Genomic DNA, 49,717 nt, shown 5'->3' on the forward strand with positions numbered 1-49,717 from the left:
GCCTACTCCCGCCCCCTCACCCCCGCCAACCCGAACGCCGACCTCGTCAAGCGGCGGCGGGCGGCCGGGACCGGCACCCGGATCGGGGCGACCGGCTGCTCGGGGGCGCCCACCTGGGGCACCAGGGACGGCGTCGCCGAGGCGGTGCCGGCCAGGACGGCCGCGGGGGCGCCGCCGCGGCGGCGGATCGAGCCGGGGACCAGGGGACGGCCGGAGACGTGGCGGGCCACGGCCGTCACGGGGGCGGCGACCAGGAGGAGCAGGGCGCAGAGGACCGCGCCCATGCCCGGGTAGCCCGCGCTCTCCGAGAGGAGGCTGCCGGTCACCGGGCCGCAGGCCACGCCGAGGGAGGACGCCGAGCCGACCAGGACGGCCCAGCGGCCGCGCGGGTCGAGGGAGGCGGCCAGGCCCAGGAGGTACGACAGGACGACCGGGTAGACGGCGTTCCACAGGATCTCGCCGGTCGCGAAGGACAGCAGGTCCCGGGCGGCCGAGCTGAGCAGCACGCAGCCCGCGATGAGGACCGTGCCGACCCCGATCGGCACCGCCCGGCCCAGGCGCGGGCCGAGCGCCCCCGCCGCCGTGACCCCGGCGAGCCCCGCGCCGAGCGCCACCGCGAAGACCGCGCCGACGGTGACCTCGGAGAGCCCGGCCTGGGTGAGCCCGATGCGCCCGCTCACGCCCCACAGCGCGTTCTGCGCGAGGGACCAGCACAGGATGCCGCCCGCGAGGACGGCCCCCGCCCGGCGGTACGGCAGCGGGCCCGTCGCGGACGCGGCGGACTCCCGGCCCGTCACCGCGTCCGTACGCGCACGCGCCCGCGTACCTCCCGGCAGACGGCTCGTCACCGGCCACACCAGGGCCGCCGCGCAGGCGATCGCGAGCAGCGGGGGCGCGTGGCCGGAGCCCAGGTGGGGGAGCGTCAGGTAGAGGGCGCCGGCCGTGGCCGAGACGGAGAGCAGGCCCAGGGCCGAGCCCCGGTGCGGGTCCGGCCGCCCGGCGATCCCGGCGGCGGCCACCGCCGTCGCCGTGCCCGAGCCGAGGCCGCCGAGGACGGCGCCCGCGACCACCAGCGGCACGGTGCCGGTCGCGGCGGCGGAGCCGTATCCGACCACCATGGCGAGCAGGCCCGCGCGGGCCGCCCGGCGCGGTCCGATCCGCTCCCCGCGCGCGGCGAGCGCGAACCCGGCGGACGAGGAGCCGAGCAGCAGCACCGAGCCGACCAGGCCCGCCTGCGCGGGGGTGAGGCCGAGCCCGGCGGAGAGCCTGCCGACGACGGTCGGCAGGAGGTACGGGGCCAGGTAACCGGCCGTGAAGAGCGCGACGAGGGCGACGAGGGCCCCCGCGCCGCGAGACCGCGACGACATGGGCGTTCCCGGGAACAAGAAGGGGAGGGGGTGGAGCGCCCGGTGGTGCGCGAGGAGCACGGGGTCGCGGGACCATGTGTATCAAGCGAGGAGAGGGCGGGAGAAGACGGTATCCGCCGGTACGTCATGTGATCCGGGTCACCATGGGTTTGCCGGGGCGGTTCTCGGGTACTGAGGGCCTCCTTCGTGCGTCCCACCCGTCTCCCGCCCCCCATCGGGCACACTGGGCGGATCCGCACCGCGACCGGGGAGCCCGCCGTGACCACACCCAGGAGAGAGCAGCCGCAACACGACGCCGAGATCGACCCGTTGGAGCGGCTGCGCGAGCCCACCGACCCCGCCTGCGACGTCTTCCTGACCGGCACGGTCTTCCTCGACATCATCTTCACCGGCCTCGACAGCGCCCCCGTCCGCGGCACCGAGTCCTGGGCCCGCGGCATGGGGTCCAGCCCCGGCGGCGTCGCCAACATGGCCACCGCCCTCGCCCGCCTCGGCCTGCGCACCTCCCTGGCCGCCGCCTTCGGCGACGACCACTACGGCGAGTACTGCTGGGACGCCCTGGAGCAGGGCGAGGGCATCGACCTCTCCTTCTCCCGCACCGTCCCCGGCTGGCACTCCCCGGTCACCGTCTCCATGGCCTACGAGGGCGAGCGCACGATGGTCTCCCACGGCCACGCGGCCCCGCCGTCCGAGGGCGCCCCGCCCGCCTACCCGCCGCACGCGCGCGCGGCCGTCGCCTCCCTCGCCCCGGGCCGCCCCGAGGAGTGGGTCGCCCAGGCCGCCCGCTCCGGCGCCAAGGTCTTCGCCGACGTCGGCTGGGACGACACCGGCCGCTGGGACCTGGCGGCCCTGCCCGACCTGGAGCACTGCGAGGCGTTCCTGCCCAACGCGGCCGAGGCGATGCGCTACACCCGCGCCGACTGCCCCCGGACCGCCGCCCGCGTCCTCGCCGACAAGGTCCGCTACGCCGTGGTCACCCTCGGCGCCGAGGGCGCCTACGCGGTCGACGGCGCCACCGGCGAGACCGCCGAGGTCCCCGCCATCCAGGTCTCCGCCCTCGACCCGACCGGCGCCGGGGACGTCTTCGTCGCCGGCTTCGTCACCGGGACCCTCGCCGACTGGCCCCTCGCCGACCGGCTCGCCTTCGCCGGCCTCACCGCCGCCCTCTCCGTCCAGGAGTTCGGCGGCTCCCTCTCCGCCCCCACCTGGGACGAGATCGCCGCCTGGTGGCAGCGGGCCCAGGGCGACGCCCGGCAGGACCCCGCGGCCCTGCGGGACCGCTACGCCTTCCTGGAGCGCCTCCTGCCCGCCCCCGCCCGGCCCTGGCCGCTGCGCCGGGCGGTCCCGACGATCGGCTTCCGCGCGGCCGCCTCGTAGGACGGCCCGCCCGAAAGGGGGCGCCCCACTCGAACGGCCCTCCGGAAACCCCTTAGGCCTTGTCGGTACCAGGTCGTAGGCTTGGTGATCGAGAGGTTGTCGAGCCGCGAGAACCCCGCGTACGGGAGGTATGCGCAGGCCACAGTGCCGGCCCATGACTCACACACCCACAGCCCACGACGGAGCGCCCCGCGACGAGGCGCACGGACAGGCCCGCGCCCACTTCACGGTCCCCGCCAAGCACCCCATGGTGACCCTGCTGGGCTCCGGCGACTCCCTGCTCCGCGTCATCGAGCGCTCGTTCCCCGGGACCGACATCCACGTCCGGGGCAACCAGGTCAGCGCGGTCGGCGACGCGGCGGAAGTCGCTCTGATCCAGCGCCTGTTCGACGAGATGATGCTGGTGCTCCGCACCGGTCAGCCGATGACGGAGGACGCAGTGGAACGCTCGATCGCCATGCTCAGGGCGAGCGGAGACGGATCGGCGGAGGGCGGCGAGGAGACCCCCGCCGAGGTGCTCACGCAGAACATCCTCTCCAGCCGGGGCCGCACGATCCGCCCCAAGACGCTCAACCAGAAGCGGTACGTCGACGCCATCGACAAGCACACGATCGTCTTCGGCATCGGCCCCGCGGGCACCGGCAAGACCTATCTCGCCATGGCCAAGGCGGTCCAGGCCCTGCAGTCCAAGCAGGTCAACCGGATCATCCTGACCAGACCCGCCGTCGAGGCGGGCGAGCGGCTCGGCTTCCTGCCGGGCACGCTCTACGAGAAGATCGACCCGTACCTGCGCCCGCTCTACGACGCCCTGCACGACATGCTCGACCCGGACTCGATCCCCAAGCTCATGGCGAGCGGCACGATCGAGGTCGCGCCCCTGGCGTACATGCGCGGCCGCACGCTCAACGACGCGTTCATCATCCTGGACGAGGCGCAGAACACGAACCCCGAGCAGATGAAGATGTTCCTCACCCGCCTCGGCTTCGACTCGAAGATCGTCATCACCGGTGACGTCACCCAGGTCGACCTGCCGAACGGGACGAAGAGCGGTCTGCGGCAGGTCCGCGACATCCTCGACGGGGTCCAGGACGTCCACTTCTCCACGCTCACGTCGCAGGATGTCGTCCGGCACAAGCTCGTCGGCCGTATCGTCGACGCGTACGAGCAGTACGACAGCCGCAACGGCCGCAACGGGAAGTAGTCACAGAACCACCATGTCGATCGACGTCAACAACGAGTCCGGCACCGAGGTCGACGAGCAGTCGATCCTCGACATCGCCCGCTACGCGCTCGCGCGCATGCGCATCCACCCCCTCTCCGAGCTCTCGGTGATCGTCGTGGACGCGGAGGCGATGGAGCAGCTGCACATCCAGTGGATGGACCTGCCCGGCCCCACGGACGTCATGTCCTTCCCGATGGACGAGCTGCGTCCGCCGGCGAAGGACGACGCGGAGCCCCCGCAGGGGCTCCTCGGCGACATCGTGCTCTGCCCCGAGGTCGCCACCCAGCAGGGCAAGGACGCGCCGACGCAGCACTCCATGGACGAGGAGCTCCAGCTCCTCACCGTCCACGGAGTGCTGCACCTCCTCGGGTACGACCACGAGGAGCCCGACGAGAAGGCCGAGATGTTCGGCCTCCAGGCGGCGATCGTCGACGGCTGGCGCGCGGAGAAGGGCCTGACCGGCCCCTCCCCGGCGCCGACCGTCTCCTGACCCCGATGGACGTCTCGCTGGTCCTCGGGGCGGTCGCGCTCGTCGTCGTGGCCTGGCTCGCCGCCTGCGCCGAGGCGGGCCTCGCCCGGATCTCCGGCTTCCGCGCCGCCGAGGCCGTACGGTCCGGGCGGCGCGGGGCCGAGAAGCTCGCCCAGGTCACCTCCGACCCGACCCGCTACCTCAACGTGGCGCTGCTCGTCCGCGTCGCCTGCGAGATGGCGGCCGGCGTCCTCGTCACGTACGCCTGCCTGGAGGCCTTCCCGGAGACCTGGGAGGCGCTGCTCATCGCGATCGCCGTCATGGTCCTCGTCTCGTACGTGGCCGTCGGCGTCTCGCCGCGCACCATCGGCCGCCAGCACCCGCTGAACACGGCGACGGCCGCCGCGTACGTCCTGGTGCCGCTGGCCCGGATCATGGGCCCGATCCCGCAGCTCCTGATCCTCATCGGCAACGCGCTCACCCCCGGCAAGGGCTTCCGCAAGGGCCCCTTCGCCTCCGAGGCCGAGCTGCGCGCCCTGGTCGACCTCGCCGAGCAGGAGTCGCTGATCGAGGACGACGAGCGCCGCATGGTGCACTCCGTCTTCGAACTGGGCGACACCCTCGTGCGCGAGGTGATGGTGCCCCGCACCGACCTGATCTGCATCGAGCGGTACAAGACCGTCCGCCAGGCCCTCACCCTCGCGCTGCGCTCCGGCTTCTCCCGGATCCCGGTCACCGGCGAGAACGAGGACGACATCGTCGGCATCGTGTACCTGAAGGACCTGGCCCGCCGGACCCACGTCAACCGGGAGTCGGAGTCCGACCTGGTGTCGACCGCGATGCGGCCCGCCGCCTTCGTGCCGGACACCAAGAACGCCGGTGACCTGCTGCGCGAGATGCAGCAGGAGCGCAACCACGTCGCCGTCGTCGTCGACGAGTACGGCGGCACGGCCGGGATCGTCACCATCGAGGACATCCTGGAGGAGATCGTCGGCGAGATCACCGACGAGTACGACCGGGAGCTGCCGCCCGTCCAGGAGCTCGGCGAGGACCGCTACCGGGTCACCGCCCGCCTCGACATCGGGGACCTCGGCGAGCTCTACGGCCTGGGCCCCGACGAGTACGACGACGAGGACGTGGAGACCGTCGGCGGCCTGCTCGCCAAGGCCCTCGGCCGCGTCCCGATCTCGGGCGCGAAGTCCGTGGTGGAGCTGCCCGACGGGCGCTCGCTCCGGCTGACCGCCGAGTCCCCGGCCGGCCGCCGGAACAAGATCGTCACGGTGCTCGTGGAGCCGGTGGAGCCGGTCGGAGCGGAGAAGGAGCCCGAGTGACCCCCGAGGAGCCCGAGTGACCCCCGACGCGCTGCGCGCCCTCTGCCTGGAGTTCGACGACGCGACGGAGGAGTTCCCCTTCGGCCCGGAGACCTCCGTCTTCAAGGTCGCCGGGAAGCTCTTCGCCCTGTCGGCGCTCGACTCCGAGCCGCTGCGGGTCAACCTCAAGTGCGACCCGGACGAGGCCGTACGGCTCCGCGAGGAGCACCCGGCGATCGCCCCCGGCTACCACATGAACAAGCGGCACTGGAACACCGTGACCGTCGGAGAGCTCCCGGACCGGATGGTCCGGGAGCTGGTCGAGGACTCGTACGACCTCGTCGTCGCGGGCCTGCCGAAGGCGGTACGGCTCCGCCTCGACCGCCCCTGACCCGGGGCCGCCGCCACGGTCCTCAGGACCGGCGCCGCAGGCCCAGGCCGACGACCAGCGCCGTGCCGAGGACGATCGCCGCGTCCAGGGCGAGGACCGTGCGGACGCCCCCGTACAGGTCCCCGCCCGTCGTGGCGAGCACCCCGAGCAGCGGGATCCCGATCGTGATGCCGACCTGCTGGGTCGTGGTCACGAGCCCCGTCGCCAGGCCCTGCTCCCCGTCGGGGACGCCGGAGGTGACGGTCAGGCCGTACGAGATGATCGCGCCCAGGTGGCACATGGAGGCCAGCGACACCGCGACCGTCGCCAGGACCGCGCCCGAGCCCTCGGTCACGCCGAGCAGCGCGGCCGTCAGCAGGCCCTGGCCGGCGAGCGAGGCCGCCAGGGTGCGGCGGGCGCCGATCCGGCCGATCACCCTCGGCGCGAACGTCCCGGCGACGACCGAGAGCACGCCCTGCACCCCGAAGACCAGGCCGGTGGCGAAGGCCGAGAGGCCCAGGGTCTCCTGGAGGTACAGGGTCAGCACGAAGACGACGGTCGACATCATCGAGAAGGTGACGAGCCCGCCCAGGTTGCCGAAGGCGATCGTGCCCCGCCGCAGCATCGGCAGCGAGACCAGCGGGGCCGGGTGCCGGGACTCGACCCGTACGAAGACCGCGAGCAGCAGCACGCCCGCCACCAGGGTGATCCGCACGTCCGCGCCGCCGAAGCCGCGCTCGGCCGCCGTCGACAGGGCGTGGATCAGGGCGAGCAGACCGCCGGTGACGGTGATCGCGCCGGGCACGTCGAGCCGGGGCCGGTCCGGGGTGCGGGACTCGGGCAGCAGCCGGGGCGCCAGCGGCAGCACGACCAGGGTGAAGAGGGCCAGCAGGCCCATCGTGGAGCGCCAGCCGAGGGTGTCGGTCATGACCCCGCCGAGCACCATGCCGACGGTGAAGCCCAGCGAGAGCAGGGTGCCGGAGATGCCGAGCGCCCGGTCCCGCAGCGGCCCCTCGGGGAAGGTGGTCGTCAGGAGGGACATGCCGGTGGGCACGATCGCGGCGGCGCCGAGGCCCTGGAGGGCGCGCCCGGTGAGGAAGGCGGCCGGGTTCCAGGCGAGGGCGGCGAGCAGCGAGGCGGCGCCGAAGACGGCGAGCCCGGCGAGGAAGAGCCGCTTGCGCCCGTAGAGGTCGCCGATCCGCCCGAAGAGCAGCAGGAAGCCGCCGGAGGGCAGGGCGAAGGCGGTGACGGCCCACTGGAGGGCCGACCGGTCGAGACCGAGGTCGGCGCCGAGGACGGGCAGCGCCACGTTCAGCACGGAGAAGTCGAGCGCCACCATGAACTGGGCGGCGCACAGCACGAAGAGGACGAGCCGGTCGCGACGGCCGAGGACCGGGGGAGCGGGGGGCGCGGTCCCGCCGGGGGAGGGGGAGGACGGGGAAGGGGTCAGGGTTGCCATGGCCCCACCCTCGGCGCGCGGGAACAAGCCTGGGGAGCGGGAACTTATCCTGTTGGTCGCACCACCAGGCGTCCAGGGGGAGGAAGCACACGTGGCCACCGCTGCCGAGAGCACCGACGCGAAGCGGCACCGCCTCGGTGAACTGCGCGAGTTCCTGATGAGCCGCCGGGCCCGGGTCGGCCCGGCCGAGGCGGGCCTCCCGGACGGCGGCCGCCGCCGCACCCCGGGCCTGCGCCGCGAGGAGGTCGCCGTCCTCGCGGGCGTCGGGGTCTCCTGGTACCAGTGGCTGGAGCAGGGCAGGGACATCACGGTCTCGCCCCAGGTCCTGGACTCGGTGGCGCGGGTGCTGCGCCTGAGCCCGGCCGAGCGGCGCCACCTGTACGTCCTGGCGGCCCTGAACCCGCCGGCCCTGGAGGCGGCCCCGGAGGACCGGGACATGTGCCACGGACTGCGGCGGCTGATCGACGCGTGGATGCCGTTCCCGGCGCACATCATGGACGCGTACTGGAACACGGTCCTGTACAACGAGGCGGCGTCGGTCGTGCTCGGGATGCGGCCGGACACCTCCCAGAACTGCCTGGTCGCCTTCTTCACCGATCCGCTGTACCGCGCCCGGGTGAGCCACTGGGAGGAGCTGGCGCCCCGGGTGGTCGCGCAGTTCCGGTCGGCCTGCTCGGAGTGCCCCGACGACGAGGGCTTCCGGGCGGTGGTCGAGGAGGCCAGGGCGCTGAGCGGGGAGTTCGCGGAGCTGTGGGACCGGCGGGACGTCCTGCCGGGCGGCCAGCACCGCAAGGAGCTGGAGCACCCGCTGGCCGGCACGCTGGTCGTCGAGGCGACCCAGCTCCGGATCCCGGCCCGTCCCGACCTGGTCATCGTGATGCACACCCCGCTCCCGGAGGCCGACACGGCCGCGAAGCTGGAGTGGCTGGTCGCCCCGGAGGGCCGGCGCGGGGCGATGTACCCGGTGGCGGGCTGAGGTCCCGTCCGGGCCGTCACGGGGCCCCGCCTATGCTCGCTCCATGACACTCAGCAGCGAGCACGGCGACCTCGGCGCCGAGGACCTCAAGATCATCACCCTCGCGCGGAGCGCGCGGGCCCGCAACGGCGTGGCCGAGGGCGCGGCCGTCCGCGACGAGACCGGCCGGACGTACGTGGCCGGGACCGTGGCCCTCGACTCGCTCAGGCTGAGCGCCCTGCAGACCGCCGTCGCGATGGCGGTGGCCAGCGGCGCCGAGTCCCTGGAGGCGGCGGCCGTCGTGTCGACCGCCGAGGCGGCCTCGGACGCGGACCGCGCGGCCGTGCGGGACCTCGGCGGCCCGGAGACCCCGGTCCTGCTCGCGGGCCCGGACGGACGGCTGCGGCAGGCCGTCACGGCGGGCTGAGACGCGCCGCCGGCCCCTCCGCACCCACTGAGTGCGTGACGCGGGCGCTCATCGGGGACAATGGCCCCCATGAGCGCTCGCAACCAAGAAACCGAAGCCGTCCACCGGGCCGGCTTCGCCTGCTTCGTCGGCCGCCCCAACGCGGGCAAGTCCACCCTCACGAACGCTCTGGTCGGCCAGAAGGTGGCCATCACCTCGAACCGGCCGCAGACCACCCGGCACACCGTCCGGGGCATCGTGCACCGCCCGGACGCGCAGCTGATCCTGGTCGACACCCCCGGCCTCCACAAGCCGCGCACCCTCCTGGGCGAGCGGCTCAACGACGTCGTGCGCACCACCTGGGCCGAGGTCGACGTGATCGGCTTCTGTCTGCCCGCCGACCAGAAGCTCGGCCCCGGCGACCGCTTCATCGCCAAGGAACTGGCGGAGATCAGGAAGACCCCCAAGGTCGCGATCATCACCAAGACCGACCTGGTCGACTCCAAGACCCTGGCCGAACAGCTCATCGCCGTCGACCAGCTCGGCAAGGAGCTGGGCTTCGAGTGGCAGCAGATCGTCCCGGTCTCGGCCGTCGGCGACAAGCAGGTCCAGCTCGTCGCCGACCTGCTCGTCCCGCTGCTCCCCGAGTCCCCGCCGCTCTACCCGGAGGGCGACCTCACGGACGAGCCCGAGCAGGTCATGGTCGCGGAGCTGATCCGCGAGGCCGCGCTCGAAGGCGTGCGGGACGAGCTGCCGCACTCCATCGCGGTGGTCGTGGAGGAGATGATCCCCCGCGAGAACCGCCCGGCGGACCGGCCGCTGCTCGACATCCACGCCAACGTGTACATCGAGCGCCCCAGCCAGAAGGGCATCATCATCGGCCCCAAGGGCAGCCGCCTGAAGGAGGTCGGCATGAAGTCCCGCAAGCACATCGAGGCCCTCCTCGGCACCCCGGTCTTCCTCGACCTCCACGTGAAGGTCGCGAAGGACTGGCAGCGGGACCCGAAGCAGCTGCGGAAGCTGGGCTTCTAGGAGCCGCGGAGAGCTACGCGCCTTCCTTGAGGACCCTCGACACGAGGGTCCTCTGCGCGTCCGTCAGGTCGGGGTCGCCGCACCGGACCGTGCGGCCGTCGATCGTGATCTCGTACGAGAAGCCGTCCGGGACCCCGCCCCGGCCGCCGTCCCGGTCGTCGCCGGCCGCGAGGACCGCCCCCGCCAGGGCGGTCCACTCCCCGGCGTCGGGACGGCCCGAGGTGTCCACCTCCGCCGACCGCTCGATGCCCGCGAAACCGCCCGTGCGCCGTACTCGAATCCGCATGGGCCCTTGTCTACCCCGGCTCAGTCCGTCGGCACGCCCACCGCCGCCCAGGACTTCAGCACGGCCTGGATCTCGGCCCCGTCGCCGTACCGGTCCTTCGCCGCCTTCACCGTCGCCGCCGCGAACTCGGCGAACCGGGTCTCCGGGGTGAGGGCGCCGCCGGTCATCACGTCGTACCAGATCTGCCCGGCGCGCTCCCAGGCGTTGCCGCCCAGTTCGGTCGCCGCCAGGTAGAAGGCGTGGTTGGGGATGCCGGAGTTGATGTGCACCCCGCCGTTGTCGCGGCCCGTGCGGACGTAGTCGTCCATGTGGGCGGGCTGCGGGTCCTTGCCGAGGACGTCGTCGTCGTACGCGGTGCCGGGGGCCTTCATGGAGCGCAGGGCCCTGCCCTCCACGTCCGGGTGGAAGAGGCCCTCGCCGATGAGCCAGTCCGCCGCCTCGGCGCTCTGCCCGAGGGCGTACTGCTTCACGAGGGAGCCGAAGACGTCCGAGACGGACTCGTTGAGGGCGCCGGACTGGCTGAAGTACTCCAGGTTCGCCGTGTACTGGGTGAAGCCGTGGGCCAGTTCGTGGCCGATGACGTCCACGGGCAGGGTGAAGTCGAGGAAGATCTCGTCGTCGCCGTCCCCGAACACCATCTGCTCGCCGTTCCAGAAGGCGTTGCCGTAGTTCCGGTCGTAGTGGACGGAGGCGGTCAGCGGCAGCCCGGAGCCGTCGATCGAGTCGCGGCCGAAGGCGTTCAGGAAGAGGTCGAAGGTGGCGCCGAGGCCCGCGTACGCGCGGTTGACGGAGGCGTCGCCGGTCGCCTCCGCGCCCTCGGCGCGGACCTTCTCGCCCGGCAGGTCGGTGCCGTGCCGGCAGTCGTGGACGGTCCGGTGGGGCGTGGCGGCGTCGCGGGCGGCGGCCGTCGGGGCGGAGCCGGGCAGCGGCAGCACCCGGAACGCGCGGGCCGAGGCGTCCGCGGCCAGGGTGCGGCGGGCGGCGGCGGCGACGGCCGGATTCGAGGAGTGCGCCAGGTGCTCCAGGAGGTGCGGCGGCACGATCGAACAGAAGACGGGCGTGTGAGCGGTCATTCCAGCAATGTGGCAGTGCGTGACGGCGCTGTCACGAGGAGAGACGAGGATTGGCGAAATGGAGTGATCCGTCACTGTTCGAGTTTGATTCCGGAGGCGTCCCGCATACTGGAACGGGACGTCCGCTTCCGCGTCCCTGGGCTAAGCTGCGGCACATCATGCGTTTCAGGCTGCTTCTCCTTAGCTGCCGCGGCGAGGGCCTGTAGTCGTAGGCCGACCCCCTCCCCGCGGGATCTGGTGTTGCGTTCGACAGTCGGCCGTCCACTCCGTAGGACCACCGAGGAGCCCACGCAATGTCGCAGTCCCCGTTCATCGGCCGCCCCACGCCCGTCACCAACGAGACGCCGCTGCAGAAGCCGTCCGGGATGCCGATCCACAAGTACGGCCGGTACGAGGCCGTCGAGATCCCCGACCGGACCTGGCCCGACCGGCGCATCACCAAGGCCCCCCGGTGGCTGTCCACCGACCTGCGCGACGGCAACCAGGCCCTGATCGACCCGATGTCCCCGGCCCGCAAGCGCGAGATGTTCGACCTGCTCGTACGCATGGGCTACAAGGAGATCGAGGTCGGCTTCCCGTCCTCCGGCGAGACCGACTTCGCGTTCGTGCGCTCCATCATCGAAGAGGGCGCGATCCCGGACGACGTCACCATCTCCGTCCTGACCCAGGCCCGCGAGGACCTGATCGAGCGGACCGTCGAGTCCCTGGTCGGCGCGAAGCGGGCCACCGTCCACCTGTACAACGCCACCGCGCCCACCTTCCGCCGGGTCGTCTTCCGCGGCTCGAAGGAGCAGATCAAGCAGATCGCCGTGGACGGCACGCGCCTGGTCATGGAGTACGCGGAGAAGCTGCTGGGCCCGGAGACGGTCTTCGGCTACCAGTACAGCCCCGAGATCTTCACCGACACCGAGCTGGACTTCGCCCTGGAGGTCTGCGAGGCCGTCTGCGACGTCTGGCAGCCGGGCCCGGGCCGCGAGATCATCCTCAACCTGCCCGCCACCGTGGAGCGTTCGACGCCGTCCACGCACGCGGACCGGTTCGAGTGGATGTCCCGGAACCTGACCCGCCGTGAGTACGTCTGCATCTCCGCCCACCCGCACAACGACCGCGGCACGGCCGTGGCGGCGGCCGAGCTGGCCGTCATGGCCGGCGCCGACCGCGTCGAGGGCTGCCTGTTCGGCCAGGGCGAGCGCACCGGCAACGTCGACCTGGTGACCCTGGGCATGAACCTGTTCAGCCAGGGCGTCGACCCGCAGATCGACTTCTCGCAGATCGACGAGATCCGCCGCACCAGCGAGTACTGCAACCAGATGGAGGTCCACCCGCGCCACCCCTACGCGGGCGACCTGGTCTACACCGCCTTCTCCGGCTCCCACCAGGACGCCATCAAGAAGGGCTTCGACGCCATGGAGGCCGACGCGGCCGCCCGGGGCAAGACCGTGGACGACATCGAGTGGGCGGTCCCGTACCTGCCGATCGACCCGAAGGACGTCGGCCGCTCCTACGAGGCCGTCATCCGGGTCAACTCGCAGTCCGGCAAGGGCGGCATCGCGTACGTCCTGAAGAACGACCACAAGCTGGACCTGCCCCGCCGGATGCAGATCGAGTTCTCCAGGATCATCCAGCAGAAGACCGACTCCGAGGGCGGCGAGGTCACGCCGGCCGCGATCTGGTCCGTCTTCCAGGACGAGTACCTGCCCAACCCCGACGACACCGCGGCTCGTTGGGGCCGCATCCAGCTGCGCTCCGGCCAGACCACCTCCGACACGGACGGCACGGACACGCTGACCGTCGAGGCGGTCGTGGACGGCGTCGACACCGTCCTGACCGGCTCCGGCAACGGCCCGATCTCGGCCTTCTTCGCCGCCCTGCAGGCCGTCGGCGTGGACGCCCGCCTGCTGGACTACCAGGAGCACACGATGAGCGAGGGCGCCTCCGCGCAGGCCGCCTCGTACATCGAGTGCGCCATCGACGGCAAGGTCCTGTGGGGCATCGGCATCGACGCCAACACCACCCGCGCCTCCCTGAAGGCGGTCATCTCGGCGGTCAACCGCTCCGCCCGCTGACCTGTCCCGGAACCACTGCCCCGCATCCTCCCGGAGGGTGCGGGGCAGCGCCGTTCCCCCGGCGGGGGAGGCGGAGGAGGGCTCGCGGAACCACTCCGGAGGGTGATTTCCCGGCATGCGAACGGTGACGTGTCTCGGCCATCTCCCCAGTGAAGTGACGTAGGGGTGCTGACGCCGCATCAAGGATGTGGCTAACATCACGCCCACGCCGGCAGTGCAGCCGGGGCGTCGAGGAGGTGCGTATGCGGTCTGCCCGGAATTCACGTGGTGGGAAAGTGGGCATCTGCGGGGTTCGCACCTCCTGGAACACCGTCGGGGACGGGGAGTTCTTCTGCGAGGAGTGCGGGGGCGACCGCAACTACCGGCGGCGCACCGGCCGCCGCAGGTTCGCCGTCCTGGGCGTCCCCGTCCTGCCCCGGGGCTGTACGGGCCCCGTCGTCGAGTGCGCGGCCTGTCACACGCACTTCGGCACGGAGGTGCTCGACCGCCCGACCACCAGCCGTTTCTCCGCGATGTTGCGGGACGGCGTGCACACCGTCGCCCTGGCCGTCCTCGCGGCCGGCGGCACCGGCTCCCGGGCCGTCCTGGACCGGGCCGTCAGCGCGGTCCGCTCCGCCGGCTTCGCGGAGTGCACGGCCGTCCAGCTCGTGGACCTGGTGGAGGCCCTGGAGGCCGACACGGGGCGCTTCATGCCCGAGGTGAACCCCGAGGGCACGCTCCTCGCGATCGAGCTCCACGAGGCCCTGGAGCCGCTCGCCCCGCACCTGGCCCCCTCCGGGCGGGAGTCGATCCTCGTCCAGGCCGCCCGGATCGCCCTGGCCGACGGCGCCTACAGCCCGGCCGAGATGGAGGTCCTCGGCACCGTCGGCAACGCGCTCTCGCTGCCCCCGGACGACACCGTCCGGCTGCTCACCTCCGCGCGGACCGTTTCCTGAGGCGTGGGAAGGGTCCCACCGGGAGGAACGACTCCGCGGGGACCCGGAGATCCCCTCCGAGCCCCCGCGGTCGCCGTACCGGTGCGACGGTTACTGAATCGCGCCGCTCGCGCGCAGCATGTCCTCGCGCTCCACGATCTTCACGCGCTCGCGGCCCTGCGGCTCGCCGAGCGCCTTCTCGGCGGCGTCCAGGGCGTACCAGCCCTCCCACGTCGTGTACGTGATGCCCTTGCCCTCGAGGAAGGCCACGACCGCGTCCGTCTCCGGGGTGGCCGGGTCGAGCAGGCGCCCGTTCGCGAAGTCGTCCAGGAGGTTCGCCACGGTCTCGTTGGCGTCGCCCTTGGTGTGGCCGATGAGGCCGACCGGGCCGCGCCGGATCCAGCCGGTGACGTAGGTCGACGCCAGGTGCTCGCCGTTCTCCTGGATCACCCGGCCGCCCTCGTCCGGGACGGTGCCGCTGACGGCGTCCCACGGGAGCTTCGACAGCTCGTCCGAGAGGTAGCCGACCGCGCGGTAGACGGCCTGGACGTCCCAGTCGGTGGTCCGACCGGTGCCCTTGACGTTGCCGGTGCCGTCCAGCTCGGTGCGCTCGGTGCGCAGGCCGACGACCTTGCCGTCCTCGCCGAGGACCTCGACCGGGGACTCGAAGAAGTGCAGGAAGAGCTTGTGCGGGCGGTCGCCGGTGTCGCGGATCGCCCAGTTCTCCAGGGTCTTCGCGACCATGTCGGTCTGCTTGTTCTTGCGGCGGTCCGCGATCGAGCCGTCGTCGTAGTCGATGTCCTCGGGGTTGACGATGACCTCGATGGTGGGGGAGTGGTCCAGCTCGCGCAGCTCCATGGGGCTGAACTTCGCCTGCGCCGGGCCGCGGCGGCCGAAGACGTGCACTTCCAGCGCCTTGTTGGCCTTCAGGCCCTCGTAGACGTTGGCCGGGATCTCGGTCGGCAGCAGCTCGTCCGCCGTCTTCGCCAGGATGCGGGCGATGTCGAGGGCCACGTTGCCGACGCCGAGGACGGCGACCTTCTCGGCGGACAGGTCCCAGGTGCGCGGGACGTCCGGGTGGCCGTCGTACCAGGAGGCGAAGTCGGCGGCGCCGAGGCAGCCGTCCAGCTCCACGCCGGGGATCTTCAGCTCGCGGTCGGCCATGGCGCCGGTCGAGAAGACCACGGCGTCGTAGAAGGAGCGCAGGTCGTCCAGGTGCACGTCGGTGCCGTAGTCGACGTTGCCGAACAGGCGGACCTGCGGCTTGTCGAGGACCTGGTGGAGCGCGTTGACGATGCCCTTGATGCGCGGGTGGTCGGGGGCGACGCCGTAGCGGATGAGGCCGAAGGGCGCCGGCATCCGCTCGAAGATGTCGATCGACACGCCCGGTTCGGCGGCGGCCTCGGACTTCAGCAGCGCATCGGCGGCGTAGATTCCGGCGGGGCCGGCGCCGACGATCGCGACCCGGAGGGGGCGGGGCATGACTGGGTTCCCTTCGCAGCGACATGGCGGCGAAGCCGCCGACACTTAGGTCACCCTAAATAATGCACGACCCGGAGCGGTACCCGGCCCCGGCCTATGAGCACATAAGTTTGACTTATGACTTCCATAAGAAGGGCTAGGCGGGGCCGTCGAGCGCCGTGGGATCGAGGATCGTCAGGACGACCATGGTGATCGCGCAGGCGTACGCGCCCAGTCCCAGGACCACGAAGAACAGTCCGGCGCAGAGCTCCACGCGCCGCATCAGGGCCACCCTCGGCAGGACGACGTTCCCCGGGTCCCGGGGGTCGTAGCTGACCTTGACGGCCGTGCCGCCCGCCCAGGTGAACACGTGGCGGACCAGGCCCGCCGGGTCCACGTAGAGGTATGTCCCCGGCTCCCGCGGGTCCTCCGCCGCGAAGGTCGTGACGCCGTGCCGGACCAGACGCCACTCGCGGTACCAGTTGGCCAGCGCGTTCGCCCCGGCGGCGAGGCCCACCGTCCCCACGACGCCCCCGATGACGAGCACGATCAGGACGAACGGGTCTCCGAGCACGCAGACGAGCACGCCCGCGATGACGAGCGCGCCGAGCAGGCCGTACGACCCCCGCTTGATGGCCCGCAGCTTCCGCGCCCGCCAGTTCGGCGAGAGGGTGCGGGCCTCGACCAGACCGGCCCCGTCGGCCGTCGCGTCCCGCCCGGCCACCCCCGGCAGGACGGCGTTGACGGCCGCCGCGAACATCGTGGCCGCCGCCTCGCTCGTCCCGTCGATCCGGTGTACGGACGGTACGGCGCCCTCGGGGGCCGTCAGCTCGACCGCGACCGACCGGCCCTCGGCCAGGACCCGTCCCACCGCCGCCAGGGGGATGCGTGCCTCCTCGCGCGGCCGGCTCAGGAGCAGCGCGTCGCCGTCGAGGCGGAGCGAGGTCTTCCCGGAGCCCTGGACGACGGGTATGGACGGGGTCGTCGTCATCTCCGCACGCCCGCGACGAAGGCGGCCCAGGCGGCGGCGGGGACGACGAGGACGGGGCCGGGGTTCTTGCTGTCCCGGACCGGGACGACGCCGGGGACGTCGTCCAGGACCTCGACGCAGTTGCCGCCGTCGCCGTTGCTGTGGCTGCTCTTGCGCCAGGCGGCGTCCGTGAAGTCGTAGGAGACTTCGACGCAGTCGCCGCCCGACGCGTTGCTGTAGCTGCTCTTGAACCAGTGGGCGTGGGTCAGGTCGTACTCGCGCATCGTCTGAAGTCCTCCGCCGCCGACTCGATCAGCTTGAGGGACGCCTCCGGCGACAGTGTGGCGACCCTGAGTAGATCGTAGGCGCGCTGTGCCTGCTTCACCATCGCCGGATCGTCGAGCAACGTTCCCGAAAAAGCGGTCTCTGTATAGGCCGTTGGAGGCTGGTCCTTGAACTCCATCAGTCGCAGGGAGCCCTCCATGACCGAGTGCGCTCCGACTGAGCGGGGGAGCACGGTCACCAGGACCTGCCGCTCCCGGATCAGCTCCACGATGTGCTCCAGTGCCGCCGCCATCACTGCTGCACCTCCCACGGGGGTGAGGACGGCGTTCTCGTGGAGGATGACCCAATACTCGGGCCTTGTAGTGTCCGCGAGGATCTTCGCCCGCTCGATCCGAGAGGTGACCTTCTCGTCGACGAACTCCTCCGCGGCGAAGGGGTGCATCGCCAGCGTCACCGCCCGCGCGTACGCCCCCGTCTGCATCAGACCCGGGACGACCGTCGGCGCGAACTCGCAGATCTTCGTCGCCACGGCCTCCAGCTCCGCGACCGCGTGGAAATAGGACGCGTACGGCGACTTGTCGATGAGCTTGCGCCAGGTGCGTTCGAAAATACCGCCGGTTTGTAGGACCTCGTCGATTCTTTTCGCGACGTCCAGTTGGGGTTTTCGAATTCCCTGCTCGAACAGTCCGATGTAGCCGCCCGAGACGAACACCCGTCCGCCCAGTTCGCTCTGCGAGATCCCCGCCGCCTCCCTGCGTTCCTTCAGGAGGTCCCCGAAGAACTCCCACACGTCCTGCCGCTTGCCTCTGGCCATGACTTAACTCCCCTGCCCTACCCCGCAGTTGTACGGCGTGCGCAGCTGCCGATTCTACGGATCAGGGGTCACCCTGGAGAGGCGAAGCGGGAAATGGATTCAGAAAGGCATACGTTGGTGAAGGAAGACATCACGAAGGCGTCCACGGGGACGGTCGGAGCCGCGCAAGAGGCGGTGGCGGAATTGCGCGAGGCACTCGCGAGTGCGGGAATCACCCTTCCCTCGCTCGGCCTCGACGTCGTCACCCTCGCCGCCGATCCCCCGAGGCCGCTCGTGGAATTGGGATGCTGCACGGTGGAAACGGCCCGGCTCCTCGCCGCCGCCGTACTGCCGAGGGAGGAGAGTCGATCGTGACGCTGCCCATCGGGTCGTACGTCGTCGAGATCCGCACCGGACGCGTCGGGAGGGTCATGGGGCACGAGGGCCCCTACGTCCAGATCCGCGCGCTGGGCGGCGGGCGCGAGTGGGACGTGGACCCCGAGGGGGTGCGGGAGGCGACCTCGGCCGAGCGGCTGAGCGCGTCCACGGCGCACGTCAACGCCCGCAGCCGGGGCGAGGTGCCTTGAGCGGCGGCGGGGCCCCGTAGGGCTCCCGTACGGCACCGGCACCCGGCCCCGGACCCGGGTGTCGGTGCCGTACGGGAGAATGGGCCGCATGAGTCTGTTCCGTGACGACGGCGTCGTGCTGCGCACCCAGAAGCTGGGTGAGGCGGACCGCATCATCACGATCCTCACGCGCGGTCACGGGCGCGTACGCGCCGTGGCGCGGGGCGTGCGGCGCACGAAGTCGAAGTTCGGGGCCCGGCTCGAACCCTTCTCCCACGTGGACGTGCAGTTCTTCGCCCGGGGGAGCGAGCTGATCGGGCGCGGCCTGCCGCTCTGCACGCAGAGCGAGACCATCGCCGCGTACGGCGGCGGGATCGTCACCGACTACGCCCGCTACACCGCCGGCACGGCCATGCTGGAGACGGCCGAGCGGTTCACCGACCACGAGGGCGAGCCGGCCGTCCAGCAGTACCTGCTGCTCGTCGGGGGCCTGCGGACCCTCGCCCGGGGCGAGCACGCCCCCCATCTGATCCTGGACGCCTTCCTGCTGCGCTCCCTCGCCGTGAACGGCTACGCGCCCAGCTTCGGGGACTGTGCCAAATGCGGACTCCCGGGGCCGAACCGGTTCTTCTCGGTCGCGGCGGGCGGAGTCATATGCGGCGACTGCCGGGTGCCCGGAAGCGTCGTACCCTCTGCGGAGGCCATCGGCCTGCTCAGCGCGCTCCTCACCGGCGACTGGGCGACGGCGGACGCGTGCGAGCCGCGTCACGTCAGGGAGGGCGGCGGACTCGTCTCCGCCTACCTGCACTGGCACCTGGAGCGTGGCCTGCGCTCCCTGCGATACGTAGAGAAGACCTAGGTAGGAGACCCATCGCCATGGCCATCGCACGACGCGGAATCCTCGGGCGGCAGCGCCGGGAGTACAAGCTTCCCGAGCCGCACCCGTCCGGTGCCCGTCCGCCGAAGCTGCCGCCCGAGCTGGTGCCGAACCACGTGGCCTGCGTGATGGACGGGAACGGCCGCTGGGCCAAGGAGCGCGGCCTGCCGCGCACCGAGGGGCACAAGGTCGGCGAGGGCGTCGTCCTCGACGTGCTCAAGGGCTGCCTGGAGATGGGCGTCAAGAACCTCTCGCTCTACGCCTTCTCCACCGAGAACTGGAAGCGCTCGCCCGACGAGGTCCGCTTCCTCATGAACTTCAACCGGGACGTCATCCGCCGCCGCCGCGACGAGATGGACGAGCTGGGCATCCGCATCCGCTGGGTCGGCCGCATGCCCAAGATGTGGAAGTCGGTCGTCCAGGAGCTCCAGGTCGCCCAGGAGCAGACCGTCGGCAACGACGCCATGACCCTGTACTTCTGCGTCAACTACGGCGGCCGCGCCGAGATCGCGGACGCGGCGCAGGCCATCGCCCGGGACGTGGCGGCCGGGAAGCTGGACCCGTCGAAGGTCAACGAGAAGACCTTCCAGAAGTACCTGTACTACCCGGACATGCCGGACGTCGACCTCTTCCTGCGCCCGAGCGGCGAGCAGCGCACCTCGAACTACCTCATCTGGCAGAGCAGCTACGCCGAGATGATCTTCCAGGACGTGCTGTGGCCGGACTTCGACCGCCGCGACCTGTGGCGCGCCTGCGTCGAGTACGCCTCCCGCGACCGCCGCTTCGGCGGCGTCGACCCGGCCGACCTCGCCACCCTCGACAAGGGCTGAGACGCGGCGACGGGGGCTGCGGGCCCGCCGTCCTCGTCGCCGCCCTGTCCTTGCTGCCGCCCGCCCCGGAGCCCGGCGCCGCGGTCCCGCCGGTCGCCCTCGGGGCGGTCGCCGTCACGTGCGCCGAGCCGGTCCCGCGGGCGCTCCTGGACCGCCACGCCGCACGGGCGTGACGCGGAGGAGGGCCCGCACCGGAACCGTCCGGTGCGGGCCCTCCCGCGTGCCATCTGTGTCAGGTCACTTCCCGGCGCACTCCGCGCACGTGCCGAAGATCTCCACCGTGTGCGCCACGTTCACGAAGCCGTGCTCCGCGGCGACCGCCTCGGCCCACTGCTCCACCATCGGGCCCTCCACCTCCACGGCCTTGCCGCAGACGCGGCACACCAGGTGGTGGTGGTGGTCGCCGGTCGAGCAGCGGCGGTAGACCGTCTCGCCCTCGCTGGTGCGCAGCGCGTCGACCTCGCCCGCGTCCGCGAGGGACTGGAGCGTGCGGTAGACGGTGGTGAGGCCGACCGAGTCGCCGCGGTGCTTGAGCATGTCGTGCAGCTCCTGGGCGCTGCGGAACTCGTCCACCTCGTTCAGTGCCGCCGACACGGCGGCCCGCTGCTTGGTCGAGCGGCCGCGTACGGGGGGTCCTGCCGTCACCACGGGGGCCTCCTTGGATGCTTGTCTGCCCCCGCCATTCTGCCAGCCCCCCGCGCCCCCGGGTCCTGCCGCGGCTCAGACCTTCGCGTCGTCGCCCGGCCGCCTCCCGGCCGGGACCCTCACGTCACAGGCCGCCGGGTCCGTCGCGTCCGCCTCGGCCGCCCGGGCCCGCCGCCTCGCGAGCGGCGTGGCGAGCACCGTGAGCAGGACGAAGACCCCGATCGCGTACAGCACGATCGTCGCGCCGGGCGGGGCCTCCACGTAGTACGTGGTGATCGTGCCCGACAGGGACACGACGACCCCGATGAGGACCGCGCCCGCGAACGTGGCGCGGAAGGAGCGGGACAGCTGCTGGGCCGCCGCGACCGGGACCACCATGAGCGCGCTGACCAGGAGCAGGCCCACCACCCGCATGGCGACGGTGACGGTCACCGCGGCCGTGACGGCGATCAGCAGGTTCAGGGCGCGCACCGGCAGGCCGGTGACCCGGGCGAACTCCTCGTCCTGGCTGACGGCGAAGAGCCGGCGGCGCAGCCCGACCGTGACCAGGACCACGAAGGCGGCCAGGACCGAGATCGCGGTGATGTCCTCGGGCGAGACCGTGGTCAGCGAGCCGAAGAGGTACGAGGTGAGGTTGGCGTTGGAGCCGGTCGGCGAGAGGTTGATCAGCAGGACGCCGCCCGCCATGCCGCCGTAGAAGAGCAGCGCGAGCGCCAGGTCGCCGCGGGTCTTGCCGTACGCCCGGATCAGCTCCATCGCGACCGAGCCGGCGACGGCGACGAGGGTCGCCATCCAGACCGGGCTGGAGTTCAGCAGGAAGCCCAGGCCGACACCGGTCATGGCGACGTGGCCGATGCCGTCGCCCATCAGCGCCTGGCGGCGCTGGACGAGGTAGACACCGACGGCGGGGGCGGTGATCCCGACCAGGAGGGCGGCGATCAGCGCCCGCTGCATGAAGGCGGGTTCGAGGAATTCCATGTCAGGTCAGCAGTCCCGTGCGGAGCGGCTCACCGGCCGCGTGCGGATGTACGTGGTCGTGGCCGGGCAGGGCGTGCTGTCCGACGGCCTCCGGCGGCGGGCCGTCGTGGACGACGCAGCCGTCGCGCAGGACCACGGCCCGGTCGATCAGCGGCTCCAGGGGGCCCAGCTCGTGCAGGACGAGGAGGACGGTGGCGCCGCCCGCGACCTGCTCGCGCAGGGTCGCGGCCAGGATCTCCTGGCTGGCCAGGTCCACGCCCGCCATCGGCTCGTCCATGATCAGCAGCTCGGGCTCGGAGGCGAGCGCGCGGGCGATCAGGACCCGCTGGTGCTGGCCGCCGGAGAGGGCGTCCACGGAGTCCCCGGCGCGGCCGGCGAGGCCGACGAGGCCGATGGCCCGCTCGACGGCGGCCCGGTCGTCCTTGGAGAGCCGGCCGAACCTGCGGCGGGAGAGGCGGCCCGAGGTGACGACCTCGCGGATGGTGGCGGGGACGCCGCTCGCGGCGGTGGTGCGCTGCGGCACGTAGCCGACGCGGGCCCAGTCGCGGAACCGCTTCCGCTCGGTGCCGAACAGCTCGATCGTGCCGCCGGTCAGCGGCACCTGGCCGATGACGGAGCGGACGGCGGTGGACTTGCCGGAGCCGTTGGCGCCGAGCAGCGCGACGACCTCACCGCGGTGGACGGTGAGGTCGACGCCCCGGAGGACGGGCCGGGAGCCGAGGGCCGCCGTGGCCCCGCGGACGGAGACGACGGCTTCGAGGGATCCGGTGGCTTCGGCGGCGTGTTCCTGTGCCATGGGCCGTACCTCCTGCTGTGCTGTGGTCACTTGGCGCCGAGGGCCTTCTTCAGCGCGGTGAGGTTGGAACGCATGACCTCGATGTAGTCGCTGCCCCGGGACTTGTCCGTGATGCCCTCCAGCGGGTCGAGCACGTCGGTCCTCAGACCCGTGTCGCCCGCGAGGGTCTTCGCGGTCCTGTCGCTCGCCAGGGTCTCGAAGAAGACCGTGGAGACCTTGTCCTTGGCCGCGATCTCCTGGAGCTCCTTGACGCGGGCGGGGCTCGGCTCGGACTCGGGGTCGACGCCGGCGATGCCCTCCTGCTCCAGGTGGTAGCGCTCGGCGAGGTAGCCGAAGGCGGAGTGGGTGGTGATGAAGGTGCGGGTCGCGGTGTTCTTCAGGCCCGTCTCGAACGCGGTGTCCAGGTCGCCGAGCTTCTTCACCAGGGCGTCGGTGTTCTTCTCGTAGTCGGCCGCGTGGTCCGGGTCGGCCTTCCGGAAGGCGCTGCCGACGCCCTTGGCGACCTCGGCGTACTTCACGGGGTCGAGCCAGACGTGGGGGTCGGTGCCGGCCTCGGAGCCGTGGTCGTGGCCCTCTTCCGCGGCGTGCTCGTCGGCGTGGCCCTCTTCGGCGTGGTCGTGGCCGTGGTCGTGACCGGCCCCGGTGCCGTGCGCCTCCAGCTTCGTGAGCGTGGCGGCGTCGACCGTGTTCTTCACACCGGCCTGGGCGATGGCCTCGTCGACGGCGGGCTGGATGCCCTTGAGGTAGAGGATGACGTCGGCCTCGCCGAGCGCGCCGATCTGCTTCGGCTTGAGCTCCAGGTCGTGGGGCTCGACGCCGGGCCCGGTGAGCGTCTCGACGGCGACGTGGCCGCCGCCTATCTGCTCGGCCAGGTACTGCATCGGATAGAACGACGCCACCACGTCCAGCTTGCCGCTCGTCCCCCCATTGGCGGCGTCGGAGGTCCCGGCGCAGGCGGAGAGGGAGACGAGGCCGAGCGCGACGGCTCCGGCGAGGGCGGTGGTGGGTATGAGGCGACGTACGTTCATGACACTCATTTTCAACAAAATTGGAAACGGTTGTCAATTGCCTTCCGTGTGGTCCGACCCACGCGACCTCCCGGCGCCCCGCGTCCCCTCCGTATCCGGAACCGATTTGATGCGGGGGGTACGGGCGCCGGTAACCTGTGGCATTCGCCCACCCGTCTCCCGACCACCACCCCCCCACCGAGGCGCTCCGCGCCGCAGTTCACATCCTTCCCGTCTCCCGACCACCACCCCCCACCGAGGCGCTCCGCGCCGCAGTTCACATCCTTTCCGCCGTCGTAATGAAGAGAGCACCGTGGCCGCCGACAAGATCGACACCATCGTCAGCCTGAGCAAGCGCCGTGGCTTCGTCTACCCCTGCAGCGAGATCTACGGCGGCCAGAAGGCCGCCTGGGACTACGGGCCGCTGGGTGTCGAGCTGAAGGAGAACATCAAGCGCCAGTGGTGGCGTTACATGGTCACCGCGCGCGAGGACGTCGTCGGCATCGACTCGTCGGTCATCCTGGCCACCGAGGTCTGGGAGGCCTCCGGTCACGTCGCCACCTTCACCGACCCGCTGACCGAGTGCACCTCCTGCCACAAGCGCTACCGCGCCGACCACCTGGAGGAGGCGTACGAGGAGAAGCACGGCCGCCTCCCCGAGAACGGCCTCGCCGACCTCAACTGCCCCAACTGCGGCAACAAGGGCACCTTCACCGAGCCCAAGAACTTCTCCGGCCTGCTCTCCACCCACCTCGGCCCGACCCAGGACTCCGGCTCCGTCGCCTACCTGCGCCCCGAGACCGCGCAGGGCATCTTCACCAACTTCGCCCAGGTGAAGACCACCGCGCGCAAGAAGCCCCCGTTCGGCATCGCGCAGATGGGCAAGTCCTTCCGGAACGAGATCACTCCGGGCAACTTCATCTTCCGCACCCGCGAGTTCGAGCAGATGGAGATGGAGTTCTTCGTCAAGCCGGGCGAGGACGAGGAGTGGCAGGAGTACTGGATGCAGCAGCGCTGGAACTGGTACACCGGCCTCGGCCTGCGCGAGGAGAACATGCGCTGGTTCGAGCACCCGCAGGAGAAGCTCTCCCACTACTCCAAGCGCACCGCCGACATCGAGTACCGCTTCTCCTTCGGCGGCAGCGAGTGGGGCGAGCTGGAGGGCGTCGCCAACCGCACGGACTACGACCTGAGCGCCCACTCCAAGGCCTCCGGCGCCAACCTGACCCACCTGGACCAGGAGACCAACGAGACGTACACGCCGTACGTCATCGAGCCCGCCGCCGGTGTCGGCCGCGCCATGCTCGCCTTCCTCCTCGACGCGTACAACGAGGACGAGGCCCCCAACGCCAAGGGCGTCATGGAGAAGCGCGTCGTGCTGCGCCTCGACCACCGCCTGGCCCCGGTCAAGGTCGCGGTCCTGCCGCTCTCCCGCAACGCGCAGCTCTCCCCGAAGGCCAAGGGCCTCGCGGCCGACCTGCGGCAGAACTGGAACATCGAGTTCGACGACGCCGGCGCCATCGGCCGCCGCTACCGCCGCCAGGACGAGATCGGCACCCCGTTCTGCGTGACCGTCGACTTCGACACCCTCGAGGACAACGCGGTGACCGTGCGCGAGCGCGACACCATGAAGCAGGAGCGCGTCTCCCTCGACCAGATCCAGGGCTACCTGGGCAGCCGCCTCCTCGGCTGCTGAGCCCCGGCACCCCCTGTAGTACGGCAGTACGGCGGTACGGCGAAGCCCCCGGTTCCGGACGACGGAACCGGGGGCTTTCCCGTGGTCCGGAGTCCCGTCAGGCGCGCAGACCGCGCAGCAGCAGCTCCACCACGGCCTCGAACTCGGTCTCGATCGTGGGGCGCCGCCACTCCGGCGCGTAGGCCGGGTCGTGGAAGCGGGAGGTCGCGTCGAAGAGGGCGCGGGCCGTCGCGTCCGGGTCGGGGGCGGTGAACTCCGCCTCCCTGGCCCCCTCCGCCACGATCGACCGCACCTGGTCGATCAGGACGCCGATGTGCTGCTCGACCACCCCGCTGCTCTCGTCGATCAGCACGTTGTACGTGGCGAACAGCTCGGGGTCGTCGCCCGCCTTGTGCCGCTTGGCCTCGAAGAGGTGGGAGAACCAGGCGTGGAGCTTCTCCGGCGCCGGGCGGTCCGGGGCCGCGGTCAGCTCGGCGAGGGCGGTCTCGGTGCGCGAGAGCCACCGCTCGGTCACCGCCTCGCGCAGCGCCGCCTTGGTGCGGAAGTGGCGGTAGACGCTGCCGTGGCTGACGCCGAGGACCCGGGCCACGTCCACGACGGTCGCCTTCGCCGGGCCGTAGCGCCGCAGCACCTCCTCGGTGGCTTCGAGGATGCGCTCTGCGGTCAGGGTCTCGGTGGCGGCCATGGAAGGACAGTACCTTTCGGCCGGAACCCGCCGGCGCTCACGACCGCTCGCTGTCCAGGTGCGCCATCTGCGCCGCCGGATACCGCTCACCGGCCGCCGCGCCCGCCGGGACGGCCTCCTCGATCGCGGCCAGGTCGGCGGCGTCGAGCGTCACGTCCAGGGCGCCGAGCGCCTCCGCGAGCCGGTCCCGGCGCCGGGCGCCGACCAGCGGCACGATGTCCGCGCCCCGCCGCTCGGCCTGGGCCAGGACCCAGGCGACGGCGGTCTGCGCGACCGTCACGCCCTTCGCCTCCGCGAGCGTCCGCAGCCGGTCCACCAGGTCCAGGTTCCGCCGGAGGTTCTCGCCCTGGAAGCGCGGGCTCATGCCCCGGAAGTCGCCCGGCGCCAGCTCCCGGTCCCGGGTGAAATGGCCGCTGATCAGACCGCGCGACAGGACTCCGTAGGCCGTGATGCCCACGCCCAGCTCGCGGGCGGTGGGCAGGATCTTCTCCTCGATGGACCGGGAGATCAGCGAGTACTCGATCTGGAGGTCCGAGATCGGGGTCACGGCCGCCGCCCGGCGCAGGGTGTCCGCGCCGACCTCGGAGAGCCCGACGTGCCGCACGTGTCCCGCCTCGACCAGTTCGGCGATGGCGCCGACGGTCTCCTCGATCGGCACGTCCGGGTCGACGCGGGCGATCCGGTAGATGTCGATGTGGTCGGCGCCCAGGCGCTGGAGCGAGTACGCCGCGAAGTTCCTCACGGCGGCCGGCCGGCCGTCGTATCCGGTGAAGCCGCCCTCGACCGTGCGGAGCGCGCCGAACTTCACGCTGGTGAGGGCCTGCTCGCGGGCGGCGGCGGGCGCGGTCCGCAGCGCCTCGGCGATCAGCAGTTCGTTGTGCCCCATCCCGTAGAAGTCGCCGGTGTCGAGGAGGGTCACCCCGGCGTCCAGGGCGGCGTGGATCGTCGCGATCGACTCGGCGCGGTCGCTCTCGCCGTACAGCGCGGACATGCCCATGCAGCCGAGGCCCAGGGCGGAGACCCGGGGGCCGGTGGCGCCGAGCGGGCGGGTGGGGACGGGGCCGGGGGTGGCGGGGGTGCTCTGTGTCGTGGTCATGGTTCAACCATGGCATGGGCGATGACAGATTTCAATATCTGTCATTCATTCGGGTGGTGCGGGGAAAACCGAGTGCCGCCGGGGGGCGGCCGGGGTAGCGTCCCCGGCATGTCCTCCTTCTTCCAGATCTACGAGTGAGCGCTCAGCGCCGGGGCCGACCGGGCCCGACCACCGACCACCTCACCTCTGACGGGAGAACACCATGGCGAGGAGCCGCAACAACCTTCTCGGCGTCGGCGGGCAGCGCAAGAAGCTGTCCCGCGCCGACCGGAACGGCGCCGGTCAGGGCCGTGCCGCCGACCGGCGCACGGCCGACGACCAGAAGCAGGAACTGCTGAGGAAGATGCGCGAACGCGCCCTGGGGGCCGAAGGCGCCGAGGGCGCCGAGAGCGCCGGGACCCCGGACGCCGCCCCCGAGGGCACCGGCCGGGAGTAGGCGCCGCACGGCGGAGGGGTCGGGGCACACGAGCGCCCCGACCCCTCCGCCGCACCTCCCCGCCCCTCCCGGCCCCTCCGCCGTACCCCCGCGTCCGGGCCGTCGGGGCCGCCCGGATGTGACCTCGGGCATGTTCGGATAGTGCGGCTAACTAACGACCCCCGCCGTGCGCGACAATGGGCGAATGACCGCGTTCACCCCCCTCGCCATCGGGCCGCACATCGTGCAGCCCCCGGTGGTGCTCGCCCCGATGGCCGGCATCACCAACGCTCCCTTCCGCACCCTCTGCCGCGAGTACTCCGGCGGCAAGGGGCTGTTCGTGAGCGAGATGATCACGACGCGCGCCCTGGTCGAGCGCAATGACAAGACGATGCAGCTCATCCGGTTCGACGAGACGGAGAAGCCGCGCTCGATCCAGCTGTACGGGGTGGACCCGGTGACGGTCGGCAAGGCCGTGCGGATGATCGTCGACGAGGACCTGGCCGACCACATCGACCTGAACTTCGGCTGCCCGGTCCCCAAGGTGACCCGGAAGGGCGGCGGCTCGGCCCTGCCCTACAAGCGGCCGCTGCTGCGGGCGATCCTGCACGAGGCCGTGACCAACGCGGGCGACCTGCCGGTCACGATGAAGATGCGCAAGGGCATCGACGACGACCACATCACCTTCCTGGACGCGGGCCGCATCGCGGTCGAGGAGGGCGTCACGGCGATCGCCCTGCACGGGCGGACGGCGGCCCAGCACTACGGCGGCACGGCCGACTGGGACGCCATCGCGCGCCTCAAGGAGCACGTGCCGGAGATCCCGGTCCTCGGCAACGGCGACATCTGGTCGGCCGACGACGCGCTGCGGATGATGCGCGAGACCGGCTGCGACGGCGTGGTCGTCGGACGCGGCTGCCTGGGCCGTCCGTGGCTCTTCGGGGACCTCGTGGCGGGCTTCGAGGGCACCGGCGCGTACGCGCGGCCTCCCCTGCGGGAGGTCGCGGACGCGATGGTCCGCCACGCCCGGCTGCTCGGCGAGTGGCTCGGCGACGAGGCACGCGGTGTCATCGACTTCCGCAAGCATGTGGCCTGGTACCTGAAGGGCTTCGCGGTCGGTTCGGAGATGCGCAAGAAGCTGGCGATCACCTCCTCCCTGGACGAGCTGAGCGCTCAGTTGAGCGAGCTCGACCTGGACCAGCCGTGGCCCGTCGGCGCGGACGGCCCCCGGGGCCGTACGTCCGGAAACAACCGAGTCGTCCTGCCGGACGGCTGGTTGAAGGACCCCTACGACTGCTCCGGCGTGAGCGAGGACGCGGAGCTGGACACGTCCGGCGGCTGAGATCCGGCCTTTCCCGGGGAGTGATCCTCGCCACCCTTGAGGGGGTAGGTGCTCACATGAGCAGGTTACGGACGGCTGCACCGCCTGAAGGGTGGCACCCGGTGCCACCCTTTTTGTGTTCAGAAGTTGAACGCAAGTGCCGAGATGCGTGCTCACATGAGCGGACTGACTCCGTTTTGGGTCATGGAAACTTCGGAACCTGAAAACGGCGGCAACCTCTTGGTTACTTTCGAAGCGCTGGCGGACGGGTGGTTAAGACCAGCTGACCGCTAGGCGTACCTCCCTAGAAGCCTTCGATCTGGGTATGTTCCTCGCCGTCAGGGCAGCCAACCGAGTCGTCGAGGAGTCGTGGCCCGTGTCGGAAAACAATGATCAGAAGTTCGTCTACGACTTCACCGAGGGCAACAGGGACCTGAAGGACCTGCTCGGTGGCAAGGGCGCGAACCTGGCCGAGATGACCAACCTCGGTCTGCCGGTCCCGCCCGGCTTCACGATCACCACCGAGGCGTGCAAGGTCTACCTCGAGAGCGGCTCCGAGCCGGCCGCGCTCCGCGACGAGGTCAGCGCGCACCTCGACGCCCTGGAGCGGAAGATGGGCAAGGAGCTCGGCCAGGCCGACGACCCGCTGCTCGTCTCCGTCCGCTCCGGCGCGAAGTTCTCCATGCCGGGCATGATGGACACCGTGCTGAACATCGGCCTCTCCGACGAGTCCGTCGTGGGCCTCGCGCGCCAGGCCGACAACGAGCGCTTCGCGTGGGACTCGTACCGCCGGCTCATCCAGATGTTCGGCAAGACCGTCCTGGACGTCGACGGCGAGCTCTTCGAGGACGCGCTCGACGAGGTCAAGGCCGCCAAGAAGGTCGCCAGCGACACCGACCTCGACGCCGCCGACCTCAAGAAGGTCGTCGAGCGGTTCAAGGAGATCGTGAAGACCGCGACCGGCCGCGACTTCCCGCAGGACCCGCGCGAGCAGATGGACCTCGCCATCGAGGCCGTCTTCAACTCCTGGAACACGGACCGCGCCAAGCTCTACCGCCGCCAGGAGCGCATCCCGGGCGACCTCGGCACCGCCGTCAACGTCTGTTCGATGGTCTTCGGCAACCTCGGCCCGGACTCCGGCACCGGCGTCGCCTTCACCCGCGACCCCGCCTCCGGCCACCAGGGCGTCTACGGCGACTACCTCCAGAACGCGCAGGGCGAGGACGTCGTCGCCGGCATCCGCAACACGGTGCCGCTGGCCGACCTGGAGTCGATCGACAAGACGTCGTACGACCGGCTCATGCACATCATGGAGACCCTGGAGACCCACTACAAGGATCTCTGCGACATCGAGTTCACCATCGAGCGCGGCCAGCTCTGGATGCTCCAGACCCGCGTCGGCAAGCGCACCGCCGGTGCCGCCTTCCGCATCGCCACCCAGCTCGTGGACCAGGGCCTGATCGACGAGGCCGAGGCGCTCCAGCGCGTCAACGGCGCCCAGCTCGCCCAGCTGATGTTCCCCAAGTTCGACGACGACGCCAAGGTCGAGCAGATCGGGCGCGGCATCGCCGCCTCCCCGGGCGCCGCCGTCGGCAAGGCCGTCTTCGACTCGTACACGGCCGTCAAGTGGTCCCGCTCCGGCGAGAAGGTCATCCTGATCCGCCGCGAGACCAACCCCGACGACCTGGACGGCATGATCGCCGCCGAGGGCATCCTCACCTCCCGCGGCGGCAAGACCTCGCACGCCGCCGTCGTCGCCCGCGGCATGGGCAAGACCTGTGTCTGCGGCGCCGAGGAGCTGGAGGTCGACACCAAGCGCCGCCGGATGACCACCTCCGCCGGCCAGGTGGTCGAGGAGGGCGACGTCGTCTCCATCGACGGCTCCACCGGCAAGGTCTACCTCGGCGAGGTGCCCGTCGTACCGTCCCCGGTCGTCGAGTACTTCGAGGGCCGGATGCACGCGGGCGCCGACGACGCCGACGAGCTGGTCCAGGCCGTCCACCGGATCATGGCCTACGCCGACCGCGTCCGCCGCCTGCGGGTCCGCGCCAACGCCGACAACGCCGAGGACGCCTCGCGCGCCCGCCGCTTCGGCGCCCAGGGCATCGGCCTGTGCCGCACCGAGCACATGTTCCTCGGCGAGCGCCGCCAGTACGTCGAGCGCCTGATCCTCGCGGACACCGACGCCGAGCGCGAGGACGCCCTCAAGGCCCTCCTGCCGCTCCAGAAGCAGGACTTCGTGGAGCTCTTCGAGGCCATGGACGGGCTGCCCGTCACGGTCCGGCTGCTCGACCCGCCGCTGCACGAGTTCCTGCCCGACATCACCGAGCTGTCGGTCCGCGTCGCCCTCGCCGAGTCCCGCAAGGAGCCGCACGAGAACGACCTGCGCCTGCTCCAGGCCGTGCACCGGCTGCACGAGCAGAACCCGATGCTGGGCCTGCGCGGCGTCCGCCTCGGCCTGGTCATCCCCGGCCTGTTCACCATGCAGGTCCGGGCCATCGCGGAGGCCGCCGCCCAGCGGATCGACGCCAAGGGCGACCCGCGCGCCGAGATCATGATCCCGCTCGTCGGCACCGTCCAGGAGCTGGAGATCGTCCGCGAGGAGGCCGAGCAGGTCATCGAGGAGGTCCGGGCGCAGACCGGCGTCGACCTGAGGCTCGCGCTCGGCACCATGATCGAGCTGCCGCGCGCCGCCGTGACCGCCGGTCAGATCGCCGAGGCCGCCGAGTTCTTCTCCTTCGGCACCAACGACCTGACGCAGACGGTGTGGGGCTTCTCCCGCGACGACGTGGAGGCCAGCTTCTTCACGGCGTACCTGGAGAAGGGCATCTTCGGCGTCAGCCCCTTCGAGACCATCGACAAGGACGGCGTGGGCGCCCTGGTCCGCAGCGCCGTCGAGGCCGGCCGCGCCACCCGCCCCGACATCAAGCTCGGCGTCTGCGGCGAGCACGGCGGCGACCCGGAGTCGGTGCACTTCTTCCACGAGGTGGGCCTCGACTACGTCTCCTGCTCGCCCTTCCGGATCCCGGTGGCGCGTCTGGAGGCGGGCCGCGCGGCGGCCGAGTCGAAGGGCAGCGACAGCCGCTGAGGCGGTACGGCCCGCTCCTGAACCCCGGTTCAGGAGCCGGCCCGGATCCCTGTTGAACCCCCGTTCAGCAGCGGATCCACCGAACCACCGGGGCCGCCGCCGGTCCTCTTCTCCACCCTCACCGGCGGGCGGCGGCTCCGGATTCACAAGGACGGGACGGACACCTTTGTGCGGAGGTGTCCGTCCCGTCGTGTTTCTCCCCGGGGTGCGGCCGCTCATTTCGCCGGGCCGTCGATCAGATGTGGATTCGTGTTCAATTACGGCCGACTGAATTATTGGCCATTGAACTTTTCTGTTTCCGTGCCGCAAAGAGCGGGGCGGGCGCGGCCCCCGGATCCCCACCCGGAGGCCACGCCCTTTACCGATGCCGGGCAGGTGAGCCGCAACCCTCGCCGACCGCCGCCGGACGGGCAAAGCCCCCCACGGTCTTCACCACGTCACCTCGGTCCAGAAGGTTTCCTGCCCGACCCGTACAGCTTTTCGGTTCCGCCCCGTTCGCCGCGATGCTTTTCAACTGTGGCTGAAACACCCTGGTAACGTGCAGTGATGCTGTGCATACTCGACGTCGGGGGTGGTTGCGAGTGCACAGGTGGGGACCTCATGCTGCGGATTCATTTCACCGGAAACGACTTGGCGGGGGTGCGGACGGCGGCCCGGCCGGATGTTCTGTGGGAAACGATTCTGAGCTTTCACCGGTTAAGGGACCGACGCGGCCCGGTCGTCTACGGAGAATGGCGCGCGGAGGCGCGGGTGCGACTCGGCGGTGAGACCCGCCTCCTCGCCGCCCTCGTCCCCAGCAGGGGCTATTTCCCCGACTTCCTGACGCCCGCCGAGGGGGTCAACGGCCTCGACGAGGGCCTCCAGGCGATCCGCGCGACCGACCCCGGCCGACTGCGCGGAGAGCTCTCGCTGCTCGCCGCCGACCGCTCCGGCGGACGGACCGTGCCCCACTCGCTGCGCGCCCTCGCCGACGGCGGAGCGGAGCCCTTCGACCGGCTCGTGGGGGCGCTGCGCGGCTACCACCGGGCCGTCGTCGAGCCGTACTGGCCGCACATCCGGGCCCGCGTCGAGGCCGACCGGGCCCGCCGCGGCCGGGCCCTCCTGGACGGCGGCGCCGAGGAACTCCTCGCCTCGCTGCCGCCGATGCTGCGCTGGCGCGCGCCCGTCCTGGAGGCGGACTACCCGGTGGACCGGGACGTCCACCTCGACGGGCGCGGGCTGCTGCTCCAGCCCTCGTACTTCTGCCGGGGGACCCCCGTCGTGCTGCGCGACCCCGCGCTGCCGCCGGTCCTCGTCTACCCCGTCACCCACGGCGAGGCGCCGACCGTCCGCGCGCCGGGCGGCTCCTCGCTCGCCAAGCTCGTCGGCCAGACCCGCTCCACGGTGCTGCACGCCATCGGGGACGGCGGCACGACCAGCGAGCTCGCGCGCCGCGCCGGGGTGTCGCTCGCCTCGGCCAGCCAGCACGCGGGCGTCCTGCGCGAGGCCGGGCTCATCGCGACCCTGCGCCACGGCAACGCGGTCCTGCACACCCTGACGCCGCTGGGCGCCGCCCTCCTCGGCGGCGCCCAGCAGAAGAAGGTGGACCTGCGCTGCTACGCGCGGAACGGGCCGGTCACCTCGTAGGTGATGCCGCCCGAGGAGCTGCCGCTGGTGCCCCGCTGGCTGGAGAAGTACAGCCGCCTGCCGTCGGGGGAGAAGGCCGGTCCGGTGATCTCCGAGCCGGACTGGCCGTTGATCCGCAGGAAGGGGGCGACGACGTCGTCCGGGGTGATGACGCAGATCTCCATGTTGCCGCCGTCCTCGGCGACGTACAGGTCCCCGGAGGAGGTGCCGGTGACGTTGTCGACGCCGGTGAGCGGGGCGCCGCCGGAGACCAGCGAGTCGTCGTAGGCCAGCTCGTACGTGCCGGCGGCGAGGTTCACCTGCCAGACCCGGTTGTCGCCCTTGGTGGTGAACCAGACGGTGTCGTTCGCGTAGTAGCAGCCCTCGCCGCCGTTGAAGCGCTTGGCGCCGGAGACCTGGTTGCGCGTGACGGTCGGGGAGCCGTCCGGGTCCGGCACGTTCTGCCAGGTGAAGGTGCCGGAGGCGGCCGTGGACGCCTTGAAGACCTGGAGGGTGCCGGAGGAGAGGTTGCCCCAGGTGGTGGGCAGGAAGCGGTAGAAGCAGCCGTCCGTCTCGTCCTCGGTCAGGTAGATCGCCCTGCGGACCGGGTCGGCCGCGGCCGCCTCGTGCTTGAACCGGCCCATCGCGTCCCGGCGGTAGGCCGTGCCGCCCCACGGGTTCGACTCGTAGACGTAGCCCAGGGACACCTCCTCGCAGGACAGCCAGGTGTTCCACGGGGTGGCGCCGCCCGCGCAGTTCTGCCGGGTGCCGGAGAGGATGCGGTACGCGCCGGTGATCGTGCCCGCCGCGTTGAACCTCACCGCGCTCGCGCCGCCGCTCGGATTGACCTCCGAGTTCGAGACGTAGATCCAGCCGGTGCCGTCGACGAAGCAGGCCCCGCCGTCGGGGGCGCTGTGCCAGGTGTACGAGGTGCCGGTGACCGTCTGGCCGGACCGGGCGATCACCCGGCTGGTGAACCCGGCCGGCAGCTGGATGCCGTTCGCGTCGGCCGTGCCGAGCGCCCCGTAGGGGCCGGCGCCGGGCTGGGCCGGGGCGGCGAAGGCCGCACCGTGCCACAGGCTGCCGCCGAAGGCGGCGGCCGAGGTGCCGATGACCGCTCCGCGCAGGAAACCGCGTCGCTCCACGTCTTACTCCCGAGAAGGATGGTGAACCGCCCCGTCGCACCGGTCGGCGACGGGGTCGCGCGTCTCCGGAACCTAGAAGCGGGGAGTTGACGGGGCGTCAACGAGCGGTGACCGGGAGGCGACGGGCGGGCGGGGGTATGGGGGTGGGAGCGGGGGGCCGGTGCCTTCCGGGTCGGGCCCCTGGGCCGTGGTCCCGTGCGGGTTCGGTGCCTCCTGGGCCGGGCCTCTGGGCCGTGGACCCGCGCGAGTCCGACGCCTCCCGGGTCGGGCCCCCGGGCCGTGGTCCCGTGCCTCCCGCGCCTCCCCGGGACCTTCGGCACTGGGGGAGCCGCCCGGACGGGAGGAGACTGGGCGCATGCGTGCCACCCGGGACCTCAGTGACCGCGCCGACCTCGACGCGCTGCTGCGCCGCTTCTACGGCGGGGCCTTCGCCGACCCGCTCGTCGGGCCCTTCTTCACCGAGGTCGCCGGCACCGACCTGGAGGCCCACCTGCCGGGGATCACCGACTTCTGGGAGCGGGCCCTGTTCCGTACCGCCTCCTACGGGCGGGACGCCTTCGCCCCGCACGCCGCCCTCCACTCCGCCCGGCCGCTCACCGCCGCCCACTTCGGGCGCTGGGTCCAGCTCTGGCGCGCCTCCGTCGACGGCCTCCACCGGGGGCCGCGGGCCGAGCGGGCCAAGGCGCAGGGCGAGCGGATCGCCCTGGCCATGCTGCGGCGGCTCGCGGGGCCCGAGGCGTCCACCGGGGGAGGGAGCGGCGGGTTCGTCCCCCTCGCCGCCCTCCGGCTGCGCACCGCGGCCTGACCCCGGCGGACAGGCCGGACCCGGCGGACCGGGTGGGCCCGGCGGAAGAATTCTCTCCCGGGAGCGATGAGTTCCGGGCGGCGCCCCCGTCCTACCTCTCGAAAGCGCCGGAACGCACCGAGCGGGCCGGCCGACGGAGGAAGAGAGAACGCCATGGCCCCGCAGATGATCTTCGTGAACCTGCCCGTGAAGGACCTCGACGCCAGCAAGGCCTTCTTCGAGAAGCTCGGCTACTCCTTCAACCCGCAGTTCAGCGACGACACCGCCGCCTGTCTCGTCATCAGCGACACGATCTTCGCGATGCTGCTCACCGAGAAGAAGTTCGGGGAGTTCACCGCCCCGGGCAAGGAGATCTCCGACGCCACGAAGGCCACCGAGGTCCTGATCACGCTGAGCGCCGAGAGCCGCGAGAAGGCGGACGCGCTGGCAGACGCGGCCCTCGCCGCCGGCGGGACGCCGGCGAAGGAGCCGATGGACATGGGCTTCATGTACGGGCGCTCCTTCACCGACCTGGACGGCCACCACTGGGAGGTCTTCTGGATGGACCCGGCCGCCGCCCAGGGCTGATCCGGCGGACGCGGGCCCGGGCGGAGGGCTCAGGCGGCCACCCCGCCGTCGATCACCAGGTCGGTGCCGACGGCGGAGCCGGCCGCGTCCGAGGCGAGGTAGAGGACCGCCGCCGCGACCTCCGCGGCGGACGAGATCCGGCCGAGCGGCGACTCGCCCTTCATCCGGACCTCCCGCTCGGCCTCGGTCTCGCCGGGCCGCAGCGACATCGTGGACTCCGAGGCCCCCGGGCTGACCGCGTTGATCCGGATCCCGTCGCCGACGTGGTCCAGAGCCGCGGCCCGGGTGAGCGCCGACACCGCCGCCTTGGAGACCTGGTAGCCGAAGAGGCCGGGGAACCGGACGTGCGCGCCCAGGTTGGACGAGACGTTCACGATCGCCCCGCCGCCGTGCGCCCGCATGTGCGCCACTTCGGCCTGGAGGGCGTGCAGGACCCCCGTGACGTTGACGTCCAGGAGGGTCTGCCAGTCCTCCAGGGGGAGGTCGGCGGCGCTGTGGCCGCCGCCCCGGAACACCCCCGCGTTGTTCACGGCGACGTCCAGGCCGCCGAAGCGTTCGACCGTGCGCCGGACCAGCTCCCGGGTGGAGGCGGCGTCGGTCACGTCGGCGGTGACCGCCTCGGCCGTGCCCCCGGCGGCCCCGATCAGGGCCACCGTCTCCTCCAGGGTCTCCGCCGTGCGTCCGGCGGCGACGACCTTCGCGCCCTCGGCGGCGAAGGCGAGCGCGACGGCCCGGCCGAGACCGGAACCGGCCCCGGTGACGAGGACGACGCGGTCGGTGAAGCGTGCGGCGGTCATGGAGTGTCTCCCTTTATTTTTGACCGTACGTTCCAATATGAGGGCCGAGGAAAGGGCACCCGCGAGGGTGCCCGTCCCGGATCGTTCAGTCCAGCAGGGTCAGCGCCTGTTCCGCCGCGTCCCGCACCCTGGCCGGGTCGCTCGACGCCTTGCCGACCACCCGGAGGCCCTGGAGCAGGACCAGGAGCATCCGGGCCAGCGCCCGCGGATCGCGGCCGGCCGGGAGCTCGCCCCCGGCGCGGGCCCGGACGAGCGCCGCGTGCAGCAGCGTCTCCAGCTGCTCCCAGTTCAGCTCGACCCGGCGGGCCACCGCCGGGTCGTGCGGCCCCAGCTCCGCCGCCGAGTTGGTGACGAAACAGCCGTTCAGGCGCTCCCCTTCGGTCGCCGCCTCGGCGGCGAAGCGGCGGACGAGCGCCCGGACGGCCGGCAGGGCGGGGCCCGGCGCGGACAGCTCCTCGACGAGCCGGGGGTCCTGGGTCTCGGCGTACCGGTCCAGCGCCTTCAGGTACAGCTCGTGCTTGTTCCCGAAGGTCGCGTAGATGCTGGCGCGGCCCACCCCGAGGCGCTCCACGAGGTCCGCCATCGTCGTCGCCTCGTAGCCGCGCGCCCAGAACAGTTCGAGGGCTGCCCGGAGCGCGGCGTCCGGATCGAATTCCTTGGTCCTGGCCACGACAGGACCCTAGATTCACCTGGAACGATCAGTCAAGTAACTCAGGAGAGCGCCGGATCCAGCTGGACCGCCCGCACCGGATACACCGCCACCGCGACCTCCTCGTCGTCCAGGCAGCGGCCCGTCTCCAGGTCGAACCGCTGCTTCAGGAGCGGCGAGGCCACGAACGGACGCCCGTCCGCCGAGCCGACCAGCCCCCGGGAGAGCACCTGCGCCCCCGTGAACGGGTCGCGGTTGTCGATCGCGTACGTCCGGCCCGACCGGTCCCGGAAGACCGCCGCCTGCCGGCCGTCCGGCAGCAGCGCCGCCACACCGCGCCCGGGGGTCAGCCGGGACTCCTCGCAGACGGCCATCCAGGAACCGGGGGAGAGGGACAGTTCGAGCGTCGTCATCGCGAGGCAACCCCTTCCAGGGTGAGGAACGTGAGGTCCGGCTTGATCTGGTCGCGCTCCGGCACGAACCGGACCGAGGGGTCCGGCGCGTCCGGGGCGTTCACGAAGGAGACGAAGCGCCGCAGCCGCTCCGGGTCGTCGAGGGTCTGCGCCCACTCGTCCCGGTAGGCGTCGACGTGCGCCGCCATCAGCGCCTCCAGCTCGTCGCAGAGCCCCAGCGAGTCGTGCACCACCACGTCCTTGAGGTGCTCCAGCCCGCCCTCCAGGCGCTCCAGCCAGGTCGACGTCCGCTCCAGGCGGTCCGCCGTCCGGATGTAGAACATCAGGAACCGGTCGATCAGCCGGATCAGTTCGGCGTCCGACAGGTCCTGGGCGAGCAGGTCCGCGTGGCGCGGGGTCGCGCCGCCGTTCCCGCCGACGTACAGGTTCCAGCCGTTCGCCGTCGCGATGATCCCGAAGTCCTTCGACTGCGCCTCGGCGCACTCGCGGGCGCAGCCCGAGACCGCCGACTTCAGCTTGTGCGGGGCGCGCAGGCCCCGGTAGCGGAGTTCGAGGTGGATCGCCATCTTCACCGAGTCCTGCACGCCGTACCGGCACCAGGTCTGCCCGACGCAGGACTTCACCGTGCGCAGCGACTTGCCGTACGCGTGCCCCGACTCGAAGCCCGCGTCGACCAGCCGGGTCCAGATCGCGGGGAGCTGGTCCACCCGCGCGCCGAAGAGGTCGATCCGCTGGCCGCCCGTGATCTTCGTGTAGAGGCCGTAGTCGCGGGCCACCTCGCCGATCACGATCAGCTTGTCCGGGGTGATCTCGCCGCCGGGGATGCGCGGCACCACCGAATAGGAGCCGTTGCGCTGCATGTTGGCGAGGAAGTGGTCGTTGGTGTCCTGGAGGGAGGCCTGCTCGCCGTCCAGGATGTAGCCGTTGTTGAGGGACGCCAGGATCGAGCCCACGGTCGGCTTGCAGACCTCGCAGCCCTCGCCGCCCCGCGCCTCCGGCCGCCCGTGCGAGTCGAGCAGCGCGGCGAACGAGGTCACGCGCAGGGTGCGGGCGATCTCGTACAGCTCGCTCCGGCCGTACGAGAAGCAGCGGCACAGGCCCCTGTCGGTGGGGGCCGGCAGCAGCTTCTCGATCACCTTCACGCAACTGCCGCAACCCGTGCCGGCCTTGGTGCACTTCTTCACCTCGGCGAGCGAGGAGCACTGGCCGATCGCGTGCTTCGTGACGTTGTGGCAGGAGCAGATCACCGCGTCGTCCGGCAGCGACGAGGGACCGAGCGCGACCGGCGCGCCCGCGCCCGCCGGGAGGACCAGCTGCTCGGGGGAGACGGGCGGCACCGTGCCGGTCAGCGGCCGCAGCAACCCGTACGAGTCGGCGTCGCCGACCAGGACGCCGCCGAGCAGCACGCCCTCGCGGTCCACCACCAGCTTCTTGTAGACGCCCGAGCGGGAGTCCGCGTACACCACGTCGAGGCAGCCCTCGGCCGTGCCGTGCGCGTCGCCGAAGGAGGCCACGTCCACGCCGAGCAGCTTCAGCTTGGTCGACATGTCGGCGCCCGTGAAGCCGTCGCCGGCCTCCTCCGCTCCTTCCGAGAGGACCGCCGCCACCGTCTGCGCCATCTCGTAGCCCGGCGCGACCAGGCCGTAGACCCGCCCGTCGACCGCGAGCGCGCACTCGCCGATCGCGAAGACCGCCGGGTCCGAGGTCCGGCACAGCTCGTCGACGGCGATGCCGCCGCGCTCGCCCACGGCCAGGCCGCAGTCCCGGGCCAGCTGGTCCCGGGGCCGCACGCCCGCCGAGAACACGACCATGTCCACGGCCAGTTCGGAGCCGTCCGACAGCCTCATGCCCGTCACGGCGCCGTCCGCCGTCACGACCTCCTGCGTGCCCGTCCCCGTGTGGACGCCCAGGCCCATCCGCTCGATCGTGCGCAGCAGGGCCGCGCCGCCGCCCTCGTCCACCTGCACCGGCATCAGGCGCGGCGCGAACTCCACCACGTGCGTCTCCAGGCCGAGGCCCTTGAGCGCGCCCGCCGCCTCCAGGCCGAGCAGCCCGCCGCCGACCACCGCACCGGTCGTCGCCGTCTTCGCGTACTCCTCGATCGCGAGCAGGTCCTCGATCGTGCGGTAGACGAAACAGCCCCGGGCGTCCTTGCCGGGCACCGGCGGGACGAAGGGGTAGGAGCCGGTGGCCAGGACGAGGGTGTCGTACGCGAAGACCCGCCCCGAGCGGGCGGTGACCGTCCGGGCCTCCCGGTCCACCGACGCGGCCGCGTCGCCCACGTACAGCTCGATGCCGTGCTCCGCCATGAAGCCCGCCCCGACCACCGACAGGTCGTCGGGGGTCTTCCCCGAGAAGTACGAGGTGAGCTGGACGCGGTCGTAGGCCGGGCGCGGCTCCTCGCAGAGGACCACGATCCGGGCCCGCCCGGTGACGCCACGGTCGGCGAGCGCCTCCAGGAACCGCTGGCCGACCATTCCGTGGCCGACCAGGACGATCGTCGGGGTGTGCGCGGCGGTATCAGCGTCAGCGCTCATGTCAGGAGCCTCCGTCGTGGGTGAGCAGGTGGAGCAGGGGGGCCTCCGGGAGGGCTTCGTCGCCCTCCCAGGCCCGGGCGAGCGTGCCGACCGCGGCCAGGTCGCCGAGGAGGACGCCCCCGACGAGCCGGTCGCCCCGGACGACGACCTTGCGGTACGCGCCCCGGGTGGGGTCGGTGAGCTGGACGGTGTCGTCCCCCGGCCGCGCGGTGACCTCGCCGAAGGCGGCCAGGTCGAGCGGGCGCGGGCCGGTGAGGGTGAGCCGGGTGAGGGCGCGGGTGCCGGTGTAGGCGGCCGGGGCCGTGGGCGTGGACGCGTCGGAGGCCTCGGTCCCGGTCTCCCCCGCCAGCACCTCCGCCAGCGCGTCCGCCTGTTCGAGCGCCGGGCCCGCGAGGCCGTACACCCGGCCCGCGTGCTCGGCGCAGTCGCCCACCGCGTGGACGGCCGGGTCGGAGGTCCGCAGCGCGTCGTCGACCACGATCCCGGTGGCGACGTCGAGCCCCGCCTCCCGGGCCAGGGCCACCCGGGGCCGGACCCCGCAGGCCAGGACCACGACCCCCGCGTCGAGCACGAAGCCGTCGGCGAGTTCGACCGCCGTGACCGCCCCGTCCCGCTGCCGCAGACCGCTCACCCGGCACTCGGTGTGCACCTCGACCCCGAGGGACTCGACGTGCTCCCGGAGCAGCGCCGACGCGTGGGCGTCGAGCTGGCGCTCCATCAGGCGCTCGCCCTGCTGGGTGAGGACCACGTCCGCGCCGAGCGCCGCGAGCGCCCGCGCCGCCGACACCCCGAGGAGCCCGCCGCCGACGACCACGGCCCGCACCCCCGGCCGTACCGCCGCGCGCAGCGCCAGGCAGTCGTCGAGCGTGCGGAAGGGGTGGACGCCCTCCGGCAGCGCCGCCCCGCGCAGTCCGCGCAGCGGCGGCAGCACCGGGTTGGAGCCGGTCGCCAGGACCAGGCGGTCGTAGCCGACGAGCGAGCCGTCCGCGCACTCCACCGTCCGCGCCGCCCGGTCGATCCGCACCGCCCGCGTCCCGAGCCGGGCCGGCTCGCGGGTCCCGGGCAGCGCGATCACCTCGGGGGCGTACCGTCCGGCGAGGACGTCGGCGAGCAGCACCCTGTTGTACGGTGCGTGCGGCTCCTCGCCGAGGAGGGTGACGGGCAGGCGCTGGGCGAGCCGGGCGCCCGCCGTCCCGCCCCCGACCACCACGATCCGTGTACTCATGACCGGAAGCGTGCGCGGCCGGTGTTACCCGGCGGCATCCCGTCTGTTTCCCGTACGGAACGCTGATCTCCGCCCCCGGCCCCGTCCGCTGTGAGGGGCCGCGGGACCGGCCCCGGGGTTAACCCGTGGTCAGCCTCGGCTCAAGCCCGCCTTAAGGATCGGACGGACGCGGCTGAGCTGGGGATTCCCGTATACGGGCGGACCTAGGGTGCCGCATGTGACCACCGAGGCCAGCCACCCTCTCTGCGTACCCCTCACCGTGCCGCGGGCCGCCGGGCCCCGCCGCCGGCGTCCTCCGTCCCCGCCCGTCCCCGCCCTCCGGCTCGCCCCCGACCGGCTGCGGACCGGAATCGTCGCCGGGGCCGGGGCCGTCGGCCTGCTCTGGGGCCTCCAGGCCCGGCCCTCCGCCCGGCTCGACGTCCTCTTCGCCTCCGGCGCCCACCTCACCGGACTCCTCGGCGGGTACGGCGTCCTCGTCCTGCTGCTGCTCATGGCCCGGGTCCCGGCCGTCGAGCACGGCGTCGGCGCCGACCGGCTCGCCCGCTGGCACGCCCTCGGCGGCCGGTACGTCCTCGGCCTGATCGCCGCCCACGCCGTCCTCGCCCTCTGCGGCCACGCCGTCCACACCCGCGCCGACCTGGTCACCGCCACCGGCGACCTCCTCTCGTACGGGGCGATCGCCGCCGCCACCGCCGGCACCGCCCTGTTCGCCGCCGTCGGGATCACCTCCGCCCGCTCCGCACGGCGCAGGCTCCGGCACGAGACCTGGCGGGCCGTCCACCTCGGCGCCCTGCTCGCCGCCGCGCTCGGCTTCGTCCACCAGCTCGCGGGCCCCGACATCGCCGGCGGCCTCCTCACCCGCTGGCTCTGGTCCATGGCGCACGCCACCGTCGCCGTCCTCCTCCTCTGGTACCGGATCGTCGTCCCCGCCCGCGCCGCGCTCCGCCACGACCTGCGGGTCGCCGAGGTCCGCGACGAGGGCCCCGGAGTCGTCTCGGTCCTCATCAGGGGCCGGGGAGTGGACCAACTGCGCGCCGAGCCGGGCCAGTTCTTCCGCTGGCGCTTCCTGCGGCGCGGCCTGTGGGCCACCGCCCTGCCCTTCTCGCTCTCCGCGCCCGTCCGCGACGACACCCTGCGCATCACCGTCAAGGCGCTCGGCGACCACACCCGCCGCGTCCGGCGGCTCCGCCCCGGCACCCGCGTCCTCGCCTCCGGGCCCTTCGGGACGCTCACCGCCCACCGCCGCACCCGCCGCAAGGTCCTGCTGCTCGCGGGCGGGGTCGGCATCACCCCGCTGCGGGCCCTCTTCGAGACCCTGCCCGGCGGGCCCGGCGACGTCACCCTCCTCTACCGCGCGTCGGACGCCTCCGCCGTCGTCCTGCGCGAGGAGCTGGAGGCCATCGCCCGCGAACGGCGGGCCGCCCTGCACTTCCTCCTCGGCCCCTCCGACGGCTCCTTCGATCCTCCCCCGGCCTGCGGCGGGGGGTGCCCCCCGCTCGCTCCGCTCGCCCCGCGCGCCCTGCGCGACCTCGTGCCCGACCTCGCCGCCCACGACGTGTACCTGTGCGGCCCGCCCGCGATGGCCCGGGCCGCGACCGCCTCCCTGCGCCGGGCAGGGGTGCCGGCCTCCCGCATCCACCGCGAGGACTTCGGCCATGCGTAGACCTGCGAACGCGACCAGGACCCCCGTCAGAACTCCGGCGACGCCCGGGACCTCGGCCGGGCACGGGGCCCCGGCCTCCCCGGTGGAGCGGGCCCGGCGGCGCCTCGCCGCCGCGCTCCTCGGCGCCGGGGCGCTCGCCGCGACCCTGCTCACCGCCGCCGTCACCCCCGCCGCCCCGCCCGCGCCCGACCGCCCGCCGGGCACGGCAAGCTCTGACGTAGCTCAACTCTCCCGGGATTGATGGACGGGCCAACGATCACGTCCCTAGGCTCGCGGTCATGCCCGAGATATCGCTGACCACGCTCGTCCTGCTCTGCCTCGCCGCGCTCGTCGCGGGCTGGATCGACGCCGTGGTGGGCGGCGGCGGGCTGCTCCTGCTGCCCGCCCTGCTGCTCGGCCTCCCGCACGCCCCGGCCGCGCAGATCCTCGGCACGAACAAGGCCGTCGCCATCGTCGGCACCACCGGGGCCGCCGTCACCTACGTCCGCAAGGCGCCCGTCCAGGTGCGGACGGCGGTGCGGATCGGGCTCGCGGCCCTCGCCGGCTCCATGACCGGCGCCTTCTTCGCCGCCGGGATCAGCAGCGACGTGCTGCGCCCGGTGATCATGGTGGTGCTGCTCGGGGTGGCGGCCTTCGTGATGCTCCGGCCCTCCTTCGGCGCGCGGGCCGAGGGGGAGGAGCGGGCGCCGCTGACCCGGGCCCGGATCGTCACCGCGATCGTGGTCGTCGGCGGCGGGATCGGCTTCTACGACGGCCTGTTCGGGCCGGGCACCGGCACCTTCCTGGTCCTCGCCCTGACCGCCGTCCTCCACCTCGACCTGGTGACCGCCTCCGCCACCGCCAAGATCGTCAACGTCTGCACCAACGCGGGCGCCCTCGCGATGTTCGCCCACCAGGGCACCGTCCACTGGCAGCTCGCCGCCGTCATGGCGGTCTTCAACCTGGTCGGCGGGACGGTCGGCGCCCGGATGGCGCTGAGCAAGGGCGCCGGGTTCGTCCGGGGCGTGCTGCTCGTGGTCGTGTTCTCCCTGGTCGCCAAGCTCGCCTTCGACCAGTGGGGGTGAACCGCCGGGGCCGGGCTACTTCACCCCGATGAGGTGCCCGAAGGCGACCACGTTCCCCTGGTAGCCCTTCTTCTCCGAGAAGCCGCCGCCGCAGGTGATGACCCGGATCTCGGCCCGGTCCGCCTCGTCGTACACCTTGCCGTTCGGGAAGGCGTCGTTCTCGTACACCTCGACCGCGTCGACCGTGAACACGGCGGTGCGCCCGTCCTCCCGGTCCACCTCGATCCGGTGGCCCTTCCTCAGCGCCCCGAGGGTGTAGAAGACGGCGGGCCCGTCCGCGTTGTCGACGTGGCCCGCGACGACCGCGGTGCCCTTCGCGCCGGGCGTGGTGCCGCCCCCGTACCAGCCGGCCAGGTTCCGGTCCCCGGCCGGCGGCACTTCGAGCGAGCCGTCCGCCGCCAGGCCGAGCCGCGTCATCGGGGTGTCCACGTCGGTCTCGGGGATGCGCAGCCGTACGGGGGCCGAGGGCGGCAGCGGGTCGGCGGCGGCGTCGGTGTGGACGCTCGGCCCGGCGGCGAAGGCCTGGGCGGCGGACGGCACGGGCGGGGTGACGCTCTCCGAGCCGTTCTGGACGAGCCAGAGACCCACGCAGGCGGCCACCGCGATGGCCCAGCCCTTGCTCCTGTCGCTCACCTGGATCCCTTCCGTCTCTTCGATGCGCCGCTTCCCGACGCGCTGCCGGAACGTGCCGGGATGTGGTCCTGCCCCCGCCGGGCCCGTACGGGCGTGCGGCGGGGGCAGGACGGGGCGGTCGCCTCAGTGCCCCCGCGCGCCGCTCGCCCGGCGACGCAGGAACAGGGCACCGCCGACGGCGGTCGCGGCCAGCACCGCCGCGCCCGCCGCGACCTGGGTGGTGTCGGGGCCGACGCTGCCCCCGACACCCGTCTGGACGTGGCCGCTGGGACGCCGGTGCGTGACGGTCAGGTCGCCCCGGGCCGTCTTGCCGTTGTCGCAGGCCACGCTGATGCCGTACGTGCCGGCCCTGGCGTGCTGGGGCACGGTGAACTGGCCGACCACGACCTCCTTGTGCGTGCTCGGCCGCAGGTGGAAGTCGCCCGCGCCGAGCGAGTTCGCGTCGCCGACGCCGCGCCCGTTCTTGCCGCAGGCGAGGGTGTTGACGGTGACCGTGGTCCCGGGGGACGCGGACGACGGGTAGATTTCGAGGGATCCGTTCCACTCTTCGCCGGCGTGCGCCGCCGGGACGGCGAACGCCCCGATCGCGGCGACCGTCAGCGCGGTACCGGTGAACAGACGGGCAGTGGTGCGCATGGGGGTCCTCCGGAGCGCGCGAACGGTCATGCCGGGGCGGTCCTCCCGGGAGGGACTTCCCGGAACCGGACCTTCTATGACCGAGATAAGGACGGCCGCGCGCTCCTCGCCTGCTGAGGGGTCATCAGGATGGGGCCGTTCGATACGGCGCGTCGACTGGATTCCGGTCGTTTCCGCAGGTGGGAGCCGGTTTCTCGACGCCGCCGGGCGGGTCGTGCCGAACGGGTGACCCCGAGGGGCCGGGGCGCCCCGGCCCCCCGCCCGCACGTCAGCGGCGCCGCACCGCCCGCCCGGAGCCCCGCGGCGGAGCGGGTCCGGCGCGCCCGCTCGGAGATCCGGGTCACCTGCATCCGCCGCTACCCGCCCGACCGGACCCGTACGCTCGACACGGCCCTGATCGACGACAGCGTGGCCTTCCTGGCCTTCTTGGCCTTCTTGGCCTTCTCGGGCGGCCCCCGGCAGCGGCTCGACGGCTTCAGCGTCGAACACCCCCGTTTCATGGGCTGCTTCGCCGCCCACTTCGACCAGCTCCGGGTCGCGCTCCCCTCGCTCGCCCACTCCCCGGACGGCCTGCCGCAGGGCCGGGACCGAGCCCGCGCCGCCGGGGCTACCGGGGCCGCAGGGCCTCCGGCGGCACGCTCCCGTACGCCGCGCGCACCCGCCCCATCAGCTCCTCGTCCACCGCGAACGCCACCCCGTCGACCGCCGTCACGGGCGCGATCGTCCGCGAGTTGGTCGTGAACGCGGCCCGGTAGCGGGGCAGGTCGGCCAGGAAGACCGCCCGCCGGACCGACCCCAGGCGCGGCTCCAGGAGGGCCATGGTGATGCCGTGGAGGCAGGGCGCCGCCGGCCAGACCACCGAAGTCCCGTCCCAGAAGGCGATGTTGGTGACCGCGCCCTCGGCGATCTCGCCGGCCGGGGAGGTCAGCAGGGCGTCGTCGTAGCCCGCGCGCCGGGCCGCCTCGCCGTGGTGGCGCTGCCCGAAGCCGCCCAGGTGCTTGAGGTGCGCGGCCGGACGTTCGTACGCCACGCTCGCCAGGCGCTGCGGGGCGCCGGGGCCGTCCGGGGCCGGGGCGCGGACGGCCACGACCGTGCGGGCCCCCTCGTACACGTACACCCTGACCGAGGCGTCCCGCCGCCCGGCGGCCTCCAGGGCCCCGGCCACCAGCTCCCGGACCCGTCCGCCGCCGAGTCCCCGGCCGAAGAGCTCGCGGGTCGAGCGGTCGAGCCGTTCGAGGTGGAGCCCGAGCCCCTTCACGCGTCCGTCGCGCACCTGCATCGCCGTGAAGTGGCCGTAGCCGCTCATGAGCGCGCCGAGGAGCCCCGGATCGGCCACCGGGACGCCGTCGGCCTCGATGTGGGCGCGGTCGTCGGCGGGGGAGACGGGCGAGGCGGGAGGGGTCGTCATGCCCTCACCGTAGGGGGCCGTCACGGCTTCGCCGCGGGGAGCCCGCCGTGCCCTCGCCGTGGGGACCCCGTCACGGCTTCGCCGCAGTGGCCCTGTCGCAGGGGCCCCGCCACGCCCTTGCCGCAGGGGCCCCGCCTCGCCCTCGCCACAGGACCCCGCCCCGCCCTCGCCGTACGGCCCGGGAAGCCGCTCGGACCCGCGCCCCGGGCGCCCCCTTGACCTCAACCAAACTTGAGGTACCACGATCATCCGCATGGACCTCACGAACTCCACGCAGCCCGTCGTTCCCTCCGCCCCGCTCTCCCTCGCCCTCGTCGTCGCCAGCGACCGCGAAGGCCGGTTCGCCCCCGTCCTCGCCGACTGGTTCCTCTCCCGCCTCGCCGGACGCGAGGACTTCGCCGTCACGGTCGTCGACCTCGCCGCGGTCGACCTCCCCACCTCCCTCTCGTACGACCCCTCCCCGGCCGTCCGCGCCGAACTCGCCAAGGTCACCCCGGTCCTCGAAGCCGCCGACGCCTTCGTCGTCCTCACCCCCGAGTACAACCACTCCTTCCCCGCCTCCCTCAAGAACCTGATCGACCGCCACTACACCGAATGGCAGGCCAAGCCCGTCGGCTTCGTCTCCTACGGCGGGCTCTCCGGCGGCCTGCGGGCCGTCGAGCAGCTCCGCCAGGTCTTCGCCGAGATGCACGCCGTCACCCTCCGCGACACCGTCTCCTTCCACCACCCCCACGGCCAGTTCGACGAGGACGGGCGGCACCGGGACCCGGCCGCCGCCGAAGGGGCGGCCAAGACCCTCCTCGACCAGCTCGCCTGGTGGGGTCACGCCCTCAGGGACGCCAAGTCCGTCCGCCCGTACGGCGCGTGAGGAGGGGGACACCGTGCTGTTCCGGCTCCTCGTCCCCCGCCTCCGGCCGTACCGGGCCCCGCTCGTCCTCCTCGTCGCCCTCCAGCTCGTCCAGACCCTGGCCTCCCTCGCCCTGCCCGCCCTCAACGCCGGCGTCATCGACCACGGCGTCCTGCGCGGGGACACCGGCCGGGTCCTCTCCGGCGGCGCCGGGATGGCCGCCGTCACCCTCCTCCAGGTCGCGGCGGCCGCCGCCGCCACCTGGACCGGCGCCCGCATCGCCATGGGCGTCTCCCGCGACCTGCGCTCCGAGGTCTTCCGCCGCGTCCAGGAGTTCTCCGCCCGGGAGCGGGGCCGCTTCGGCGCCGCCTCCCTCATCACCCGCACCACCAACGACGTCCAGCAGATCCAGACGTTCGCCGTCCTCGTCCTGACGATGCTGGTCGCCGCCCCGCTCCTGTGCGTCGGCGGCATCGCCATGGCCCTGCGCCAGGACGTGCCGCTCGCCCTCGTCCTGGTCCTCTTCGTGCCCGTGATGACCGGGGCCGTCGGCAGCGTCGTCCTGCGCATGCGGCCCCTCTTCCGGGGCATGCAGCTCCGCGTCGACCTGACCAACCGGATCCTGCGCGAACAGATCACCGGCGTCCGGGTCGTCCGCGCCTTCGTCCGCGACCGGCACGAGCGGGAACGGTTCGCCGCCGCCAACGACGAGCTGTTCTCCGTCGGCCTGCGGGCCGGCCGGTTACAGGCCCTCATGTTCCCCGTCGTCCTGGTGATCTGGGAGCTGACCACGGTCGCCCTGGTGTACGTCGGCGCCCACCGCATCGACTCCGGCGCCCTCCAGCCGGGCGGGCTCGTCGCCTTCCTCGGCTATCTGCTCCAGACCGCCATGTCCGTGATGATGGCCCTCTTCCTGCTGATGCACATGCCGCGCGCCGAGGCCGGCGCCGAACGCGTCCGCGAGGTCCTCGACACCCGCTCCTCCGTCGTCCCGCCCGCGCACCCGGTCCGCGAACTCCACGGCCCCGGCCTGCTCGAACTCGACGGCGTCGGCTTCCGCTACCCCGGCGCGGAGGAACCCGTCCTGCACGGCGTCGGGCTCGTCGCCCGGCCCGGCGAGACCACCGCGATCGTCGGCTCCACCGGCAGCGGCAAGTCGACCCTCCTCGGTCTGGTGCCCCGCCTCTTCGACGCCACCGAGGGCCGGGTCCTCGTCGACGGCGCCGACGTCCGCACCCTCGACCCCGCCCTCATGGCCAGGACCGTCGGACTCGTCCCCCAGAAGCCCTACCTCTTCTCGGGCACGATCGCCTCCAACCTCCGCTACGGAAAGCCCGACGCCACCGACGAGGAGCTGTGGCACGCCCTGGAGACCGCCCAGGCCGCCGACTTCGTCCGGGAGCTCGACGAGGGGCTCGACGCGCCCGTCTCCCAGGGCGGCGCCAACTTCTCCGGCGGCCAGCGCCAGCGGCTCGCCATCGCCCGCGTCCTCGTCGCCCGCCCCCGCCTCTACCTCTTCGACGACTCCTTCTCCGCCCTCGACGCCCGCACCGACGCCCTGCTGCGGGCCGCGCTCGCCGAGGAGACGGCCGGCTCGACCGTGGTGGTCGTCGCCCAGCGCGTCTCCACCGTCCGCCACGCCGACCGGATCGTCGTCCTCGACCGGGGCCGGGTCGTCGGCACCGGCACCCACGCGTCCCTCCTGCGGGACGACCCCACCTACCGGGAGATCGTCCTCTCCCAGCTCACCGAGGAGGAGGCCGCGTGACCACGACCACGAAGCCCCGCGACCCGGCCCCCGACCACGGCGGGGCCCGGGACCGGACCCCCGCCCCCCCCGCCCGCACCGGCCCCCCGCCCCAGCGCGGTCCCGGCCCCGCCGCCCCCTCCCTCGAACGCTCCCTCTCC

Annotated in this window: 50 protein-coding genes; 26 read left to right on the forward strand and 24 right to left on the reverse strand. The window is 72.6% G+C overall.

What is annotated here, in order from left to right; genetic code table 11:
• Positions 1-2: 2 nt before the first annotated feature.
• Complete coding sequence (locus tag ADL08_RS24330; RefSeq protein ID WP_053646447.1) at positions 3-1,367, reverse strand: MFS transporter; 1,365 nt, start codon at positions 1,365-1,367, stop codon at positions 3-5.
• Between the two features lie 258 nt (positions 1,368-1,625).
• Between ADL08_RS24330 and ADL08_RS24335 the strand changes: the two genes are divergently transcribed.
• The 5 genes from ADL08_RS24335 (at position 1,626) to ADL08_RS24355 (ending at position 6,136) form a co-directional block, all read left to right on the forward strand.
• On the forward strand, positions 1,626-2,744 hold the full coding sequence (locus tag ADL08_RS24335; RefSeq protein ID WP_053646448.1) for a carbohydrate kinase family protein: 1,119 nt from the start codon (positions 1,626-1,628) through the stop codon (positions 2,742-2,744).
• Between the two features lie 154 nt (positions 2,745-2,898).
• The gene (locus ADL08_RS24340; RefSeq protein ID WP_053646450.1) at positions 2,899-3,945 is read left to right on the forward strand and encodes a PhoH family protein; all 1,047 of its coding nucleotides are present in this window, start codon (positions 2,899-2,901) and stop codon (positions 3,943-3,945) included.
• A 13-nt stretch (positions 3,946-3,958) separates the two neighbouring features.
• A complete protein-coding gene (gene ybeY / locus ADL08_RS24345; protein ID WP_030211030.1) occupies positions 3,959-4,456 on the forward strand; it encodes an rRNA maturation RNase YbeY in 498 nt (165 codons plus the stop codon).
• Between the two features lie 5 nt (positions 4,457-4,461).
• Complete coding sequence (locus ADL08_RS24350; protein WP_053646452.1) at positions 4,462-5,766, forward strand: hemolysin family protein; 1,305 nt, start codon at positions 4,462-4,464, stop codon at positions 5,764-5,766.
• 16 nt (positions 5,767-5,782) lie between these two features.
• Entirely contained in the window at positions 5,783-6,136 is a 354-nt protein-coding gene (locus tag ADL08_RS24355) for an MmcQ/YjbR family DNA-binding protein (RefSeq protein ID WP_053646454.1), read from the forward strand.
• Between the two features lie 22 nt (positions 6,137-6,158).
• Here the strand turns inward: ADL08_RS24355 and ADL08_RS24360 are convergent, their stop codons facing one another.
• Positions 6,159-7,574, reverse strand: coding sequence for an MFS transporter (locus tag ADL08_RS24360; protein ID WP_053646457.1), 1,416 nt, complete (start codon positions 7,572-7,574; stop codon positions 6,159-6,161).
• Between the two features lie 91 nt (positions 7,575-7,665).
• On the opposite strand from ADL08_RS24360, the gene ADL08_RS24365 reads away from it, so the two are divergent.
• The 3 genes from ADL08_RS24365 to era are packed head-to-tail and all read left to right on the forward strand — an operon-like array spanning position 7,666 to position 9,967.
• Positions 7,666-8,550, forward strand: coding sequence for a helix-turn-helix transcriptional regulator (locus ADL08_RS24365; protein ID WP_053646459.1), 885 nt, complete (start codon positions 7,666-7,668; stop codon positions 8,548-8,550).
• Positions 8,551-8,593: 43 nt separating this feature from the next.
• Positions 8,594-8,956 (forward strand): cytidine deaminase, encoded by a 363-nt coding sequence (locus tag ADL08_RS24370; protein WP_053646461.1) that lies wholly within the window; start codon positions 8,594-8,596, stop codon positions 8,954-8,956.
• Between the two features lie 60 nt (positions 8,957-9,016).
• A complete protein-coding gene (era, locus tag ADL08_RS24375; protein ID WP_420709594.1) occupies positions 9,017-9,967 on the forward strand; it encodes a GTPase Era in 951 nt (316 codons plus the stop codon).
• A 13-nt stretch (positions 9,968-9,980) separates the two neighbouring features.
• On the opposite strand, the gene ADL08_RS24380 is transcribed toward era, so the two are convergent.
• Together ADL08_RS24380 and ADL08_RS24385 are read right to left on the reverse strand one after the other, a co-directional pair.
• Positions 9,981-10,253: a protealysin inhibitor emfourin gene (locus ADL08_RS24380; protein ID WP_053646464.1), complete on the reverse strand. Its 273-nt coding sequence runs from the start codon at positions 10,251-10,253 to the stop codon at positions 9,981-9,983.
• 20 nt (positions 10,254-10,273) lie between these two features.
• Positions 10,274-11,326: a M4 family metallopeptidase gene (locus ADL08_RS24385; RefSeq protein WP_053646466.1), complete on the reverse strand. Its 1,053-nt coding sequence runs from the start codon at positions 11,324-11,326 to the stop codon at positions 10,274-10,276.
• Between the two features lie 293 nt (positions 11,327-11,619).
• On the opposite strand from ADL08_RS24385, the gene leuA reads away from it, so the two are divergent.
• Together leuA and ADL08_RS24395 are read left to right on the forward strand one after the other, a co-directional pair.
• Positions 11,620-13,392 carry a 2-isopropylmalate synthase gene (gene leuA / locus ADL08_RS24390; RefSeq protein ID WP_053646468.1) on the forward strand — a complete coding sequence of 591 codons (1,773 nt, stop codon included), beginning with the start codon at positions 11,620-11,622 and terminating at the stop codon, positions 13,390-13,392.
• 242 nt (positions 13,393-13,634) lie between these two features.
• Positions 13,635-14,327, forward strand: a complete 693-nt coding sequence (locus tag ADL08_RS24395; RefSeq protein ID WP_053646470.1) for a TerB family tellurite resistance protein — start codon at positions 13,635-13,637, stop codon at positions 14,325-14,327.
• A gap of 90 nt (positions 14,328-14,417) precedes the next feature.
• Here the strand turns inward: ADL08_RS24395 and ADL08_RS24400 are convergent, their stop codons facing one another.
• The 4 genes from ADL08_RS24400 to ADL08_RS24415 all read right to left on the reverse strand — a co-directional run bounded on the left by ADL08_RS24400 (position 14,418) and on the right by ADL08_RS24415 (position 17,836).
• Positions 14,418-15,788: an FAD-dependent oxidoreductase gene (locus tag ADL08_RS24400; RefSeq protein ID WP_053646472.1), complete on the reverse strand. Its 1,371-nt coding sequence runs from the start codon at positions 15,786-15,788 to the stop codon at positions 14,418-14,420.
• Between the two features lie 136 nt (positions 15,789-15,924).
• Entirely contained in the window at positions 15,925-16,758 is an 834-nt protein-coding gene (locus tag ADL08_RS24405; RefSeq protein ID WP_053646474.1) for a hypothetical protein, read from the reverse strand.
• Positions 16,755-17,021: a DUF397 domain-containing protein gene (locus ADL08_RS24410; protein WP_053646476.1), complete on the reverse strand. Its 267-nt coding sequence runs from the start codon at positions 17,019-17,021 to the stop codon at positions 16,755-16,757. The genes ADL08_RS24405 and ADL08_RS24410 overlap by 4 nt, the downstream gene beginning before the upstream one ends.
• Entirely contained in the window at positions 17,003-17,836 is an 834-nt protein-coding gene (locus ADL08_RS24415; RefSeq protein WP_053646478.1) for a helix-turn-helix domain-containing protein, read from the reverse strand. The genes ADL08_RS24410 and ADL08_RS24415 overlap by 19 nt, the downstream gene beginning before the upstream one ends.
• 117 nt (positions 17,837-17,953) lie before the next feature.
• On the opposite strand from ADL08_RS24415, the gene ADL08_RS24420 reads away from it, so the two are divergent.
• The 4 genes from ADL08_RS24420 (at position 17,954) to ADL08_RS24435 (ending at position 20,088) form a co-directional block, all read left to right on the forward strand.
• Positions 17,954-18,190, forward strand: a complete 237-nt coding sequence (locus ADL08_RS24420; RefSeq protein WP_229991658.1) for a hypothetical protein — start codon at positions 17,954-17,956, stop codon at positions 18,188-18,190.
• Positions 18,187-18,402 carry a hypothetical protein gene (locus tag ADL08_RS24425; protein ID WP_053646480.1) on the forward strand — a complete coding sequence of 72 codons (216 nt, stop codon included), beginning with the start codon at positions 18,187-18,189 and terminating at the stop codon, positions 18,400-18,402. The genes ADL08_RS24420 and ADL08_RS24425 overlap by 4 nt, the downstream gene beginning before the upstream one ends.
• Positions 18,403-18,490: 88 nt before the next feature.
• A complete protein-coding gene (gene recO / locus ADL08_RS24430; protein ID WP_053646482.1) occupies positions 18,491-19,240 on the forward strand; it encodes a DNA repair protein RecO in 750 nt (249 codons plus the stop codon).
• Between the two features lie 23 nt (positions 19,241-19,263).
• Positions 19,264-20,088 (forward strand): isoprenyl transferase, encoded by an 825-nt coding sequence (locus tag ADL08_RS24435; protein ID WP_053646536.1) that lies wholly within the window; start codon positions 19,264-19,266, stop codon positions 20,086-20,088.
• A gap of 237 nt (positions 20,089-20,325) precedes the next feature.
• On the opposite strand, the gene ADL08_RS24440 is transcribed toward ADL08_RS24435, so the two are convergent.
• The 4 genes from ADL08_RS24440 to ADL08_RS24455 all read right to left on the reverse strand — a co-directional run bounded on the left by ADL08_RS24440 (position 20,326) and on the right by ADL08_RS24455 (position 23,535).
• Positions 20,326-20,736: a Fur family transcriptional regulator gene (locus ADL08_RS24440; protein WP_053646484.1), complete on the reverse strand. Its 411-nt coding sequence runs from the start codon at positions 20,734-20,736 to the stop codon at positions 20,326-20,328.
• 72 nt (positions 20,737-20,808) lie between these two features.
• Positions 20,809-21,711 (reverse strand): metal ABC transporter permease, encoded by a 903-nt coding sequence (locus tag ADL08_RS24445; protein ID WP_053646486.1) that lies wholly within the window; start codon positions 21,709-21,711, stop codon positions 20,809-20,811.
• A 1-nt stretch (position 21,712) separates the two neighbouring features.
• Positions 21,713-22,507 carry a metal ABC transporter ATP-binding protein gene (locus ADL08_RS24450; RefSeq protein WP_053646488.1) on the reverse strand — a complete coding sequence of 265 codons (795 nt, stop codon included), beginning with the start codon at positions 22,505-22,507 and terminating at the stop codon, positions 21,713-21,715.
• Positions 22,508-22,533: 26 nt separating this feature from the next.
• Positions 22,534-23,535, reverse strand: coding sequence for a zinc ABC transporter substrate-binding protein (locus ADL08_RS24455; RefSeq protein ID WP_053646490.1), 1,002 nt, complete (start codon positions 23,533-23,535; stop codon positions 22,534-22,536).
• 292 nt (positions 23,536-23,827) lie between these two features.
• Between ADL08_RS24455 and ADL08_RS24460 the strand changes: the two genes are divergently transcribed.
• Positions 23,828-25,210, forward strand: a complete 1,383-nt coding sequence (locus ADL08_RS24460; RefSeq protein WP_053646491.1) for a glycine--tRNA ligase — start codon at positions 23,828-23,830, stop codon at positions 25,208-25,210.
• 97 nt (positions 25,211-25,307) lie between these two features.
• Here ADL08_RS24460 and ADL08_RS24465 read toward each other — a convergent pair whose 3' ends face one another.
• Both ADL08_RS24465 and ADL08_RS24470 read right to left on the reverse strand, forming a co-directional pair.
• Entirely contained in the window at positions 25,308-25,895 is a 588-nt protein-coding gene (locus ADL08_RS24465; protein WP_053646493.1) for a TetR family transcriptional regulator, read from the reverse strand.
• Between the two features lie 37 nt (positions 25,896-25,932).
• Complete coding sequence (locus ADL08_RS24470; RefSeq protein WP_053646495.1) at positions 25,933-26,991, reverse strand: aldo/keto reductase; 1,059 nt, start codon at positions 26,989-26,991, stop codon at positions 25,933-25,935.
• Positions 26,992-27,193: 202 nt separating this feature from the next.
• On the opposite strand from ADL08_RS24470, the gene ADL08_RS24475 reads away from it, so the two are divergent.
• The 4 genes from ADL08_RS24475 to ADL08_RS24490 all read left to right on the forward strand — a co-directional run bounded on the left by ADL08_RS24475 (position 27,194) and on the right by ADL08_RS24490 (position 33,441).
• The gene (locus ADL08_RS24475) at positions 27,194-27,427 is read left to right on the forward strand and encodes a DUF6243 family protein (RefSeq protein ID WP_053646498.1); all 234 of its coding nucleotides are present in this window, start codon (positions 27,194-27,196) and stop codon (positions 27,425-27,427) included.
• A 184-nt stretch (positions 27,428-27,611) separates the two neighbouring features.
• Complete coding sequence (gene dusB / locus ADL08_RS24480; RefSeq protein ID WP_053646500.1) at positions 27,612-28,748, forward strand: tRNA dihydrouridine synthase DusB; 1,137 nt, start codon at positions 27,612-27,614, stop codon at positions 28,746-28,748.
• Between the two features lie 355 nt (positions 28,749-29,103).
• On the forward strand, positions 29,104-31,815 hold the full coding sequence (ppdK, locus tag ADL08_RS24485; protein ID WP_053646503.1) for a pyruvate, phosphate dikinase: 2,712 nt from the start codon (positions 29,104-29,106) through the stop codon (positions 31,813-31,815).
• Between the two features lie 600 nt (positions 31,816-32,415).
• Positions 32,416-33,441 carry an ArsR/SmtB family transcription factor gene (locus ADL08_RS24490; RefSeq protein WP_107092011.1) on the forward strand — a complete coding sequence of 342 codons (1,026 nt, stop codon included), beginning with the start codon at positions 32,416-32,418 and terminating at the stop codon, positions 33,439-33,441.
• On the opposite strand, the gene ADL08_RS24495 is transcribed toward ADL08_RS24490, so the two are convergent.
• Positions 33,411-34,565 (reverse strand): alkaline phosphatase PhoX, encoded by a 1,155-nt coding sequence (locus tag ADL08_RS24495; protein WP_053646505.1) that lies wholly within the window; start codon positions 34,563-34,565, stop codon positions 33,411-33,413. The two genes, ADL08_RS24490 and ADL08_RS24495, sit on opposite strands and share 31 nt — an antisense overlap.
• Before the next feature lie 355 nt (positions 34,566-34,920).
• On the opposite strand from ADL08_RS24495, the gene ADL08_RS24500 reads away from it, so the two are divergent.
• Together ADL08_RS24500 and ADL08_RS24505 are read left to right on the forward strand one after the other, a co-directional pair.
• Positions 34,921-35,370: a group III truncated hemoglobin gene (locus ADL08_RS24500; RefSeq protein ID WP_053646507.1), complete on the forward strand. Its 450-nt coding sequence runs from the start codon at positions 34,921-34,923 to the stop codon at positions 35,368-35,370.
• A 153-nt stretch (positions 35,371-35,523) separates the two neighbouring features.
• Positions 35,524-35,937 (forward strand): VOC family protein, encoded by a 414-nt coding sequence (locus ADL08_RS24505; protein WP_053646509.1) that lies wholly within the window; start codon positions 35,524-35,526, stop codon positions 35,935-35,937.
• Positions 35,938-35,966: 29 nt separating this feature from the next.
• Here ADL08_RS24505 and ADL08_RS24510 read toward each other — a convergent pair whose 3' ends face one another.
• From ADL08_RS24510 to ADL08_RS24530, 5 genes are all read right to left on the reverse strand, one after another.
• Entirely contained in the window at positions 35,967-36,734 is a 768-nt protein-coding gene (locus ADL08_RS24510) for an SDR family NAD(P)-dependent oxidoreductase (protein WP_053646512.1), read from the reverse strand.
• 85 nt (positions 36,735-36,819) lie between these two features.
• Positions 36,820-37,404, reverse strand: a complete 585-nt coding sequence (locus ADL08_RS24515; protein WP_053646514.1) for a TetR/AcrR family transcriptional regulator — start codon at positions 37,402-37,404, stop codon at positions 36,820-36,822.
• Between the two features lie 41 nt (positions 37,405-37,445).
• Positions 37,446-37,796: a nitrite reductase small subunit NirD gene (nirD, locus tag ADL08_RS24520; protein WP_053646516.1), complete on the reverse strand. Its 351-nt coding sequence runs from the start codon at positions 37,794-37,796 to the stop codon at positions 37,446-37,448.
• On the reverse strand, positions 37,793-40,333 hold the full coding sequence (gene nirB / locus ADL08_RS24525; RefSeq protein ID WP_053646518.1) for a nitrite reductase large subunit NirB: 2,541 nt from the start codon (positions 40,331-40,333) through the stop codon (positions 37,793-37,795). The genes nirD and nirB overlap by 4 nt, the downstream gene beginning before the upstream one ends.
• 1 nt (position 40,334) lies before the next feature.
• Positions 40,335-41,558 (reverse strand): NAD(P)/FAD-dependent oxidoreductase, encoded by a 1,224-nt coding sequence (locus ADL08_RS24530; protein ID WP_053646520.1) that lies wholly within the window; start codon positions 41,556-41,558, stop codon positions 40,335-40,337.
• A gap of 217 nt (positions 41,559-41,775) precedes the next feature.
• Between ADL08_RS24530 and ADL08_RS24535 the strand changes: the two genes are divergently transcribed.
• Genes ADL08_RS24535 through ADL08_RS24540 form a run of 3 tightly spaced genes read left to right on the forward strand, consistent with a single transcriptional unit; the run spans position 41,776 to position 44,285 of the window.
• Positions 41,776-43,221, forward strand: a complete 1,446-nt coding sequence (locus ADL08_RS24535) for a ferric reductase-like transmembrane domain-containing protein (RefSeq protein ID WP_234352242.1) — start codon at positions 41,776-41,778, stop codon at positions 43,219-43,221.
• Positions 43,214-43,462 (forward strand): hypothetical protein, encoded by a 249-nt coding sequence (locus tag ADL08_RS37320; protein WP_159043047.1) that lies wholly within the window; start codon positions 43,214-43,216, stop codon positions 43,460-43,462. The genes ADL08_RS24535 and ADL08_RS37320 overlap by 8 nt, the downstream gene beginning before the upstream one ends.
• 37 nt (positions 43,463-43,499) lie before the next feature.
• Entirely contained in the window at positions 43,500-44,285 is a 786-nt protein-coding gene (locus ADL08_RS24540) for a sulfite exporter TauE/SafE family protein (RefSeq protein ID WP_053646522.1), read from the forward strand.
• A 15-nt stretch (positions 44,286-44,300) separates the two neighbouring features.
• Here the strand turns inward: ADL08_RS24540 and ADL08_RS24545 are convergent, their stop codons facing one another.
• The 4 genes from ADL08_RS24545 to ADL08_RS24555 all read right to left on the reverse strand — a co-directional run bounded on the left by ADL08_RS24545 (position 44,301) and on the right by ADL08_RS24555 (position 46,962).
• Positions 44,301-44,918 carry a class F sortase gene (locus ADL08_RS24545; protein ID WP_053646525.1) on the reverse strand — a complete coding sequence of 206 codons (618 nt, stop codon included), beginning with the start codon at positions 44,916-44,918 and terminating at the stop codon, positions 44,301-44,303.
• 123 nt (positions 44,919-45,041) lie between these two features.
• Positions 45,042-45,554 carry a hypothetical protein gene (locus ADL08_RS24550; protein WP_053646528.1) on the reverse strand — a complete coding sequence of 171 codons (513 nt, stop codon included), beginning with the start codon at positions 45,552-45,554 and terminating at the stop codon, positions 45,042-45,044.
• A gap of 356 nt (positions 45,555-45,910) precedes the next feature.
• Positions 45,911-46,054: a hypothetical protein gene (locus tag ADL08_RS37325; protein WP_159043046.1), complete on the reverse strand. Its 144-nt coding sequence runs from the start codon at positions 46,052-46,054 to the stop codon at positions 45,911-45,913.
• 107 nt (positions 46,055-46,161) lie between these two features.
• Positions 46,162-46,962 (reverse strand): aminotransferase class IV, encoded by an 801-nt coding sequence (locus ADL08_RS24555; protein ID WP_053646530.1) that lies wholly within the window; start codon positions 46,960-46,962, stop codon positions 46,162-46,164.
• 253 nt (positions 46,963-47,215) lie between these two features.
• Between ADL08_RS24555 and ADL08_RS24560 the strand changes: the two genes are divergently transcribed.
• Both ADL08_RS24560 and ADL08_RS24565 read left to right on the forward strand, forming a co-directional pair.
• Complete coding sequence (locus ADL08_RS24560) at positions 47,216-47,830, forward strand: NADPH-dependent FMN reductase (RefSeq protein WP_053646532.1); 615 nt, start codon at positions 47,216-47,218, stop codon at positions 47,828-47,830.
• Between the two features lie 13 nt (positions 47,831-47,843).
• Positions 47,844-49,577 carry an ABC transporter ATP-binding protein gene (locus ADL08_RS24565; RefSeq protein WP_053646534.1) on the forward strand — a complete coding sequence of 578 codons (1,734 nt, stop codon included), beginning with the start codon at positions 47,844-47,846 and terminating at the stop codon, positions 49,575-49,577.
• Positions 49,578-49,717: the final 140 nt, after the last annotated feature.

Origin of the sequence: Streptomyces sp. NRRL F-6492 (assembly GCF_001280125.1) — a bacterium.
Taxonomy (GTDB): domain Bacteria; phylum Actinomycetota; class Actinomycetes; order Streptomycetales; family Streptomycetaceae; genus Streptomyces.

Bases quoted from the DNA above. Each gene is read 5' to 3' on its own strand.
- ADL08_RS24330 (WP_053646447.1), bottom strand. From the start codon at position 1,367: ATGTCGTCGCGGTCTCGCGGCGCGGGGGCCCTCGTCGCCCTCGTCGCG.
- ADL08_RS24340 (WP_053646450.1), top strand. From the start codon at position 2,899: ATGACTCACACACCCACAGCCCACGACGGAGCGCCCCGCGACGAGGCG.
- ybeY (WP_030211030.1), top strand. From the start codon at position 3,959: ATGTCGATCGACGTCAACAACGAGTCCGGCACCGAGGTCGACGAGCAG.
- ADL08_RS24350 (WP_053646452.1), top strand. From the start codon at position 4,462: ATGGACGTCTCGCTGGTCCTCGGGGCGGTCGCGCTCGTCGTCGTGGCC.
- ADL08_RS24360 (WP_053646457.1), bottom strand. From the start codon at position 7,574: ATGGCAACCCTGACCCCTTCCCCGTCCTCCCCCTCCCCCGGCGGGACC.
- ADL08_RS24370 (WP_053646461.1), top strand. From the start codon at position 8,594: ATGACACTCAGCAGCGAGCACGGCGACCTCGGCGCCGAGGACCTCAAG.
- era (WP_420709594.1), top strand. From the start codon at position 9,017: ATGGCCCCCATGAGCGCTCGCAACCAAGAAACCGAAGCCGTCCACCGG.
- ADL08_RS24380 (WP_053646464.1), bottom strand. From the start codon at position 10,253: ATGCGGATTCGAGTACGGCGCACGGGCGGTTTCGCGGGCATCGAGCGG.
- ADL08_RS24385 (WP_053646466.1), bottom strand. From the start codon at position 11,326: ATGACCGCTCACACGCCCGTCTTCTGTTCGATCGTGCCGCCGCACCTC.
- leuA (WP_053646468.1), top strand. From the start codon at position 11,620: ATGTCGCAGTCCCCGTTCATCGGCCGCCCCACGCCCGTCACCAACGAG.
- ADL08_RS24395 (WP_053646470.1), top strand. From the start codon at position 13,635: ATGCGGTCTGCCCGGAATTCACGTGGTGGGAAAGTGGGCATCTGCGGG.
- ADL08_RS24400 (WP_053646472.1), bottom strand. From the start codon at position 15,788: ATGCCCCGCCCCCTCCGGGTCGCGATCGTCGGCGCCGGCCCCGCCGGA.
- ADL08_RS24405 (WP_053646474.1), bottom strand. From the start codon at position 16,758: ATGACGACGACCCCGTCCATACCCGTCGTCCAGGGCTCCGGGAAGACC.
- ADL08_RS24410 (WP_053646476.1), bottom strand. From the start codon at position 17,021: ATGCGCGAGTACGACCTGACCCACGCCCACTGGTTCAAGAGCAGCTAC.
- ADL08_RS24415 (WP_053646478.1), bottom strand. From the start codon at position 17,836: ATGGCCAGAGGCAAGCGGCAGGACGTGTGGGAGTTCTTCGGGGACCTC.
- recO (WP_053646482.1), top strand. From the start codon at position 18,491: ATGAGTCTGTTCCGTGACGACGGCGTCGTGCTGCGCACCCAGAAGCTG.
- ADL08_RS24445 (WP_053646486.1), bottom strand. From the start codon at position 21,711: ATGGAATTCCTCGAACCCGCCTTCATGCAGCGGGCGCTGATCGCCGCC.
- ADL08_RS24450 (WP_053646488.1), bottom strand. From the start codon at position 22,507: ATGGCACAGGAACACGCCGCCGAAGCCACCGGATCCCTCGAAGCCGTC.
- ADL08_RS24455 (WP_053646490.1), bottom strand. From the start codon at position 23,535: ATGAACGTACGTCGCCTCATACCCACCACCGCCCTCGCCGGAGCCGTC.
- ADL08_RS24465 (WP_053646493.1), bottom strand. From the start codon at position 25,895: ATGGCCGCCACCGAGACCCTGACCGCAGAGCGCATCCTCGAAGCCACC.
- ADL08_RS24470 (WP_053646495.1), bottom strand. From the start codon at position 26,991: ATGACCACGACACAGAGCACCCCCGCCACCCCCGGCCCCGTCCCCACC.
- ADL08_RS24475 (WP_053646498.1), top strand. From the start codon at position 27,194: ATGGCGAGGAGCCGCAACAACCTTCTCGGCGTCGGCGGGCAGCGCAAG.
- dusB (WP_053646500.1), top strand. From the start codon at position 27,612: ATGACCGCGTTCACCCCCCTCGCCATCGGGCCGCACATCGTGCAGCCC.
- ADL08_RS24490 (WP_107092011.1), top strand. From the start codon at position 32,416: ATGCTGCGGATTCATTTCACCGGAAACGACTTGGCGGGGGTGCGGACG.
- ADL08_RS24500 (WP_053646507.1), top strand. From the start codon at position 34,921: ATGCGTGCCACCCGGGACCTCAGTGACCGCGCCGACCTCGACGCGCTG.
- ADL08_RS24505 (WP_053646509.1), top strand. From the start codon at position 35,524: ATGGCCCCGCAGATGATCTTCGTGAACCTGCCCGTGAAGGACCTCGAC.
- ADL08_RS24510 (WP_053646512.1), bottom strand. From the start codon at position 36,734: ATGACCGCCGCACGCTTCACCGACCGCGTCGTCCTCGTCACCGGGGCC.
- nirD (WP_053646516.1), bottom strand. From the start codon at position 37,796: ATGACGACGCTCGAACTGTCCCTCTCCCCCGGTTCCTGGATGGCCGTC.
- nirB (WP_053646518.1), bottom strand. From the start codon at position 40,333: ATGAGCGCTGACGCTGATACCGCCGCGCACACCCCGACGATCGTCCTG.
- ADL08_RS24530 (WP_053646520.1), bottom strand. From the start codon at position 41,558: ATGAGTACACGGATCGTGGTGGTCGGGGGCGGGACGGCGGGCGCCCGG.
- ADL08_RS37320 (WP_159043047.1), top strand. From the start codon at position 43,214: ATGCGTAGACCTGCGAACGCGACCAGGACCCCCGTCAGAACTCCGGCG.
- ADL08_RS24540 (WP_053646522.1), top strand. From the start codon at position 43,500: ATGCCCGAGATATCGCTGACCACGCTCGTCCTGCTCTGCCTCGCCGCG.
- ADL08_RS24550 (WP_053646528.1), bottom strand. From the start codon at position 45,554: ATGCGCACCACTGCCCGTCTGTTCACCGGTACCGCGCTGACGGTCGCC.
- ADL08_RS37325 (WP_159043046.1), bottom strand. From the start codon at position 46,054: ATGAAACGGGGGTGTTCGACGCTGAAGCCGTCGAGCCGCTGCCGGGGG.
- ADL08_RS24555 (WP_053646530.1), bottom strand. From the start codon at position 46,962: ATGACGACCCCTCCCGCCTCGCCCGTCTCCCCCGCCGACGACCGCGCC.
- ADL08_RS24560 (WP_053646532.1), top strand. From the start codon at position 47,216: ATGGACCTCACGAACTCCACGCAGCCCGTCGTTCCCTCCGCCCCGCTC.